A 57671-nucleotide genomic window follows, 5' to 3' on the forward strand; every position below is an offset into this window, starting at 1 on the left:
TCGAGCTTGCCGGCGGCGGCGTCGACCACGAGGTCCCGGCCGTACTTCGAAAGCGCCTCGTAGGCGACCTCGGGCATGGCCGAGGTGACCCGCTGGTGGCCGCGGATCGCGGTGAGCGCCGAAAGGAACCTGTCGCGGGTGATGCCGTGGTCGCGCAGCAGGCGTCCGCTCGCGGTCTGCGTGCCCTCGTCCAGCAGGGCGGTCAGGAGGTGTTCGACCGAGACGTACTCGTCCTTGAGCCGCCGCGCCTCCCCCTCGGCCGCGCCCAGCAGGCGGGACAGGCGCTGGGTGACGAACACCTGGCCGGGGGCCGCGCCGGGACCGCTGACGCCGGGGCGGCGGGCGAGGTCGGCTTCGAGGTCGGCCTTGAGCCGGTCGGGGTCCGCGTCGGCCTGGCGCAGCAGACGCGGCACGAGGTCTTCGGGACGGTCCAGCAGGGCCAGCAGGAGATGCTCGCCGTCGACCTCGGTGTGTCCGAAGCGCAGTGCCTTGGTCTGCGCGTCGTGCAGGGCTTCCTGCGACTTCTGCGTCAGGCGGTTGGGGTCCACGGCGCCCCTCCTGTGCGTTGTTCGCGCAGAGCCGCCTCCAGCTCCGCGATGTGGTCGAGTAGGTCCATCACCAGGCCGAGCGCGGCGTAGTTCAGTGAGAATCCGGCGCGCAGGCGCTGGAGGCGTCCGGCCACGGCGATCTGGGAGAGCGGGAACCAGAGCTCGCCTCTGGCGTCCCGCGCGGCGTCGAGCAGGCCGAGTGCGACGAGCCGTCGGGCGAGGTCCGGGTGGAGGCCGGTGACGTGGGCGAAGCCGTCCAGGTTCAGCGACGGGTCGACGGGCGACCGCCGTACGAGGACGTTGGTCATCGCGGCCTCCTCGGTTCGAAGGTGGAGGTCGCGGCGAGTTGCTCGAACAGGTGCCGCTCGGCGTCGGTGAGGTGCTCCGGGACCGTGATGCGCACTTCGGCGTACAGGTCGCCGGGGGTGCCGCGGGGGTTGGGGAGCCCCTGTCCGCGCAGGCGCAGCTTCCGGCCGCCGGACGTGCCGCCGCGGACCTTCACCTTGGTCTCGCCGCCGGGGGTGTCGAGCGTGACGGTCGCCCCGAGGGCCGCCTCCCAGGGGGTGAGCGGCAGCGTGATGTGGATGTCGCGGCCTTCGACACGGTAACGCGGGTGGTCGGCGATGCGGACGATCAGGTAAAGGTCGCCGCGGGGCGCGCCATGCCCTCCGTGCCCGCCCTGGCCGGCCAGCCGGATCCGCTGCCCGTTCGTCACCCCGGCCGGGATCGTGACGTCGATGCGCCGTCCGCCGACGGTGAGCGTTCTGCGTCCGCCTCGGTAGGCGTCCTCGACGGTGAGCACGAGCTCCGCCTCCTGGTCGGCGCCGGGGGCCGGGCCCCAGGACCGGCCCCGCACGCCGCCGAACATCTCGCCGAGGAGGTCTTCGAGGTCGACGTCCCCACCGCCCTGCCGCCACGCCCACCCCGGCCGCTCGCCCGCACCCGCGCCCGTGCCCGCACCCGCGCCCGCCCCGGCTCCCTCTCGGGCGCCCCCGCCGGCCCGGGCCCAGGTCTGCGGGTCGACGCCCTCGGGCACGCGGCGGAAGTCGGCGCCGAACGCGTCGTAGCGGCGCCGGGTCTCCGGGTCGGAGAGCACCTCGTAAGCCTCGGACGCCTCCTTGAACCGCTCCTCCGCCCCCGGGTCCTTGTTGACGTCCGGATGGTAGGTGCGGGCCAGCTTGCGGTAGGCGCGCTGGATCTCCTCCTGGCTTGCCGTCCTGGAAACGCCGAGGACCTGGTAGAAGTCGCGTCGATCGGCCATCCGGTCCGCCCTAGTCCGCCTTCGACACGATCACCTTTGCGGGACGGAGCTGGCGTCGGCCTTCGCCGTACCCCGGCCGGACGACGTGCACGACCGTTCCCGGTGGGATGTCGCCGCTCTCGACCGTGCCGACGGCCTCGTGGCGGGCCGGGTCGAACTCCCTGTCGGCGTCCTCCTGGCGGGGGAACCCGAGCCGGTCGAGCAGGGTGAGGGCCTGCTCAAGCACCGCCCTCACCCCCGGCACGATCGCGGCGGGCTCGGCGTCGGCGTGCTGGAGCGCCAGGTCGAGGTTGTCCAGCACGGGCAGCAGTTCCGCGAGCACCCGCGCCCGTTCCCGCTCGGCTTCCTTTGCGGCGCGTTTGCGCACGTTGTCGAGCTCGGCGAGCGCGCGCAGCCGCTGATCCTCCAGCTCGGCCACGCGTGCCTCCAACTGTTCGTTGCGCGCCTTGAGCTCGTCCTGTTCGGTCGGCGCGGGCGCGGGATCTTGTTCGGACATGTCGCACTCGGGTCACTCGGGTGTGGTGAACTCTGCGTCGATGACGTCCTCGTCGCCGCCCCGGCCCTCACCGCGGCCCTCACCGCGGCCCTCACTGGGCCGCTCGCCCGGCGGAGGTCCGCCGGGGGACACCGCGGACAGGCCGTGGAAGACCTGCTGCAGCTCCGAGGTGAGGGAGCGGAGCCGGTCGAGCGGCGCCTGCTCCTTGACGGCCTGCCGGGCGTCGGCGATCAGCATCTCGCCCCGCGCTTTGTCGTGCGCGGGTACGGCGGAGCCCAGCTCCCCGAGCCGCCGTTCGACCTGGTAGGCGACCGAGTCCAGCTCGTTGCGGGCGTCCACCTGCTCGCGCAGCCGTACGTCTTCGCCGCGGTGCCGTTCGGCGTCCTGGACCATCCGTTCGACCTCGGCCTTGTCCAGCGTCGAGCTCTCGCTGATGGTGATGCGCTGCTCCGCGCCGGTGTCCTTGTCGCGGGCGGAGACGTTGAGGATGCCGTTGGCGTCGATGTCGAAGGTGACCTCGACCTGCGGCAGGCCGCGCGGGGCCGGACGGATGTTCTCCAGCCTGAACCGGCCGAGCACGCGGTTATCGGCCGCGCGTTCCCGCTCGCCCTGCAGCACAACGACATCGACGGAGTGCTGGTTGTCCTCGGCGGTGCTGAAGATCTCGGTACGGCGGGCGGGAATGGTCGTGTTCCGCTCGATGACCTTGGTCATCACCCCGCCCAGCGTCTCCACGCCGAGCGACAGCGGTGTGACGTCGAGAAGCAGGACGTCCTTGACCTCGCCCTTGATGACGGCGGCCTGGACGGCGGCGCCGATGGCGACGACCTCGTCGGGGTTCACCGACATGTTGGGGTCCTTGCCGCCGGTGAGGCGGCGCACGAGGTTCTGCACGGCGGGGATCCGGGTGGACCCGCCGACGAGGATCACCTCGTCGATGTCGTCGGCGGTGAGTTTGGCGTCGGCCATCGCCTGCTTGACGGGCCCCAGGCACCGCTCGACGAGGTCGGCGGTGATCTGCTCGAACGTGGACCGCATCAGCGTCGTGTTCAGGTGTTTCGGGCCGTTGGCGTCGGCCGTGACGAACGGCAGGCTGATCGTCGTCTGGGTGACCGACGACAGCTCCACCTTCGCCTTCTCGGCCGCCTCGAACAGGCGCTGCAGCGCCTGCGGGTCGCGGCGCAGGTCGATGCCGTCCTGGCGCTGGAACTCGTCGGCGATGTGGTCGACGATGCGCCGGTCGAAGTCGTCGCCGCCGAGGTGCGTGTCGCCGGAGGTGGACCGCACTTCGACGACGCCCTCTCCGATGTTGAGGATGCTGACGTCGAAGGTGCCGCCGCCCAGGTCGAACACGAGCACGGTCTCGTTGGCCTTCTTGTCCAGACCGTAGGCGAGGGCGGCGGCCGTGGGCTCGTTGATGATGCGCAGCACCTCAAGGCCGGCGATGCGTCCCGCGTCCTTGGTCGCGTGGCGCTGGGCGTCGTTGAAGTAGGCGGGCACGGTGATGACGGCCTCGGTGACCCGCTCCCCCAGGTGCTTGCCCGCGTCGTCGGCGAGCTTACGGATGATCAGCGCGGAGATCTCCTCCGGGGTGTACTGCTTGCCGCGGATCTCGAACCGGGCTTCGCCGTTCGGCCCGGGCACCACGTCGAACGAGACGGCGGCCTGTTCGCTCGTCACCTCGTCGTAGCGGCGCCCGACGAAACGCTTGGCGGAGTAGATCGTCCCCTTGGGGTTGAGGATCGCCTGCCGCCGGGCCATCTGCCCGACCAGCCGCTCCCCCTGGTCGGTGAACGCCACCACGGAAGGGGTCGTGCGCGACCCCTCGCTGTTGGGGATGACGGCCGGCTGGCCGCCCTCCATGGCGGCGATCACCGAGTTCGTGGTGCCGAGGTCGATCCCGACAGCTTTGGGCATGAGAGCCTCCCTCGCTAGAGCCCGCCCTCCCGGAGCAGGTCACGGGCGCTGTCCGCCTGCGCGGGATCGACGCGCACCTCGTAGCGGTCGGCAACCAGTTGGCTGGTCGCGATGAAGTCCCGTTGGCCGCGGGTGAACAGGTAGGAGATGAGGCCGAAGATCGCTCCGGCGATCGCTCCCCAGATCAGGCCCCAGAGGATCACGGCGAGGGCGGCGCCGAACCGCGGTAGGAAGATCGCCAGGAACAGGCCGATCAGGACGCCGATCCAGGCCCCGCTCAACGCGCCCATCCCGATGGCCCGCAGGGACGTCAGGCGCCCGAGCACCTTCTCCATCAGCTTCAGCCCGATGCCGACGATGGCCGTCTGCTGCACGGGGAAGTGCTTGTCGGAGAGGTAGTCGACCGCTTTCTGCGCTTGCAGGTAGTTGTTGTACGTCGCCACTGGCGTGTAGTCGGCCCCCACGGAGCCGGATGCGGACATGGCCATCGCTCATCCCGAGGAGATCTCGACGTGGCGCGGCTTGGCAGCCGCCGCCTTGGGTGCGGTGATCATGAGCACGCCATCGTCGAGCTGCGCGCTCACGCCTTGCGTGTCGACCTCGCCGGGGAGGATCACGCGGTACTCGAAACGCCCGGTATGGCGTGTCCTGTGGTGCCGGCGGCCCCGTTCCTTCTCGGTCATCTCGCCGGTGACGGAGAGCTCGCGCTCGTTCAGCTCAACGTTGATCTGATCCTTGGCCACGCCCGGTAGATCGATGTCGATGATGTAGGAGTCCTCGGTTTCGGAGATGTCGCCCAGAGGAGACCAGGGAAGCTCCGCCATCGCAGACATCGCCGTCTCACCGAGGGCCGCGCTCATCAGCCGCCCCAGGTGGTCGTAGACGTCCTCGAACTCACGCATCGGCGACAGGCGGTACGCTCCGTGCGCGCCTCTCCGGGGCTGAAGCATCGACATGACCGCGACCTCCACTGAAACTCGTGTGGTTCAAAGCCGGGGCCTTCACGCCTGACACGGCGGTGGCAGAGGCCCCTTCCTTTGAGGTTTGCTCCGCCGGACGGCCGCTACATCCTCAAGGTGAGTAGTCCTCTGCGAGCCGACGCCCGTCGCAGCCGCGATCCGCCGGCCCGGCGCCGACCCGCCTGGGGGATGTGGGAACGCCTCGCTTACGCTAAAAAGCACTCCCCTCGCGACAGGCGGCGAGCATTTTCACACAGTTCGAGAGTGGTCGAATGCGCGGACGTGAGCACGAGTGGGAGCTGGTCCTTGACCTTTTCCACGCGGCGAGGTCGGGCAAGGGCGGGGTCCTTCTGCTCGACGGCGAGCTCGGCGTGGGAAAAAGCGCGTTCCTCGCCGAGGCGGCCGGCCAGGCCGCCGCGTGGAGCTTCGCGGTCGCGGCCGGGCGGGCGGAGGAACCCGGGCAGCTCGCCCCCATGGCACCGCTGTGCGCGGCCCTGGACGAGCCGCCCACCGCGGCGGGCGATCGGGCGGGCGACCGGGCGGGCGATCGGATGTCGCCGATCGACACGCGCGTCGCCCTGGTCGAACGGCTCCGCGCCAAGGCCGAGGCGCTCGCCTCCCGCGCCCCGCTCACCGTGGTCCTGGACGATCTCCAATGGGCGGATCCGGCCACCTTGATGGCGGTCGGAACCCTGGAGTCACAGCTCTCCCGGCAGCCTCTGGTGTGGCTGCTCGCGAGGAACACCACCCACCGCGCAGCGGAGGTCGAGCATCTGTTCACCGCGCTGGCCGCGCGGGGAGCCGTACGGCTGGAGCTCGCCCCCCTGACCGACGACGCCGCGGCCCAGGTGATCGCCGACCTTCTGAACGCGCGCCCCGGCCGCGAACTGCTGGAACTCGCGGCCGGGGCGGCGGGCAACCCGCTCCTCCTGGTCGAACTGGTGACCGGTCTGCACGAGGAGCACGCCGTCACCGTCTCCGGAGGGCTCGCCCGCCTGATCGCCGAACGGCTCCCGCGGCGGATCCACGCGCTGGCCGCCGGCCGCCTCGAACGGCTGAGCGGCCAGGCGCGGGGAGTGGTCGAGATCGCGGCGCTGCTCGGCCGGTCGTTCTCCCCCGAAGATGTGGCCGACATGCTCGACAGGACGCCGTCCGCCCTGCTGCCCGCCCTGGACGAGATCATGGACGCCGGCATCGTGACGGCGGAGGCGGACTGTCTCCTCTTCCGGCACGAGCTGATCAGGAAAGCCGTCGTCGAGGGCCTACCCCTCGCGATGCGCCAGGCCCTGCACCATCAGATCGGGGGGCTCCTGCTGGATCGCGGAGGGTCCGCCGCGGGAGCGGTCACCCACCTCCTGCTGGGCGGCCGGCCCGGCGACACGCGCACCCTGGCGGGGCTCGACCGGGCGGTGGACGAGCTCCTCGCCGACGCGCCGGAAACCGCCGCCGACGTCGCGGTGAGGGCGTTGGAGCTGACCGACGACGGCTCCCCCCAGCACGCCGCCCGCACCCTGACCGCCGCGCGGGCCATGACCGAGGCGGGACGGCTCGCCGACGCCGCCGAGCTGCTCACCGCGGCGCCGGCCCACATGCTTCCGCCGCCGGCGGAGGCCCGGATGCGCTGCGCGCTCTCCTGCGTCCGGCTGCTGTGCGGGCGGACGGCCGACGCCGCCGCCGAGGCGCGGGCGGCCCTGGCCGAGCCCGCGCTCCCCGACGAGACCCGCGACGAGGCCGAGGCGACGCTGCTCCACGCCCTCGCCGGCCAGCCGTACGGCGACGACGCCGTACGGCAGGCCGAGACAATCCTCGCCGACGCCGGGCGCGACGGTGACGCGGCGCAGGTCGCCGCCCTCATGGTGCTCTCGGCCGCCGCGTGGCACCGCGGCCGGCTCGACGACGGGCTCGGCCTGGCCCGCGAAGCGGTCCGGCGGGCGGACGAGGGCTCGCGGGCGGCCCGCCGTACACACCCGCGGCCTGCGCTGGCGTCGATGCTGCTGGATGTCCGCCGCCTCGACGAGGCGGAGACCGTGCTGCGGGCCGCGCGCGCGGAAGGCGGCGTCACGTGGGCGGCCGGCTCCGCCGTACTCGACGCACGCCTCGAACTGGCCCGCCACCGGCCCGCGGAGGCCGCCGCGCGGGCCGAGTCGGGGCTGGTCACCGCGGACGCGCTGGGCACCCACCTGTTCACGCCGCTCGGCATGGCGGTGCTCGGGGCGGCGGCCCTGAGGCGGGGAGACCTGCACACGGCGGCGGCCTGTGTGCAGGCCGACCGCGCCCGGATCTGCGACTACGCCGCGACACACGGGCGGGCGCGCTGCCTCATGATCGCCGCGCAGGTGGCCGAGGCCCTCGGGCACCCGCACCGGGCGATGGGGCTGCTCGCCGATCTCTACCCGGCGCTCGACCGGCGCCGCTCGCTCCTCATCGTGGAACCGACCGCCGCGACCTGGCTGGTGCGCCTCGCCCTGAGCGTGAACGACCGGCCCCGCGCCCAGACCGTGGCCGCCGCGGCAAGCCGCCTGGCCGAGGACAACCCGGGGATCCCCCTCCTCCCCGCCGCCGCGGCCCACGCGCGCGGCCTGCTCGACGACGACCCGTCCACCCTCGCCGCCGCCGTCGCCCACGCCGGCGACGACTACGCGCGCGCCTCCGCCCGAGAAGACCTCGGCGCGGCGCTCGCCCAGCGCGGAGAGCGCGACGACGCCGTCCACCACCTCGACGACGCGCTCGCCGGCTACGGCACGACAGGGGCGGCGCGAGACGCCGCCCGGGTGCGCCGCAGGCTGCGCAGGCTCGGCGTACGGCACCGCCACTGGACCCGCGGCCAAGGCGACCGCCTGGGCTGGGACGGCCTGACCGCCACCCAGCAGCTCATCGCCCGCCTCGTCGCCCAAGGACTGACCAACCGCCAGGTCGCGGACCAGATGTTCATCAGCGTTCACACCGTGGCGTTCCACCTCCGCCAGATCTTCCGCAAACTGGACATCACCTCCCGCGTGGCCCTGGCCCGCCTGACCGCCGAACAGGACCGCCACCCCCACCGGCCTCCGGGATGACGCCTCTCCGTGTTGCGTGCATGGGAGCGCACACCAGCACGTGTACGGGCTCCGGCCCTACCATGGGCACATGAGCATGAGCTCGCATCACGCAGGTGCACATGCATCGCAGCCGCAGGACGAGCGCCGACTGGAGGTCGCGGCGGGCGTCCTGGTGCTCCTCGCCGACCGCACCCGCCTGGCCCTCCTGGAGCAGTTGGGGCGCGGCGAAGCCGACGTCACCACACTCACCGAGGCATGCGGAGCACCCCGCCCCTCGGTCAGCCAGCACCTGGCCAAACTGCGACTCGCCGGGCTCGTGACCACACGCAAGGACGGGCGCCGGGTGGTCTACTCGCTGCGCCACGGCCATTTGCGCAGACTGGTCGAAGAGGCCCTGAACGTCGCCGACCACCAAATCGGCGGCCTACCACCCCACGACTGACCGTGGACGCGTCCTCGCCGTCTCCAGCGTAGATACCGGTCCTGATCGATAAGAACCTGAATCTGGACAACGGCAGACAAAGCCCAGGGTAAACGCCAGGCCTAGCGGTGCGATGGTGGTGCAAACAACGGCTGAGGGCAGCGATCCGGCCTCGCGGAACAGATCGAACTGCCGCCAGCACAGGTCACGGGCCAGCTCCGGGATGCCGAGATCACTGATCAGGAGAGCAGCCAGATTGAGGGCTTCGGCGGCGCGGAGAACGCCGTCGGGCCCACCCTGTCGAGCTTGCTCGGCTCGGGATTCGATCTGGCTGATCCGGGTGGAGAGCGGCCGGGAGCTGAGCCTATGGGGGTGGGTGGTGGCGCGTAAGCGCCGCCCGCCCGAGCCTGGGAACAATACGCTGGGGCCATGGGAATCGACACGGCTTCGACCGTCACTCCCGCTTCGGCGGACGATCTGCGTGCTGCGATGGTCGACAGGCTGCGGAGCTGGGGTGGCGTCCACACGGCGGCCGTGGAGGCCGCGATGCGGGCGGTGCCCCGGCACCTGTTCGTGCCCGAGGCGCCGCTGGAGCAGGCGTATGGGCCGGAGTCCGTGGTCACCTTCAGGGACGAGGACGGGATCGCGATCAGTTCGGCGTCCGGGCCCGGGGTGGTCGCGGTGATGCTGGAGCAGTTGGACGTCCGGCCTGGCGATCGGGTGTTGGAGATCGGCGCGGGCACCGGCTACAACGCGGCCTGCCTGGCCGAGCTCACCGGCCCGTCCGGGTCCGTGACCACGATCGATATCGGCGAGGAGATCGTGGAGGGCGCCCGGCGCAGCCTGGCCACAGCGGGCTATGACCGGGTGCGGGTGGTGCACGGCGACGGCGCGGACGGCTATGCCGGAGATGCTCCGTATGACCGGATCATCGTGACCGCGGGAGCGTGGGACGTGCCGCCCGCCTGGCGGGAACAGCTGGCGCCGGGTGGCCGCCTGGTGGTGCCGTTGCGGATTCGGGGTGTGACGCGAGCGGTGGGCCTGGAGCTCGACGGGCAGGTGTGGCGGAGCGTGTCGATTGAGGAGTGCGGGTTCATGCCGATGCGCGGCCCGGGCGCCGTCGAAGAACTCAACCTGGAACTGCCCCCGAGCCGGGGGGTGCGGATCCGCGTCGATGACGGGAAGCCGGTCAGCGTGGTCGCGCTGGCGGCTGCGCTGGACGCCCCGCCGGCGCTGGCGTGGTCGGGGGTGGTGGTGCCGTGGAAGCCGATGGTGCACCTGGATTTCTGGCTTGCCGGAGCCGCCGCGGAGGTCTGCCGGATCATCGTGCTGTCCCAGGCCCGGGAGGCGGGTCTGGTCGACCCGATCTACTCCTGGGGCAGCATGGGCTGCTACACCCCCAATACCTTCTCTTACCTGATCCGCCGTCCCGCCGCCGGCAAAGACGGCCAGGAAATGGTCGAACTCGGAGCGTGCGCCTACGGGCCGGACAGGGATCGGCTCGCCACCGAGGTCGCCGAGCGGATCCGCTCCTGGGGCCGCGCCCGCGACGCCCTTTCCGGAATCCGCATCGAGATCCATCCAGCCGGGAGCACCGACCGCCCAGCCATGATCACAGCGGACAAGCGGCACAGCAGGGTCTTCGTCCTCACCGAATCCACCTGATGCGCATACTCTGTGTTTCGCCGCGATCTCCGTGCGTGCGGCATCGCGCGGGCGTATCGTCTGGCTCATGAGCGCAGTCGAAACCCCCGCCGCTATGGTCGCCGACCTGTTCGACCTGGACGCCCAGGTCGGGCCCGTGCACGAGCTTCCTGTCGGCATGGACTCCGAGGACTGCACCAGCGACACGTGCACCCAGACCTGCGCGGGCTGCGGCGGCAACTGACCCAGTTGCAGGGACTCGGATACCGCTCCCCGTGGGACCCGAGGTTCCGGTCATGACGAACAGCATGTTCGTGCCGTTTCCTGTGGTGTTGGCGCGGGTTCCGCTGCTTGCCCTGATCCGTCCGGGCGGCACCGGCGATACGCCGGAGCCGGTTGATCCGCTGGTCCGCGAGGGCATGTTCCTGGCGTCCCGGCAAGCGGGCGCGCTCGTCTGCGGGACCGCCGATGGTCGCCCGGTCAGCCGTGCGGCCGCCACCGTGCGCGGCTACACGCTCCGGGCGCGGTCGCGACCCACCCCGCACGGGGTGTTCGCCGGGGTCACCACCGCAGGCCTGTCCGACCGCGACGGGACACCGGTGTTAACGATGGGCGGCGCGCACCGGGCCCGCACCGTCCCCGACCCCGGCTGGCTCGCCGCGGTGGCCGACCGGCTCCTTCGCGACCCTGCCGTCCTGGCGTCGCTCACACTGTCGGCCAACAATCTGACGGTCCAGCGGGGCGACCGGCTGGAACACGAACGCCCGGCCGAGCCCGGGACGGCCGGAGTGCGCCGGGTCACCGTCCGGGCGACCGACGCCACCACACTGATCATGAAGGTATGCGAGCGAGGCGCCTCGTGGAGCCAGGCGCTTACGGCCGTCACCACCAGGTGGCCCACAGCTGCTGAACCCTCGGTCCGCGCCATGGCGGTGGAGTTGGTGCGGCTCGGGTTCCTGCTGCCCGGCCTGCTACCCGAACGAGGCGACGACGACCCGCTGGGACACCTTCTCCGTGGCATTCCCGTCGGCAACCCGTTACGCGAGGATTTGACGCTCCTGCGCCGACACCTTGCCGACGCCGACGCCCACCCACCTGGCGCACCACAGCGCCTGGACCTGCTGATCGCCGCACGAGAGGCCGCCGACCGGATCCTCGTCCACGAACGCCCCCTGCGGGTCGACGTGGCCATCGACGCCGACCTGATCGTGCCCGCCGGGCTGGCCCGCCAGGCCGCCGACGCGGCGGCGGTCCTGTGGCGGATCGGCAGCGGCCCCGATCCACTGGCCGGCTTCCACGACCGGTTCGCCACCAGATACGGACGGCACCGTCTCGTGCCTGTTCTCGACGCTCTCGATCCCGTGCTGGGGATCGCCCCCTGCCCGGCCGACACCGCCCCCGCCATGCCGCGCGATCAGGTGACCCTCCTCGCATCGATGATCGCCTCTGCGACCGCAGGCAATCGGCGGGAGGTCGAACTGGACGCCGCGACGGTGGAGAGACTAGTCGCGGCGCACGGCAACGAGGCCGCGACGCCGCCACGGACCGGCGAGATCTACGCGCGAGTCGTGGCCGGCTCCGCGGAGGACGCGGCGGCGGGACGCCTTCACTTGGCGGTGTATCCCGGCGGCGGCACCCAGGAGGCGGGATCGTCCTCGGGACGATTCGCAGGCCTCCTGCCCACCCTGCGGGAAGTCGACTATCAGGAGCCGGACGCGCTGGTCGCGGAACTGGCGGTGCGTTCCCGCACCCCGTCGGGGATGACGCTCGCGCCGGAGACTGGTTTCGCCCCTCACCGGATCCCCCTGGGCGTTCCGGTCCGGCCGGGCGACCTGAAGGTCGACGACCTGCTGCTGTCCTCCGACGGGCGGCGCCTGACGCTCTGGTCGGTCCGCCTGGACCAGGCGATCATCCCGGTGCTGTATTCGCGGCTGTCACCCCACCTGCTTCCGCCGATCGCCCAGTTTTTGCGGTTACTCGGACAGCACGGAGCACGGCCCTGGCAGACCTGGTCGTGGGGGCCGCTGTCCGGCACCCCGTTCCAGCCGCGCGTCCGTTACGGGCCTACGATCCTCAGCCCTGCCCGATGGGTCCTCCCACCCACGGTGATCGACACCGCCCACCGTGCCGTCGGCTGGGACGCCGCCCTGGATGTCTGGCAGGCGACGGCGATGCCCGCCCCGCCGCAGGTCGTCGTCGTCACCGATCATGACCGGGCCCTCCCCATCGACCTGCGGCGCGCCGATGACCGGGCTATGCTGCGCCGCCACGTCAGGCGAGGAATCACCGCCGTCACCGAGGAGCCGGGCGGGTCTGGCGCCGTCCAGGGTGTCGTGGCGGGCCCGCAAGGCCCGCACGCCCTGGAACTCGTCGTGTCCTTCGCCCGTAAATCATCACCGCCGGTGCCCACCCGGCCATCAGCGATCCCCCAGGCAGCGGCCCGAGGATCGCACCTGCCCGGCAGCCGGTGGCTGTCCCTGGTCATCCGCACGCCCGCTACCTGCCAAGACGAGGTCCTCGCCCGCCTGGCCGCCGCCGACGGCCTCGACATCCCATGGTTCTGGCTGCGGTACGCCGACCACCACGGACCCCACTTGCGCGTCCGGTTCTACGGCGATCCCGCGCATCTGGGCGGCCGGATACTGCCCGCCGTCGCCGCCCTGACCACCGACCTCATCCAGCAACGACTCGCAAGCAGCCTGTCCGTCGAACCGTATGAGCAGGAAATCGAACGCTACGGCGGCACCCCGCGCACCATGGATGCCGCTGAGCAGGTGTTCACCACCGATTCCCGCCTGGTGCTGGCCGCACTCACCGCGGAACAGGACCCCGACCAGCGGATCGTCGTTGCTGCACTGTCCGCCGTGACGATCATCCGCACCCTAACCGACGGCGACCGGGCCGCGCTCACCGGCCACCACCTCGACCGCCGAACCCGCAGGCGCCTCACCGATCTGCGCACCCGCACCCGAGCAGCAGCCAGGACCACACCGGCGGGAACCGCCGCGGTGCCGACCACACACCCGGCGTGGATCGCCCGCGAGGAGGCACTGACCACCTACCGGAACGTGCTGAACCCGGCCCGCCGCATCGACTGCGCGTCCTCCCTGACCCACATGCACATCAACCGGCTCCTCGGTGGCACCGCCCTCGAACCCCTGACGCGGGCGCTCGCGGTCGACCTGCTCTTCGCCCCCGATCCCGCTCTCGGCCACCAGCCAGCGACTTAACTGACGTGGACACCGCCCAAGCCGCCCAGCAGGCGATCACTATCGCCGAACGCCTCCTGAACCCCGAACAAGTCCTGGCCGCCGTCCCCGACAGGCCGGCGGCCTCCCTTCAGAGCCTGGCCGGCACCGCGCTCCTGCACGCCCGCCTCGCCCGAGTGGACCCCTCCTTCGAAACAGCGGCCCGCACCCACTGGGCCGCCGCCGCGACCGGGCCCCGCCCACGCGCCGCACACCCCGGCGTGTTCGCCGCACCCGGAGGTATGGCCGCCTCCCTCATCCTCGGCGAGACCTACCTCGCCGATCCCGAACCGCAACTGCCCGACATCCGGCACGCCGTGAAATGGCTGACGGCCCAAGCTGTCAACAAAGCCACCGCCCGCCACGAACGCCTCCGCCGCGACCCCATGACACCACCCACCTGGGCGCTCTACGACGTCATCACCGGCCTCGCCGGGACCGGCCGGATCCTGCTCGCCGCCCTCGCAGACGGGCACCGCGACGCTGAACCAGGTCTGCTCGCCGCGCTCACCACCCTCACCACCATGATCAACACCCCGCGCAGCGAAACACGGCCCGGCTGGTGGCTACCCGCCGACGGCCACACCACTACGGGCGGCGTCTCGCTGTCAGGCGTGGCCGAGACCGGGATGGCCCACGGCATCGCCGGGCCACTCACCCTGCTGGCCACCTCGGCATCCGCCGGGTGGACGATCGGCGGGCAGACCACCGCGATCCGCACGGCCACATCCTGGCTCCTCACCTGGCAGTCACCCGACACCACGACCTGGCCGCCCCACATCACCGGCACCGAACTCGACAACCAGCAACCCGCACCCAACCCGGCCCCAGGACGACGCGACGCCTGGTGCTACGGCACCCCCGGCATCGGCCGCGCCCTCACCGCCGCTGGCCGAGCACTCAACGACCCGCGACCGGCCCAGGCCGGGACCACAGCCATCACGGCCCTGGCCGACCAGGCCGCCGACCGGTGGGACACCGAAGGACCGGCGCTCTGCCACGGCACCGCCGGAATACTGCAAGGCGCGGCCAGCCACCCCGCCACCGCCGACCTCGCAGCAACCGCCCTGACCACGGCAATCGACCCTCGACACACCTTCGCCGTCCAGAACCTCCACCACCACACCGCGACCGACGACCCCGGACTCCTGACCGGAGCCGCCGGCATCGCCCTCGCCCTCGCCGACCACGGCGGCCTCCCAACTCCCAAGAATCCCACCCGATGGGACGCAGCCCTGCTCCTGTCCTGAACAACGCACTGGACCACCAAGCCCAAGCAGCCCGGCCGGTCTCCACGTCCCTCACGTGCCTTCTGCACCTGAAAGAACCCTGACCTTGATGAAAGGGCTTGACACCATAGATAAAGCCGATACCGTCGCCATACCCTGATCGGAATGACCATCGGCGAATCTTGTGGCAGGGCGGCCTTCGGGCAGATGGCCGGTCCACCAGCCAGGCGCCCTAGTTCCGGCGGAGTCTGCGGCGCGGATGGGAGCGGTCAGGCGGACCAGGTAGCCGAGCACTTCACGAAGGTACGGGCCTGTGGGGTCGCGGCGCAGGAAGTAGACACCCAAACCGATGAGCCCCCGGACGAGGTCGAACTCCCCAGGCGAGGGTCTGCGGCCTGCCGCCATGCGTTCGTCAGCTCGTTTGATCTGGCGAGCCGCCATCGCAGAGATGACGCCGTCGAGCCGGTTGAGATGTTGATCGGCATCGCTGGGCCGGTCGCCTTCGACACGGTGACCGGCGCCGGAGACTTCGTAGAGTTCGAGTTCAAGGGCCAGGCCACCGATCCGCAGGAAGCCATTGCTCAACTCGACGCCTTCATCTCCGACCTGGGAGTCGAACTCGGCGACCGCGTCAACCGCGGCTACCCCCACATCCTCCTCGGCCGCGAGCGTTGACACGTCGCCTGCCTCAACAAGGCACAGCCGCTTCGCCGCGCCTGGGGCGTATGGCCTGAGCACCTGCTGATGCCGTACTCCCCAGCGCCTTTTTCAGCATCTACCGAAAGGCAAGATCAAGCCGTGGATGACGGCTTCCCCATCTTTCTGCCGTAGGGGTTATGTGCATAGGTGCGCACATGTATTTACAATTGGCCGTATGCCCGCGTCGATCCGGATGGGATGGGGCCGATGTTGTGATGCCGTCTGTTCTGCGTAACCGCACGTATCGCCACTTGTTCACGGCCCAGGTGGTGTCGCTGGCCGGGACGGGGCTCGCCACCGTGGCGCTGAGCCTTCTGGCCTACGAGCTGGCGGGAGCCGACGCCTCGGCGGTGCTGGGCACGGCCTTGGCCATCAAGATGGTGGCCTATGTCGGCATCGCGCCTGTGGTTGGCGCGATGGCCGGGCGGGTGCCCCGGCGGGCGCTCATGGTGGCCATGGACCTGACCCGCGCGGTCGTCGCACTCGCGCTCCCGCTGGTGACCCAGGTCTGGCAGATCTACGTGCTGGTGTTCCTGCTGCAGGCGGCTTCGGCGGCGTTCACGCCCACTTTCCAGGCCACCATCCCGCAGGTCCTCCCGGATGAACGCGACTACACCCGGGCGCTGTCGATGTCGCGGATCGCCTACGACACCGAAAGCCTGCTCAGCCCCGCGCTGGCCGCCGCCGTACTGGCCTTGGTGTCCTATCCGTGGCTGTTCACCGGCACCGCGGCCGGTTTCCTGGCGTCGGCGGTGCTGGTGGTGTCCGTGGTGCTGCCGAGGCCCGCGCCCGTGGAGCGGGCGGGTGGCGCCTACGCGGCGGCCGTCGACGGGGCGCGCCTGTGGTGGGGCACGCCGAGGCTGCGGGCGTTGCTGTCGCTCGACCTCGCGGTGGCCGCCGCCGGCGCCGTCGTCTTCGTCAACACCGTCGTGGTGGTGCGCGACCACTTCCACCGCTCCGCCGAAGACGTCTCGCTGGCCTTGGGCGCCTACGGCGCGGGATCCATGGCGGCGGCCCTGTTGCTGCCCCGCCTGCTGGGCCGCGTGAGCGACCGGGCCGTGATGCTGCCCGCGGCGTACGGCCTGCCCGCGCTCCTGGTCGGCGCGGCGGTGTTGACCGGGTCCGCGCCCGGTGCGTGGTCGTGGTGGGCACTCCTCGCCGCGTGGGCCTTGATCGGCGTCGCGTGCTCGGCCGTACTGACTCCCGCCGGGCGGGTCATCCGCCGCTCCACCTCCGACGCCGACCTGCCCTCGGCCTTCGCCGCGCACTTCTCCCTGTCGCACGCCTGCTGGCTCGTGACCTATCCCCTGGCCGGTTGGCTCGCCGCCGAACATGGCCTCCCGGTCACCGCCGCCGCCCTCGGCGGCCTGTCCCTCACCGCCGCGGTGGCCGCCGCGGCCCTGTGGCCCTCGCACGACCCCGTCCCGCTCGTCCACTTCCACGCCGATCTTCCCCCCGGCCACCCCCACCTCGCCGACGCCCACCCCGCCGCCGAAGGCTGGCGCCATCGCCACGACTACGTGATCGACCACCACCACCGCACCTGGCCAAAGCCCGTCTCCACCCGTCGAACAGGCACCCGGGATGCGCGCCCGCGGCACAGGCGCCGCCAGACCGATGCGAAGAGCATGAACCGCGTCTCTCACTGACCACACTTGTCAGCGCACGCCCGCAGGCCTGATTGTCGCCGGTCAGCGGCACCGGCCAAGCGCCCGCCAAGGCGGGCGGCGACGACCGCACCCGCGGTTCCGCCGCCGGGGATCGCGACGTCGGCGCGGACTCGCGAGTTCATCACGTTCTGCATGCTTCGCATGTGGCGATTTTAATCGATCGGTCGATAAACTAACTGCCTGGCACACCGATCGAGAGAGCAGGTACAGAACGTGGACGTCGCCATCGTGATCTACGAGGGATTCACCGCGCTTGACGCCACCGGGCCGTTCGAGGTGTTGAGTCGGCTGCCCAATGTCCGGGTGCGCTTCGTCGCCTCCACCCCGGGACTCACCGCTGCGGACCAGCCGGGCTTCGGGCTCGTGGCCGAGCCGCTGGAGAGCATGGAGCGGCCGGACGTCGTGGTGGTCGCGGGCGGCAGCACCACGCAGCACCATCTGCACGACGAGGAACTGCTGACCTGGCTGCGCCGGGTGTATGAGACGAGCACGTGGACGACGTCGGTGTGCACCGGGTCGCTGCTGCTCGGCGCTGCGGGCCTGCTCCGGGGGCGCCGGGCCACGAGCCACTGGTACGAGCTCGAAAGCGTGCGGTGCTTCGGCGCCGAACCGACATCTCGTCGCGTCGTCGAGGACGGCAAGGTCATCACGGCGGCGGGGGTGTCCTCCGGCATCGACATGGCGTTGCTCGTCTGCGACCGGCTGCAGGGCCCCGCTTACGCGCAGGCGGTGCAGTTGGGAATCGAGTATGACCCGCAGCCCCCGCACGACGCGGGTTCGGTGAGTAAGGCTCCGGCAGAGGTGTTCCGTTCCATGCAGGAAATGATGGAGCAGCACTACGGTCCGTCCTGGGCCGTGCGGAGCTCTCAGGCCTCGGACGCGGATGCCTCATAGGCCCTGAAGGTGACCATGTGGGGCCCTGCCGCCTGGGGGCCCGGTCTTGGACCGGTCCAGCAGGCGAGCCAGGGCCCCACCTTCAGCCGGTGAGCGACTCGCTCGTCGAGGGCCGGTATGGCGCCGATGCCGTTCGCGCCACGCTCACGCCTTGCGCGTCGGCGGGGTGAGAGCGGAGACCTGCCCTTGCGGTTCCGCAGCATGTTCAGGCTGCCAAGCGAAGTGGCACATGACCCGCTGCGCGTTCCGCCGCGCCTCCGGCGGGTTCGATTCACCGCACAGGGCCGTCGCGTCCGGGCAGCGTGGGTGGAAACGGCAGCCGGACGGGATCCGGAGCGGGCTGGGCGGCTCACCGCGCACCGCGACGCCGGGCTGCCGCCGACTGCGCGATGGGACCGCGTCGAGCAGCACACGGGTGTACGGGTGGCCCGGCCGGGCGAAGACCTCCACGACGGGGCCCTCCTCCACGACGGATCCCATGTACATGACAGCGACTCGGTCACAGAGCCCCCGGACGGTCGCGAGGTCGTGGGAGATGAAGAGCACTGTCAGGCCGAGCCGGTCACGCAGGTCGCGCAACAGGTTGAGTACGGCGCCCGCCACCGACGCGTCGAGCGCGGCGACGGCTTCGTCGGCGACCAGCACCTCCGGCTCGACGGCCAGCGCGCGTGCGATCGCGACCCGCTGGCGTTGACCGCCGGACAGCTCGCGCGGCAGCGCGGACAACTGCCGTTTCCCCAGCCCCACCATTTCGAGCAGCTCCAGCGCCCGGCCCTCGATCTCCTCGGCCGGGACGATGCGATGCCTGCGCAGCGGCTCCGCCAGCGTCTGCAGCACGGTACGCCGCGGATTGAGCGAGGAGCCCGGATCCTGGTAGATCATCTGAACGCGGCGGCGCATCTCCGGAGGGCGCCGCGACGGCACGGGAACGCCGTCGAGCAGGATCCGTCCGGCGGACGGCGAGGCGAGACCGACGACGACGCGTGCCAGCGTCGACTTGCCGCACCCGCTCTCTCCGACGAGGCCCAGAATCTCGCCGCGACCCAGGTGCAGGTCGACTGCGTCGACCGCGCGTACGCGCCGCCGATGGAGGAAGCCGACTCGCACCGGGTATTCCACGACGAGCCCCTCCACCCCGATGACCCGCCCGCTCATGTGGCCTCCAAACCGTGCGCGAGTGTGCCGTTGTGGACGCAGGCCGATCGATGTCCGGCCTCGCGGCCGTCGATGCCGTTGACGACGCCCTCACACGCCGTGTCTCGATGCCCGCAGCGGTCGAGGAAGCGGCAGGCCGAACCGTAGTCGATCGGATCGGGTGGGGAACCCGGGACTGATCGGAAGGGGCCGACCGGCCCGTCGATCGACGGGACCGCGTCGATCAGCGCGCGGGCGTACGGGTGCCGGGGCCGGTCGAGCACGTCCGACACGGTGCCAATCTCGATGATCTGCCCGGCGTACATGACCGCGACCACGTCGGCGATCTGGCGGATCACCGCGATGTCATGGCTGACGAAGATCATGCCCAGTCCCCGCTCGGTGCGAGCGGTGTTGAGCAGGCGGAGGATCTGCGCCTGCAGCGTCACGTCCAAAGCCGTGGTCGGCTCGTCGCACAGCAGGACTCGCGGGTCGGTGGCGAGTGCGAGCGCGATCGCCACCCGCTGGCGCATGCCGCCGCTCAGTTCGTGCGGGTAGGCGTTGAAGCGCACCTTGGGATCGGGGACTCCGACCGACGCCAGCAGCTCCACGGCCTGCCGTCTCGCGTCGGAACGCGAGGTTCCACCGCGACGACGTACCGTTTCGGCGATAAAGGTTCCCACGCGCATTGTCGGATCGAGCGACGCGTGCGAGTCCTGGAAGACCATCGCCAGCCCACGGCCGGCGACCTGACCGGCTTGGACCTCGGACGGCGCGGCCCCTGGCTGGAGACTCAGCCGGATCTTCCCTCCGGTGCGTTCGATCCCCGGCGGCAGCAACCCCATCGCGGCGCGCAGCGTGAGCGACTTTCCGCACCCCGACTCGCCGACGATGCCGAGGCACTGTGAGGCTCCGACCGCGAAGGAGACGCCGTCGAGCACGGTCAGCGCCGTGTCCTGCCGACGGATTGCCACACGCAGTCCGTCCACTTCGAGAAGCGGATGTGATGTCATCTGCCAACCTCTCCGCGATCCCTCAACCGGTCGCCGAGCGCCGCGACGCTGGAGCCGAGGATCACGATCGTGATGCCGGGGAAGGTCGCCAGCCACCAGTGGCTGCGGAGGTACAGCTGAGCCTCGGAAACCATCGCGCCGAGCTCCGGCGTGCCCGCCTTGACGCCGAGCCCGAAGAACGACAGGACCGCGATGCCCTGAAGCGCCATCCCCATGTCAGTGGCGAGATAGACGAAAGACTGGCGCAGGGAGTTCGGCAGCACGTGCTTGAACAGCACCGCGGTACGTGACAGGCCGAGCAGGTAGCTCGCGGAGACGTATTCCTGCTCCCGTACCCGGCGAACCTCCGTTCGGATAAGCCGCGCGTACACCACCCAGCCGAGCACGCTGAACGCGACGAGCAGCGACTGCGTACCCGGCCCGAGCACGAACACCAGGGCGATCAGCAGCACATAGACGGGAAGTGCCTGAAAGATGTCGGCCACCCAGCGCAGCGCCGCGTCCAGCACGCCGCCAAAGTAAGCGGCCACGGCGCCGATCAACGTTCCGATCAGCATCGGCAGCCCGGCGGCGAACACCATCAGCATCAGGTCGGTGCGGAGCGCGAACAGCAGGCGCGACAGGACGTCCCTGCCGAGCGCGTCGGTGCCGAGGAGATGGTCGGCGCTGGGAGGCTGAAGCTGGTTGAGTGTCAGTTGCCCCGGGTCGGCCGGCGCGAGCAGCGGTGCGAAGACCGCGGCCAGGATCGTGAGAGCCAGCAGCCAGGCGGCTGCCGAGCGCGTCCAGTGCTTCGCACGCGAGGCACGCGACTTCACGACGACGTCGGGGCCGGAAGCCGGGGGGGATACGGTCATCGCCATGTCGTCCTCGGATCGAGCAGTGCGACCGCCAGGTCGGCGAGCAGGTTGATCCCGATGATGGCCAAGCCGAAGATCAGCGTGAGAGCCTGGACCACCGGGAAGTCACGCTGGCTTGCGGCAGTGATCATCTCCGCCCCCAGCCCCGGCAGGCCGAATGTCTGTTCAACGATGACAGCGCCGAACAGCAGCGCGGCGGCCTGGATCGCCAGAAGGGTGATGGCCGGCGGCAGTGCGTTGCGCAGCAGATGCCGACGCACCAGCGGCCAGCCGGAGACGCCCAGCGAACGCGCGGTCGTCACGTGATCCGCGGTGAGCACCTGACTCAGGCTCGCGGCGGCACTCCGCGCCAGCAGTGGCATCACCGCCAGACCGATCGTCAACGAGGGCAGGATCATCGATCGGACCCGGTCCCCGAAATCGACCCCGAAACCTCCGACGGGCAGCCATCCAGTACCGAGTGCCAGCACTGATGCCAGCATCAGGCCCACCCAGAACGGAGGGCAGTTGATGATGATCGTGAGTGCGCGCGAGCATATCCGTGCGCCCCGCGATCGGGGGCGGAGCGCCATCAGCAGCGCGGCGGGCATTGCCAGCAATGTGCTGACGAGGAGGCCGCCGAAGAGCAGCCACACCGTCACACCGATCCGGTCGCCCACGATTGTGGTGATCGGGATCCCGGTGCGGTTCGATGTTCCCAGGTCGCCCTGCAGCAGATTCGAGACGTGTCTTCCGAACTGTTCGAAGATCGGGCGGTCGAGGCCGAGTTCGTGGCGGACCTGCACCACCTGCTCGGCGGTAGCCCGCGGCCCGGCGATGACGCGTGCGGGATCGCCGGGCATCATCTGCTGGAGCAGTACAACGATGAGCAGAAGCGCGGCCAGCACGGGAAACACCTGCGCTAACCTGCCTACCACGAAGTGCAGTCGTCCGGCGGACATGACTGCGTGCTCACCCCACCCAGAGCTGGTGAGCCGGGTAGGACAGGAACGGCGTGACCTCAAGCCCCTTGACCTTCGACGAGACGGCGAAGAGCCGGTCGGGGAAGGCCATCGGGATGTAGGGCAGATTGTCGTGGATCCATGTCTCGGCGACGCGCACGGCCTCCGCCCGCTCGTCGTCCGTCTGCGCCACCTCCAAGTGCTCGAAGGCATCCGAGATGGTCTTCATCGGCAGGCCGGAGTAGAGCCCGCCGGTGGCGACGATGAGGCCGAAGATATCGCCGACCGTCGGCGACACGCTGCTGACCTCACCCAGCGAGAGGTTGTAGTTCCCCTGCATCTGCCGGTCCACGAGCACCTGGGCCTCGAGCTTCTGCAGGTCGGCGTCGATGCCGATGGCGCGCAGCTGCGAAGCGACGACCTCTCCCGCCCTGGTGGAGAACGGCGTCGCCGCGTCGACGACCAGTTCGACCTTCGTTCCCGGCTTGTATGAGGACTTCGCGAGCTCCGCCTTCGCCTTCTCCACACCGGTGTCGTAGACGCAGCCACAACCGACCGAGCCCTGGACGCGCGGCGGGAGGCCGCCGGTGGCGGGGACGGCCAGCCCGCCGAAGACCGCCTGAATGTATTGGGCCCGGTCGATCGCCAAGCTGACCGCGCGCCGGAAGTGGACGTCGCTCCCGGGGGCCTTGGCGGCGTTGACGAAGACCCCGTGAATCGTCGCGGACGGATGGATGGGCATGCGCTCGTTCTCTGGGATCTGACCGGCGAGATCGAGCGGAACCCCCTCGATCATGTCGGCCTGACGGCTCTGGTAGCGGAGCATCTGCTGATTGGGGTCGGTCACCACGTCGTAGGTGAGGCGGTCCAGGTAGGGGCGTTCGGCATCGTAATAGCGCGGGTTGCGGTCGAGCACGAGCTGCTGGCCCGGCTTGTACGAGGCCACCACGAACGGCCCGGCGCCGATCGGCTTGGTGAAGAACTCCTTGCGGTCCATCCCGCCGAAGTCCTTCGGCACGACAATCGAGGAGCCATTGCTGAGCCAGGTGAGCGTGAACGTGCTCGCCTTGTTCATTTTGATGACGAGCGTCCGCGGGTCCGGTGTCGCGGTGCCGGTGATGGCCGCGTAAAGGGAGCCAAGGGAGAGGCCCTTACGCCACAGATCAACCGAGAACGCGGCATCCGCCGACGTCACGGGTTGCCCGTTGCTGAAGGTCAGCCCGGGACGCAGCGTGAAGGTGATGGTCTTCGCCTTGGCGTCCAGTTTCCAGCTCTCCGCGAGACCCGGCTCGATCGACTTGCCGTCCGCCCCGGGGCGTACGAGGCCCTCCATGACCTGGGGCAGGGTTTCGAACGTCGAGAGCTGGATCGCCTTGTCCAGATCCCAGCCGTCGATGTCGGACGCGCGCAGGATCGTGAGACTCCCACCACGTTTCGGCGTTCCGGTGTCGCGTGACACCTCGCCTTCGGCCGTTTTGTTGCCACCGTCCTTGCCACCACTGCCGCCGCAGCCGGTGACGAGTAAGGACAGGGCCAGCAGGACACACCCAACGGACTTGATTCTCACCATGGGAAAATCACCAGATTTCAAACAATCGATGAAGCATTTAGGCATGTCGCACTCGGGGGGCTGAGCGCGCCACCTGGGGGGGATAACCGGCCTGCCGGTCGACGTGCGAACAGCGTCGCGTCTTGGGCTGAAATGCTTAACGCAGGTTGGCCATCACGTGCTTGACGTGCGTGTAGTCCTCGAGTGAGTAGGCCGAGAGGTCCTTGCCGTAGCCGGACTGCTTGTACCCGCCGTGCGGCATCTCGGACGCGAGCGGGAAGTGGTCGTTGATCCACACGCAGCCGAAGCGCAGGGCCTTCGACAGGCGCAGGGCGCGGCCGATGTCACGCGTCCAGACCGAGGAGGCAAGGCCGTAGGGCGTGTCGTTGGCCCATGTGATCGCCTCGTCCTCATCGCTGAAGCGCTGCACGGTGATGACCGGGCCGAAGACCTCCGTCTGGATCAGCTCGTCGTCCTGCCGAAGGTCGGCGACGAGGGTCGGTTCGTAGAAGAAGCCCGGGCCGGCTACGGTACGGCCGCCCGTGACGACCTCCGCGTGGCCGGGACGGCGCCTTATGAAGCCGTCGACCCGTTCCCGCTGACGCAGGCTGTTGACCGGGCCGAGCGTCGTGTCCGGCGAGCGCATGTCCCCCATCACCAGCTCTTTCGCCTTCTCGGCCAAGCCGGCGACGAGGTCGTCGTAGACCCTGGAGGAGGCGAGCACGCGGGTGGCCGCGGTGCAGTCCTGGCCGGCGTTGTAGTAGCCGGAGGCGGAGATCGTCTCGATCACGGCGTCGATGTCGGCGTCGTCGAAGACCACGACCGGCGCCTTCCCACCGAGTTCGAGATGGACCCGCTTGAGCGTCCGAGCCGAGTGCTCGGCGACCCACTTGCCGGTGTCGACGGACCCGGTGAGCGAGACCAGTTCGATGTCGGGGTGCTCGACGAGCCGGGCGCCCGGCTCGTTTCCGCCGACGATGACGTTGAAGACCCCCTTGGGGAAGATGCCCGCGGCGAGTTCGGCGATCATGACCGTGGTGACCGGGGTCGTCGGCGCAGGCTTGAGCACCGTCGTGCAACCCGCCGCCAGCGCCGGGCCGATCTTCCAGACGGCCATCATCATCGGATAGTTCCACGGTGTGATCTGCCCGACGACGCCCACCGGCTCCCGGCGGATCATCGAGGTGTAGCCCTCCACGTATTCGCCGGCGGCCTTGCCCTCCAGGCAACGGGCCGCACCGGCGAAGAAACGCAGGTTGTCGACCATTCCCCCGATCTCATCGCGCTTCACCACATGCAGGGGTTTGCCGGCGTTGGCGGACTCGAGCTCGGCGAGTTCGTCACCGTGCTCCTCGAGCGCGTCGGCGAGTTTGAGCAGCGCGAGCGCCCGTGTTCCAGGAGTCGTGTCGGCCCAGGCGGGGAAGGCGGCCTTGGCCGCGGCCACCGCCCGGTCGACGTCTTCGGCATCGGACTGCGGTGCGTGCGCGATCGTCTCACCCGTCGCGGGGTTGAGCACGGGTGCCGACTCGCCGTTGAGCGGATCGGTGAACTCGCCGTCGATGAAGTTCTGCAGGACTCGCTTGCCAGTCATCCCTGTCTCCTGGTCGCCATGTACGTTGTGGGGTCATCGCCCGCGCCCATGGTCACGGTCGCCTCACCCAATGTCTTCCAGCGCGCCCCCGGCACGATGTCTCGTTCCTCACCGGCGTTCCTCACCGGCCGTTCCGCTCGCTCGCCGACTCGTCGAGGGAGACGGCCACTACGGCACGCCGGCGCAGCTCGACCTTGTCGATCTTGCCGATCGGCAGCTTCGGCAGGTCCCGCTCCAGCCAGAACACCTTCGGCACCTTGTAGTTGGCCAGTCGTGATCGAGCGAACCGCTGGAGTTCGTCTGAGGTGACCGATGCGTTCGACGCGATGAAGGCGTGCCCGACCTCGCCCCAGCGCTCGTCGGGCACGCCGACGACGGCCGCGAGCGCGACGGCCGGATGCTCTTCGAGCGCGGCCTCGATCTCGCGAGGGTAGACGTTGTAGCCGCCCGACTTGAACATCTGCTTGAGCCGGCCGACGAGCCGGATACGACCACCCGCCTCCTCCATGGCCAGATCGCCGGTGTGCAGCCAGCCGTCCTCGTCGATCGCCTCGTGCGTCGCTTCCGGGTTGCGGAAGTATCCGCGCGTGACGTAGTCGCCCCGGATGAGAAGCTCCCCGGCCTCGCCCGGAACGGCGGTCGTCCCATCGGAGCGCCGCAGCGCGACCTCGTAGTGCGGATCCACCCGTCCGACACTCCAGGCCAGCACGTCGAGCGGGTCGTCGGGATCGGTGTAGGTCACCGACCCGGTCGATTCGGTGAGGCTGTAGCTGGTGCCCAGCCGCGCCCCCGTCTTCGCCAGCGTGGCCAGCAGGCTTAACGGCGCGGCGGCTCCGCCCCACAGGATGTACTCCAGCGAGCTCAGGTCGCACTGCGACCACTCAGGTGTCTGCACCGCGGCCAGTAGCTGCGTCGGGATGCAGTACAGGTGAGTCAGACGCTCCCGTTCCACTGTGCGCAGCGCTCCGGCGGCGTCGAAACGTTCCATGAAGACCACGGTGCCGCCGGCCGTGAGGACCGAGGTGCAGATGTCGCCGAGCCCGCCGATGTGGTTGAGCGGGAGATCGCACAACTTACGCACTGCGTCGCCGTACCATCGCCCGGCCTGCACGACACCGCAGTACGCCAGCCCCGTGTGCGGCACGAGGGCGCCTTTCGGCTTGCCGGTGCTGCCCGACGTGTAGATCATGGCCGCCGGATCCAGCGGCTGGACCTGCGCGCGGGCGCTCGCCAGACGGTCGCCTCGATCTTCGGGTGTGACGTCGACGAACGCCTGGTAGGCGGTCGACAGACCGGCCACCTCGCGGTCACGCGTGACCACCTGCATCGACCCGAGGTCGCGTAACCGGCGCAGCGTTTCGGGCTGGGTCGGGTCGTCGGCGTCGAGCATGCCGAACAGCAGCTTCGGCTCACTATCGGCGACGACGTGGGCGAGCTCGGCGAAGGTGTACTTCGGGTTCAGGCCCACCCACACGCCGCCGATGCCGGCCGTCGCGAGGAAGACCACATAGCATTCCGGCTGCGGATGCCCCAGCAGCGCCACCCGGTCACCCCGCCGCAGGCCGGCGGCGAGCAGCGCGGCCGCGCACCGGTCGACATCGTCGCGCAGCCGCTCGTAGGTCCACCGGCCGGTATCCCCGACCAGAGCCTCCGACGTCGGGCGATGGGTGGCCCAGTGGTCGACGTAGTCGGTGATCCGGCTCAGACGGGGCACGCTCATGCCATGATCACCTCTCGGCGTGCGGACAGCAGCCGCTGAGCGTTCCCGCAGAACAGCGCTTCGAGCGTCTCGGCGCGCAGGCCCAGTCCACGCCACTCGTCCAGCGCCCGCCGATGGGGGAACACTGGCCAGTCCGTGGCGAACAGCACCTGGTCGCGGAGCACCCGGTCCATGAAACGCAGCATCATCTCCCAGCCCGACCCGGGCACGTCAAGATATTTGGGTGCCAGGCCGCCGAAGTCAATCAGAACGTTCGGGTGGCGCCGCGCGACGGACACGATCTCCGGAACCCAGGGCCACGCGCCATGACAGGCGATGAGCGTCGCCTCGGGGAAGTCGCACGCGACCTGGTCCAGGCGGACGGGGCGCTCGGGCTCGATCGGATGGCGGCGCGAGTAGTTGACACCGGTGTGTACGGCGATCGCCAGCCCCAGCTCGGTCGCCTTGGCGTAGATCGGGTACATCTGCCGGTCGTCGATCGCATGGCCGAAGAACGACGGCTGGACGTTGATCCCGTGCAGGCCGAGCGCGGCCACGCGCTCGATCTGCCGCACCGCACGCATGATGTTCATCGGCTCGAGCGTCACGGTCCCGAAGCCCGAGAAGCGGTCGGGGCGCAGGGTGACCTGCTCGGCGACCTCCTCGTTGAGGGCGTCGGCGTAGTCCCCGTGTTCGTACTCGGCGTGCAGTACGGCGTGCGATACACCGGCCGCGTCCATCTCCGCGAGGAGTTCATCCGTGCCCTTGTGCCAGCCGCTCCCGATGTCGAGAACCGCCTCGTACTGCGTGTAGACGTCCCCTGCGTCAGAGATCGGCGGGCGCGTGGCACTGGGCACGCGCACCCGGAAGTCGATCACCGTTGCGGGCGCCGCGGGGGGCAGGGACATGTTTTCTTCCTCCGTTGTCAGGGTCAAAGCGGGAGTCCGGCGGGCGTGCGGCGGCGCCACGGGTAGGCACGCTCGAGTTGGCCCGCGAGGGCGAGGACCGTGCCGTCACACCACCGGCCGCCGATGAGCTGGACGCCGAGCGGCAGGCCGGCCTGGGGCTCGACGAGGGGAATGGAGATGGCCGGCAGGCCCAGCATGTTGGCCAGCACGGTGAGCGAGGCGGTCTCCTCCGCCCGCCGCAACGGCAGCCACGGATCCGTGTCCTGTCCCTGCCAGAGGGCTCCCTCGCTCGGGGGCAGGACGGGGTTGGTCGGGGTGAGCAGGACATCGACGGCGTCCCACGCCTTGTACATCTCGGCCGAGCGCAGCTGAAGCTCCAGCACGGTCGTCACGTAGGTGAGGGAGTCGGTGTCGCGCGCGGCCTGTCGAAGGGTGCGGTTGAGCGGCTCGACGGCGGACTCGTCGATGACCACGCAGTCGGCCGATCCCGTCGCGTAGAGGAGGTCGAAGCGGGACTTGAACCAGTCCTGGTCGAGCCCCGGGATGGACTGCTCGACCACCTCGTGCCCGAGGTCGGAAAGAAGATCGGCCGCCCGGCGGACGACGGCCTCGGCCACCGGGTCGACCTCCGCGGGAAAGGCCGGCTGGAGGTTGAGCCCGATGCGCAGCCGTTCCGGGTCGCGCTGGGCCTGCCGGCGGAACGGCACGGCGGGCGGGGGGGCGCCGTACCATCCGGTCGGTGGAGCCGCGGCGAAGACATCGAGGATCGCCGCGGTGTCCTCCACGGTCCAGGTCAGCACCCCCTCCGTCGTGAAGCCCTCAAGGTAGTGCGCACTCGTCGGGACACGGCCACGGCTCGGCTTCAGCCCGACCAGCCCGCAGAAGCTGGCCGGCTCGCGGATCGAGCCCGCCCCGTCGGACCCGTGGGCCAACGGCAGCATTCCGGCCGCCACCGCCGCCGCCGCGCCGCCGCTGGAGCCTCCCGGGCTGTGGTCGAGATTCCACGGGTTACGCGTGACGCCGTGGCGGACGGACTCGGTGACCGACACAGTGCCGAACTCCGGCGACGTCGTCGCGCCGACGAATACGAAGCCGGCCTCGCGCAGGGCACGCACCGCCGGGGCGTCCGCGTCCATGAAGTGGTGCTCGATGGCGTTCGACGCGCTGCACAGGGGCCAGCCGCGGACCGGGTGAAGGTCCTTGATCGCGATGGGGACGCCGAGGAACGGTGGCAGCGTCCAGTTGCCGGAGACCGCGGTGTCCGCCACGTCGGCGGCCCTGCGGGCTTCTTCGGAGGCGACGTGGCAGAAGGCGTTCAACGCGGGATCGAGCGCGGCGATGCGCGTCAGATAACCTTCGAGGACTTCGCGTGAGCTGACCTCGCGGGCCGCGATACGGGCGGCGAGCTCAGTGGCGCTCGGCCAGCCCTCGGGACCGGTGCCGACGGGCTCCGCGAGGGCGTGTGGGGGGAGGGTCTCGGTCATCGTGCCTCCTTGGAGAAGTGGGCAAGACGGCGGGCAGGACGCCGGCCGGGGGTGGGGTCACTGGCGCGCAGAAGCCGCGTGTAGGGATGCTCGGGTTTGTCCAGCACCTGCGAGGTCGTGGCTGATGGAGAGGTAGGCCACCCCGCCGGTCATGATCAGGGGCAGTGCGATCGCTGCCGTCGCAGTGCTTTTCCGCCGCACGTGTTGCATGTCGATCTGCCAATCGCGCCATGGGTGCCACTGATCGCTCAGCGCCCCTAAGCTATTCGAACGATCGCTCAAATAAGGGCTGATGTCAAGAGCTGGGAAGACAGTCAGGAAAGAGGAAAAGCAGCTGTCAGACAGACTGCTCGACTTCGGCGAGCGCGTCTGCGAGGACGTCGAGGAACAGCTCACAATCGGCCGCCGTCAGCACGAGCGGCGGCTTGATCTTGAGGACGTTGTCGTCCGGCCCGTCGGTGGAGAGCAGGACCCCGCGCGCCTTGGCCGCCTCCTTGACCGCTGCGGCCTGCGCGGTGGCCGGTCGCCGGTCTTCAAGGCTCAGCTCGACCCCGAGAAAGAGTCCCTCGCCGCGGACATCCCCGATGAGCGGGTGCCGTTCCTGAAGGCGGCGCAAGCCGTTCAGGAGCTGGTCGCCGCGCCGGCGGGCGTGTGCCTGCAGACCCTCGTCACGCATGACGTCGAGAACGGCCAGTCCCACCTCGGCGGAGACCGGGTTGCCGCCGAAGGTGTTGAACCACTCCATCCCGGTCACGAACGACTGCGCGACCTCGGGGGTCGTCACCACGGCGGCAAGGGGATGGCCGTTGCCGAGCGGCTTTCCCATCGTGACGATGTCGGGCACGACGCCTTGCAGCTCGAAGCCCCAGACGTGCCGGCCCACGCGTCCGAGGCCCACCTGCACCTCGTCCGCGACGCACAGGCCGCCGGCCTTTCTGACGTGTTCGAACGCGCTGCTGAGGTAGCCGCCAGGGTAGACGACCTGGCCGCCGCAGCTCTGCAGGGATTCGGCGAAGAACGCGGCCGGGCGCCGCCCCGCTGCGTTGAGCGCGAAGAGCCGCTCGGCGACGGAGTCGGCGTACCGGGGGCCGAGATCGTCGTCCTGCCCGGCCCGAAGCCGCCCGCGGTAGGGATCCGGCAGCTCACAGACATGCGTGGTGTCCGGTCGGCCGCGCCCGCCGGCGCGGTTGAACTTGTACGGGCTCAGGGCCACCTGCGAGCTGAGATGCCCGTGGTAGGCATGGTCGAGGACCAGAGTGTCGACCGCGCCGGTGTGGGCCATGGCCAGCCGCAGTGCCAGGTCGTTGGCCTCAGAGCCGGAATTCACGAAGAAGCAGACCCGCAGCGGGTCCGGCAGGAGTTGGACCAGCCGGCGGGAGTAGTCGACGACCGACTCGTGCAGATACCGGGTGTTGGTGTTGAGGCGCGTCGCCTGCCGATGGGCGGCGGCGACGACCCGGGGATGACAGTGGCCCACGTGGCAGACGTTGTTGACCAGGTCCAGCCATGACCTGCCGGAAGCGTCGAAGAGGTAGGCGCCCTCGCCGCGGACGATATGCAGTGGCTCGCGGTAGGAGATGCTCATGGCCCTGCTGAAATTCGTGCGGCGCCGGGCGGCGATGCCGGCCGCGTCGCGTCGCGGGCGGGTCGCGACGCCGGCCTCGCGGCCCAGGAACAGGTTGGGGTCGGCGCTGACGCTCATCCACAGATCCGCCTCCTCGGCCGGCCCCGCACCCGGGAAGGCGGCACCGAAGCCCAGCAGGTGCGTCAGCAGCTGAAGATGCAGGTGGGGCGGCCGGCCGCCGGGGTGCTCCTCGTCGCCGAGGGTTCCCAGCTCGTCGCCCGCCTCCAGTTCGAAGCCGGGGACGAGCCGGGCGATCGACACCGGATCCAGGTGCCGGTAGAGCGTCCAGAACGGCACACCGTCCTCTGTACGGTGTTCCAGCACGACCGTCCCCGCCGGATCGGCCGCCACCGCGTGCACGACGCCGGGCAGCGGGCAGCGCACGCTGCTTCCCGCGTCGGCGTAGAGATCGCATCCCAGGTGAACCGACCGCCGGTGGCCGCCGGACTCATCCGACTGCCGCGCCTGGTGGGTCTGCCGGTCCTCGCCGTAAGGGCCCAGGGCGAAGGCGGCGCCCGCGCGGGTGACGTGATCGCGCACCCAGGCGGATGCGACCGCGGGATCCGCGGGTTGGGCGACGTCGAACGGCGCGTCGTTCCAGCCGAGCGTGACCGTGCGTGCGGTGCCGACGTCCTCGCCCAGGACGGACATGGGATCGGCCGCACCGGACTCGAAATGCCGCCGCACCGCACGTGCCCGCGGGTTGGCCTCGAAACCGACCGCGTCGCGCAGCCGGAAGTGGGCGAGGTCGGAGCTGGTGCCGGCCAGCCGTCGCAGTGCCTGTGTCACCCCGTGCTGGCTGATGAGCAGGTAGTCATTGGCCGGGTCCTTGGCGTGCTGGTGAGCGGACATGCACACGCTTATGGCCAGCCGGGTGCGCATGAGGTCGAACAGCACCTCAAGTTCCGCCGGCTGCAGCGGTGAGACCTCGTCATAGCCCGCGACCAGGGGCAACACCTCTCCCAGTGGATCGGCATGGCCTTGCATGGCATAGGCGCCCGCCACCGCCAGACCGCAGATACGGGGGTTCCACGCCACGTCGCCGAAGTCGATGAGTCCCGCGACGCCGCCGGCGTCGTCCACCAGGATGTTGAGTTCGTTGGCGTCGTTGTGGATGACCTGGTGAGGCAGCGCGGCGATCCGCGGTAAGACGTGGTCACGGTAGCGATCGAAGACCTCCAGCACCAGCGGCCGGAGTCTGTCGGCGACCTGGGGCGCGAAGGCCGCGACCCGGGGTGCGCTGGTCAGATTCCACAGCAACTCGCGCCGCATGGCCGGGTGGGTGAAGTCTCCCAGCGCGCGGTCGACGATCGCCACATGACGGCCGAGGTCACGCAGGCGCTCCACCGTCGGCGTCACCTCGGCCCAGGGATGCCCGCTTACCCAGGTCAGCATCCGCGCAGTGCGCTCGCTGCCGGCCCATGGTGTCCGTACAGCGGAGCGGCCGTCCCGCGCCCGCACCACGCGCGGGGCCGGGGGTGGGTTGTCCTGTTCCGCCAGGTGCAGCAGCACGGCGTCCTGGAGTTCGAGCTCCGCCGGATCGGTGTCCGGAGCGTGGAGTTTGAAGACGTAGCGCTCGCCGTCGGCGGTGCGCAACCGGAAGTTCAGGTCCGTCTCGCCGGGGAGACGATCCAGGCGCCCCCGCAGGCCGTAGAGCGTGTACGCGATCCGAGCGGCCTGATCAAGCTCGTCGCCGTCGGTCGGAGAAGTCGCGGCTCGGCCATCAGCGCGCTCACCGCCGCCGAGATGGCCTTCTTTCGTATGCATGGCATCTCTCCACCCGCGTTCAAGGGTCGTCGGCGATCGCTCGACGGACGAAATGTATTCGAACGATCGCTCAAATTGAAGAGGATGTCAAGGGTGTTATCCGGAGAAATGTCGCTGCCACGCACATGGTCCGGCCATGACGGGATCCGGTATGCGTGGCAGTCGGAGAAGGTGATCGCCCGGTGATCGCGGGGAGGCGGGCGCTACAGCCCGGTAGGCTTTTCGCGCGGCTCAATCGTCAGCTCGGCACGCCGCAGCAGCAGTTGGGTATCCGGTAGATTCACGTCACAGGCTTCCAGAGCGCGTCCTTCACGACTCGCGCCCATCAGGGCGAGTCCCATCTCGGCGAAACGCTCGCAGAGCTGCGGGATCTTCAGTTCGCCGTGCGGGCGATACCAGTGGGCCACGCCGGTCGTCATCTGCAGCAACGCGAGCCGTGCCACGGTGCCGCGGTCCTTGAAGGTGCCGTCATGGACCCCGGCCGAAAGGATCGACGACCACACCGTTTCGTAGGCGTCCCGCTGCTGCAGGATGTCCTGCCGTACCTGCCCGGTCAAGGCGTGGAACTCGTGGTCGGCCACTTTGGCGGCCCGGGGGTTGCGGGCGTGGAAGGCGACGTGGGAGGCGATGACCGCGGCCAGGCGCTCAGCCGGATCCGCGACATCACGCAGGGTCTCCTCACCGCTGGAGACCAGGACGTCAAGAGTCCGGCGCATGACCGCTTCCAGGAGCTCGTCCTTGGACGACGCGTAATAGTACATCGCCGAGACGGCGACGCCTGCGGCGTCCGCGATGTCGCGGATTCCCGTGCCGTGGAAACCCCGCTCGGAGAAGAGCCAGGTAGCGGTGCGAAGGAGGTGCAGCTCTGTCTGCTCGGACTGTGCCCGGCGCGAGGAGCCGGCCCTGATCCGGCCGCCTCTGGGACGGCGGTTACCGCCGTTCTGGTTGGTAGTGGCCATCGCTTCGACTATCCCACAGTGAGGATGGCGGCGGGGTTGTCCACCGTGACCATCATGATCTCGGCGTCACTCATCCCCATGTGCCGCATCAACGGGAGGGCGCTCTCAAGGATGTGGGTGTATCCGGGACCACCGTAGCGACGGAGATACACCTTCTGGCAGATGTCCTGGGCGACCAGCAGTCGGTCGCCGAATCCCGCTTCGATCAACATCTGCAGCCATTCGATCCGGGTGCGGTCGTTGGGGCGGCGCGCGTCGGGGTTGAAGGCGTAGTAGCTGGATTCCTGGCCGAACAGGTCGAGCTCCAGGTAGCACCCCGTCCGGGCGAGTTCGAGCAGGTCGTCGGACCGCCAGAGCGTTCGGTCGAGATGGGACATGATCGTCCGCTCCGGCTGTCCGCCCGCATCCATGACCGTGCGCAAGGCGTGTAACGGCGCTTCGGGATGGCGGCCGGGATGGATCTGCAGCGGTGCCCCGGTCGCCACCTGCGCTCGACAGGCCGCCCGGAGCACCTTCTCCTCGACCGGATGCACGGGCCAGCTCAGGCCGATCTCTCCGACGACCCCGGCGCGGACGCCGGTGTCGTCCACGCCGACCTCCACGTCCCGCGTGATCTCGTCCCGAACGGCGTCCACGGGCATGTCGGCCAGGCCCGCGGGGTGGTAGTCGCGAGAGTAATAGCCGCTGCCCATCACGATGTGGACCCCGGTGGCACGCGACACCCGGGCCAGCCCGAGCGGGTCGCGCCCCATCCCCACACAGGATGAGTCCACCACCGCGCCGCCTCCGGCGGACCGGTAGAGCGACAGCTCCTCGACGGCGTCCGTCTCGGAGAGCAGCCGCAGGTTGTCGAGGTTCAGGACGGTGCGCCGGATCCAGTCGTAGTTGTCGGGCCGCACCGGTTCGGCGACCTTCGCGCGCACCGACGCGGGGAACTCCCGGGCGACGGCCGGCTGCTCCGGGCTCGACGGCGGCGCGCCGGCCACCGGCTGGAGACCCCACGGCTGGATGATCGCCGACATGTCGCACAGGACGTGTTCGTGTGGCTGAGTATGCCCGAGCTCGGCGGGCTCGATGTCGCCGAGCACGGTGCGAACGCGACGAGCCGGCCGCGGCGGAAGATCTGCCATGGCCTTAGTCTATCGATCGTTTGGACAAATAACCACTCGTGAAAGATCGTTTCACTTCCACTGTTGGGTCGCGTCGGGAATGTCCCCCGCTCACTCGCCATCGTGGGTGTCCACCTGATCGGGGCCGGCCGCATGGTGTGGCCGCCGGGTGTGGCCGCGGGGTGTCAGAGGAAGTTCACGTTTTGCGCGAGTGCGAGCCGGCCCGAGTAGTTGATGGTGTTGGTCGCCGCACGCATGTACGCGCGCCAGGAGTCGGAGCCGGATTCGCGTCCCCCACCGGTCTCCTTCTCGCCGCCGAACGCGCCGCCGATCTCCGCGCCTGACGTGCCGATGTTGACATTGGCGATGCCGCAGTCGGATCCGTCGGCGGCGAGAAAGCGTTCGGCTTCCTGCTGGTCCCGGGTGAAGATGCTGGAGGACAGCCCCTGCGGCACGTCGTTGTGCAGGGCGATGGCCTCCTCCAGTGTCCGGTAGGTCTGCACGTAGAGAATCGGCGCGAAGGTCTCCTGGCGCACGATGTCGGTCTGCTCGGTGACCCGGACGATGGCGGGCTCGACGTAGAACGCGTTCACCGCCGAGTCGGCGAGCTGGCGCCGTCCGCCAGTGAGGATCTCGCCTCCTTCGGCCTGCGCGGCCGTCAACGCCGCCTGCATCGCGTCGTGGGCCTGCCCGGAGATAAGTGGTCCCACGAGGGTGCCCTCCTGGAACGGGTCGCCGATGGGCAGCCTGCGATAGGCGGTGGTGAGCCGGTCGACCAGGGTGTCGGCGATGTCGGTGTGCGCGATGAGCCGCCGCAGGCTCGTGCAGCGCTGCCCCGCCGTACCGGCCGCCGCGAACACGATCCCGGCCATCGCCAAGTCGAGGTCGGCCGACGGGGCGACGATGGTGGCGTTGTTCCCGCCCAGTTCCAGCAGGGAGCGACCGAAGCGGGCCGCGACGCGCGGACCGACCTCGCGGCCCATGCGCACCGAACCGGTGGCGCTGACCAGCGCGATTCGCCGGTCGTCGACCAGTTGCTCGCCGAGGGCGCGATCGCCGAGCACCAGTCGATGCACGTCGCGTGAGACCGCGACCTCGTCGGCCGCCATCGCCAGCAGGCGATCGCAGGCCAGTGAGGTCAGCGGGGTCAACTCCGAGGGCTTCCAGACGACGGTGTCGCCACAGACCAGCGCCACGGCGGTGTTCCACGCCCATACGGCCGCCGGGAAGTTGAAGGCGGAGATCACGCCGACGACGCCGAGCGGATGCCAGGTCTCGGTCAACCGATGTCCCGGCCGTTCCGAGGCGATGGTACGGCCGTAGAGCTGACGGGACAGGCCGACCGCGAACTCGCAGATATCGATCATCTCTTGCACCTCGCCGAGCGCCTCCGAGCGGATCTTGCCCACTTCGATGGTGATGAGCTCGGCCAGCTCGCTTTTGTGCTCGCGCAGAAGCTCCCCGAGCCTGCGGACCAGTTCTCCGCGGTGGGGCGCGGGCACGGTCCGCCAGGACAGGAACGCCTCGTGCGCGGCGGTGATCGCCCTGTCGGCGTCCGCAGGAGTCGCGGCGCTGAGACCCAGCAGGTCCTCGCCGGTGATCGGCGTCCGAGCCCGCAGGCCGTCGCCCTCCTCGAACGTGACGCCCAGGCGGGTCAGGCTGCCCAGCGCGCGCTCGCGCAGGGATTCGGTGGTGGGAAGCGCGGTTACCTGCTGACTCATAAGTGTCTCTCCGTCGAAGTCGGGTGTCGGGTGTCGCGCGGACGGGGCGGGACGGGGCGGGACGGCTACCTGATGGCTTCGGTCAGTCCGAACGCCTGGGCGACGTGTTCGAGGGATTTTCCTTGCTGTTCCGCATAGAGGGCGAACGGGTCGAGCACCGGGCGTCCGATCTCATCGGAAAGCCGGTCGGCGTCGTAGCGGGCGGCTGCTTGAGTGTCGTTCCTCGAACCCTTCCCGCTCAGGTTGGACTGGAAGATCCCGGCCGCCGAGCGGGGCAGGAAGTCCTCGTAGACGATGGGTACGGCGCGCACCCAGCCCTGGTCGATGAGAGTGGCGAGGTCGGCCGTCGGTTTCCGCCCGTCGCGGGAGCGGTCGAGCACTGGATCATAGGTGAAGAACGCCTGCCGCTCGACCGCGAGATCCCGCTCCGTGGCGGGGAACCCCTGTTCCCAGATCGATCGGGCGACCTCGCCGCGATCGGCGTCGGGACAAGCGGCCAGATGGGCGTCGGTCTTGGCCAGCAGGGTGTCATAGCCGACCCGGCCGGCGGGAGTGAGCGCGATCCCACGAGCCTCCACCTCACCGAACCGCACGCGCAGCGATCCTGTTGCGACGCTGCCGTCCGGCTGGCGCAGGGCGCGCGGTTCGGCGAGCGCCCGAAACGACGTCTGGCGCAGCAGCACATCCGGACCCGACCAACGTGGCGGCCCCTGAATCGCGTCGATCATCGCAACGCCACGGCCGGTCATCCTCCGGTAGAGATCGTCGATGTCGAGCACCCGGGGTGTCAGGTGATTGATATGCGTGCTGGTCACGCCGCCGATGTCGGCGGCGACTCCGGAGACCCGGGCCAGCGTCTCGTACCAGGCCCGGTCGACCGGCTCGGTGGACAGCTCGAATGCCTGGACGGCAAGGTGGAGGAAGCGTTCGGCTGCGGCCTCCGGCAACTCCCCGTGCCATTCGGCCTGATCAGCGAGCTCCAGCAGCTCAGGCGGGAAAAGCTGCCGCGCCGCGAGGAACCTCTCCAGCCGTTCCCGCAGGTCCGGCGTGAAGAAACGGGGATCGGCCGGGGTGAGCATGGAGGTGAAGACCCGGAACGGATTGCGTGCCAGTTCCCCGGCCTCGACGGGACGGAAAGCCGTCGAGACCACGGGCACGGCGCTGGAGGCGGCTTCCCGAAGGTCATAGAACCCGACCGGGTGCATACCCAGCGCCCCGAAGATGCGGGCGACCTGGTGCAGCTCGGCGGGGGTGCCGACCCGGATGGCGCCGTGCCGCTCGGCGGTGACCCTGCTGATGGATCCCAGCCGCTCAGCCTCCGCTCCCGCCCGCCGCAGGACGTTCTGATTGACCTCGCGGGATACCTCTACGAGCGTTGTGTAGGCGGGAACCTCCCGCCCGTACATCTCCGACAGCCGCTGCGCGAACGCCGCGCGCAGCCGCCATTGGGCGATCATTTTCATGAGCTGCCTTTCGAGTTGGGGATGGCTACCACGAGGACCGAGGGGCCCGCGGGATCCGGCCCCTGCTGACCATGGCGGCGCGGACACGTTCCTCGGCCAGCCCTCGGCCAGCGGTGTGCGGGGTGACCCCGAGGCGCTGCGCCTCTTCAAGGACGGTTTCGGTGTTGGTCCGCAACCTGGCCGAGATCGCGGTGAAGATCACGGTGGTCTCGGGCCGGAAACCGGAGTATCTGGTGTCCATGGCGAAAGCGGCGGCGACGACGCCTCCGGCGTTGGCCACGAAGTCGGGAACGCAGGTGATGCCCCGCTCGGCGAGGATCTCCTGCGCGCTCGGTGAGGTAGGCAGGTTCGCCCCTTCGACCACGAGGCGTGCCTTGATCCGGCGGGCTGTGTCGTCGTCGATCACGTCTTGCACGGCGGCGGGCACCAGGACGTCGCAGTCGACGGTCAGTTCCGCGCCCGGGGGCAGCGCCGTACCGCGACCGTGTTCCTTGACGAAGCCGTCGCCGATCTGGTCGCGGGCGCGGAGAAGTTCGGCGACATCGAGTCCCGCAGGGTCGTACAGCGCGCCGTAGGCGGTGGACACGGCCACGACAGCGGCTCCCATCTGGTCGAACCTCTGGGCCGCCGCCGCCCCGACCGCGCCGAACCCCTGGATGGCGATCCGGGAGCCGCTCAACGCCAGGCCGATACGCCCGGCCGCGGCGTCGGCGGACTCGGCCACGCCGTAGCCGGTGACGCCGAGCTCGTCGTAGGGAACGCCGCCGAGGTGCTGCGGGGTACCGACGGCGGCGCCGCGGTCGCCGAGCTCGTCCTGGATGATGGCGGCATCGTTCTCGGTGAGCCCCATGTCCAGCCCCATGACGTATTCGCGGGGAACCTCGTTGGACAGCGCGCGGGCGAACGCGCGCAGGATCGCCTCCTTGTCGGGCGAGTTCGGGTCGGCGACGATCCCGGCCTTGGCTCCGCCGTAGAAGAGGTCGACGCCCGCCCACTTCCAGGTCATGACACGGGCCAGGCGGGCGATTTCGGTGACGGTGACGTTCGGGCTCATCCGCGTTCCGCCCTTGCCTATGCCGCGGGCGGTGTTGTCGATAACCAGCACACCCTTCATGCCTGTACGGCGGTGCGAGACCACGACGATCTTCTCGGGTCCCCAGTCGTCCACGAGTGCCAGCGGGTCGGTCATGGTGAGTGATTCCTTCGTCTACGCGGTGTGCCGGTGAGTTCAGGGCCGTGGGGGGAGCGCCTGAGCGATCAGCTCGGCGAGGTGGGTGGCGGTGCGGTCGGTCTGTTGTGCGATCTGGGTGCGGCAGCTGAAGCCGTCGGCGAGCGCGACGGTGCCGGGCGCGGCGGCTCGTACGGCGGGCAGGAGGGCCTGCTCTCCCGCGGCGACCGAGACCTCGTAGTGCCCGCGTTCGAAGCCGAAGTTGCCCGCGAGCCCGCAGCAGCCGGAGTTCAGGACGGTGTTGTCCACTCCCATTCGCCGTAGCAACTCGGCGTCGGCGTCGAAGCCGACCGTCGCGTGCTGGTGGCAGTGTGTCTGGCTGATAGACCGCACCCCGGCCTGAGGAGGCTCCCAGTCGGACGCGTCGCCGATCAGCAGCTCGGCGAGGTTGACCGTGGCCTGGGCGAGTGAACGCGCGTAGGGGTCACCGTCGAGCAGCTCCGGCAGATCGCTCTTGAGCGCGGCAGTGCAGCTGGGTTCGAGGCCGACCACAGGCATCCCCGCGTCCAGAGCGGGGCGTAGCGCGGCCGTGGTGCGCCGGGCGATGCGGCGCGCGACGCCGAGCTGGCCGGTGGTGATCCAGGTCAGTCCGCAGCACTGCGTGCCGTCGGGGACGAGCACCTGGTATCCGGCGTTCTCCAGTACGGCGACGCCCGCCCGCAGCACCCCGGGGGAGAAATGGTTGTTGAAGGAGTCGACCCACAGCATCACCGGACCGCGTGGCGCGGGGCCGGGAGAGGGCCGTTTACGGAACCACGACAGGAAGGTCTGCTCGGCGAATTGGGGCATGGCGCGCTCGGCGGCGATGCCGCCCAGCCGTTTGAGGAGCGGGGCGAACCTGGACGTGGTGATGGCATTGATCAGGCGCGGCATCCGCGCGGCCGACCGCGCCAGCAGCGGCAGCCAGCCCATCGAGTAGTGCGAGGCCGGCCGCAGGCGGTGGCGGTAGTGGTGGTGGAGGAACTCGGACTTGTAGGTGGCGACGTCCACGCCCACCGGGCAGTCGACGCTGCACCCCTTGCAGGACAGGCACAGATCCAGGACGTCGCGGACCTCGGTCGAGCGCCAGCCGTCGGTGATGACCTCGCCCTGGGTCATCTCGTAGAGCACGCGCGCTCGACCGCGGGTGGAGTCCTTCTCGTCACGGGTGACCCGGTAGCTGGGGCACATGACGTCACCGCGGGGTTCGACGCTGCGGCATTTGCCGACGCCGACGCACCGGCGGGTCGCCTTGGCGAAGTCGCCGCCGTCGGCGTGGAACGGCAGCACAGTGGTCAGTGGCAGGGCGGTGCGGCGCGGGCTCACCCGGAGATTGCCGTCCACCGGCAGGGCACGCACGATCATGCCGGGGTTGAGCCCGTTGTCGGGATCCCAGATGTCCTTGAAGCGCTCGAAGACGGTGATGATCTCCGGCCCGTACATCAGGGGGAGCAGCTCCGAGCGGGCCTGGCCGTCCCCATGCTCCCCGGACAGGGATCCCCCGTGGGCGGTGACGAGTTCGGCCGCGTCGGTGATGAAAGCGCGGAAGAGTGAGGTGCCGTGCTCGGTGGTGAAGTCGAAGTTGACGCGCACGTGCAGGCAGCCCTCACCGAAGTGGCCGTAGACCGCGCCCCGCAGGTTGTACCGTTCCAGCAGTGCGGTGAATCCGCGCAGGTAGGAGCCCAGTTGTGCGGGCGGGACCGCCGCGTCCTCCCAGCCCGGCCATGCCTCCGATCCGTCGGGCAGCCGGGTCGCCAGGCCCGCGCCGTCCTCGCGGATGCGCCAGAGCCGCCGTATCCGCTCCGGGTCGGCGACGGTCTCGGCCCCGGTGAACCCGGCGGTCCGCTCGGCGGTGGCGGTGAGGGCCCGCGCCGACTCCGCCACCTCTTCGGCCGTGCCGCCGAGCTCGGCGAACAGCCACGCCTGCGCCTGGGGCAGGGTGTCGATCGCCGCCCGGGTGACGGGCCTGGTCACGATGTCGGTCAGCGCCCGGTCGAGCCCTTCCAGGGCCAGCAGCCGGTGTTCCAGCAGCACCGGCACCGCGTCCGCCGCCGCGCAGGCATCGGTAAAGCCGAGAACGACCAGCGTGCGCGCCGGCGGCGGACGCACCAGCCGTACGGTCGCCGACAGGATCACCGCACAGGTGCCTTCGCTGCCGACCAGGGCCCTGGCCAGGTTGAAGCGGTGTTCCGGCAGCAGGTTTTCGAGCGCGTATCCGGAGACCTGCCGGGGAAACCGGCCGAGCCCGGTCCGTAGCGCCGCGAGGTTCTCCATCGCGAGCCGGTGCAGCGCGCCGATCAGTCGGCCGCGCTCGCCACCCTCGGCCGTGGCCGCCTCGATCTCCCGCTGGGTCATCTCCCCCACCGTCAGCACGGTTCCCCGGTAGGTGAGCACCTCCAGTTCGAGCACGTTGTCGGCGGTACGGCCCCAGGCGACCGAATGTGAACCGCAGGCGTTGTTGCCGATCATGCCGCCCAGGGTGCAACGGCTGTGCGTGGAAGGATCGGGGCCGAACAGCAGCCCGTGCTCGGCGGCGGCGGCCTGCAGGTCGTCCAGGACGACGCCCGGCTCAACGGTGGCGGTCTCCGCCGCACCGTCGAGTGCGAGAATGCGGTTGTAGTGGCGGGAGAAGTCCAGCACCACCCCAGAGCCCACGGCCTGACCTGAGGTGCTGGTGCCGGCCCCTCGCGAGGTGATCGGAACACCCAGGCGGCGGCACGCCGCAACCGCGTTGATCACGTGCTGCCGATGCCGGGGGAACACCACCGCCAGCGGAACCTGCCGGTAGTTGGACGCATCCGCGGCGTACTGAGCACGCCGCCCGGCGTCCGCGGCCACTTCGCCGCACCGCGCCTCGCGCAGCACCGCGATCACCGCCGCGGCGTCCGCGGTGCCATGCGGTCGCTCGATGGCTCTCCTCACCGTGAACGCTCCTTCTCGCTCACCGGTCACGGTCGGACCGGGTCACCCTGTCCACGATGAAGCTTGACCCGGGCCGAAACCAAGCCCCAGAAGACCGAAACATATGAGCTCCCAGAACCAGCAACTCTTATGCTGCTGGCGTCTGGTCCGCACTTATGACGGCACGGAGTCGGCATGCTGAAACCACTGCACCTCGTAACTCTCCGGCAGGTGTGCGAGAGCGGGTCGTTCGCGATCGCCGCTCGCGAGCTCGGTTACACCGCTTCGGCCGTCTCACAGCAAATCTCGTCGCTGGAGAAGGACACCGGACTGGCGCTGTTCGAACGTGAGCCCCACGGCATAAGGGCCACCGCCGCAGCCCATCGCCTGGTGGAATTGAGCAAGCGGGTATTGGCCACCCTTGACGATTTCGGTTACGAGGTGCGCGAGCTGGCCACCGGCAGCACCGGCAGGATCCGGGTGGGAAGCTTCCCGACAGCCAGCGTGCGCCTGGTACCGCCCGCGCTGTCGGCGTTCACCCGCAGATACCCCAGAGCGGAGGTCCTGCTCGAAGAAGGCGAGCCCGACGAGCTGATCCCACCGCTGGTTGAGGGCGACCTCGATATGGCACTGGTCTATGAGTACGGACTCAGTCCGCGGCAATGGCCCAAGGGACTCACCGCCCATCCCTTGCTGCGTGAAAACCTGCTCCTGTTGCGGCCCCGTCACCGCGCCCCGAGTGCGAAGCTGCCCGCGCTCGCCGGCGAAAGGTGGATCACCAGCCGAGAGGACACCGCCGGCGCGCAGTCACTGACCCGGCTATGCGCGGCGGCGGGATTCACTCCCACCGTCGCCTTCCGCAGCAACAATTACGACGTCGTCCGGCAGTTGGTGGCCACCATGCTCGGAGTGACCATCGTCCCCGCGCTCGCCCATGTCCCCGACGATCGCATTCTGGCCACACGCCTGACACGCCGCTCGGCGCATCGCACCGTCCTGGCACTGCACCGCGAGGCCAACACCAATCCTCTGCTCGGCGACGTGCTGGCGACGTTGCGGCAGGCGGTTCCACGGGGTGCTCCGAACGTGATCGCTCTCGACTCGTAACACGCCGCACGGACGCGGCGCGAGAGGCCGCGTCAAGGGGCGTTCAGGGGAACCGGGCTCATGAGCAGCCGCGCCCATTTTCCAACACATGGCGTCACCACGAGCCCGGAACAAGAGAGAGAGCACTTGCAGACACGATGGCTCACCGCGACCTTGGGCAGAATTCTCCATTTCCGCCATCCGATTTCCGTGAGTTTAATGGTCGCCGCGGGGGTTGCCGCGTACTCAACTCTGGGACTGGTGAAGTTCCACACATTCCGCATGGGCATCTATGATCTGGTGATATTCGACCAGGGCGTCCGCGGCTATGCGAGCTTCTCCGGCCCTCTATCGCACGTCAAGGGCTACTGGGAGACCCCCGGCACTCCGTTTTCGCTTCTAGGGGATCATTTTTCTCCGATACTGGCCCTGATAGCGCCACTGTATTGGATTTATGATGGCCCGGAGACCCTCATTGTCGCACAGGCGACTTTGTTCTCCCTGGCCGCCGTGCCTCTCTGGGTGCTCACACGCCGGGCCTTGACGACGCCTGCGGCGTATCTCATCTCCACGGCATATTTGGTCTCGTGGCCGATCGCCGAGGCGGCGTCGTTCCACTTTCATGAGTATGCGTTCGCCCCTCTGCTGACCGCCCTGATGTTCGAAAGAATCAGCGCCGGAAGGCTCCTGCAGGCAACCTTCTTCGTAGTCCCCATTCTCGCCGTCAAGGAGGACATGGGGGTTTTCGTGGCCGGACTGGGTGCCGGACTGGCGCTGATGCGCGGAAGACGCGGTTTCGGGATCGCCTTATTCGCCTGCGGCGCGCTCTACGTATATCTCGCGACTCGTCTGATCATTCCATCATTCGGCGGACAGGCAGACCGTTACTGGTATTATTCGCAGTGGGGTGGCGATCCGTGGGATGCGATCAGCAACATGATCAGCCGACCCCACGAGGTCGTCTCGACCCTTTTCAGCCCTGACACCAAAGCATGGACCGTGCTCCTCCTTCTAGGCCCACTACTCTTTCTCTCTCCGGCATCGCCGTATATGGTCGCGCCGGGCGCGATGCTACTGATGAGAATGCTGGCCACCGACCCGGGGGCGTCCGGCTGGTGGAGCACTTCCTACCATTACAACGCCGCCATCATCATGGCGCTCATGTGTGCGGCGGTTGACGGCCTCGCGCGTATTCGGCGCCGAATACGCGGAGCGAAACATAATGCCGTGGCATCATATCTCCCTGCGGGAATGGCCGGCGCCATGATCGCCACGGTGCCGTTCTTCGCACTGGGAAACCTCTTCTCACCTGCGTGGTATCAGCCATCCGAACGCACATCTGCGGCCGTCGCGGCGTTGGCGGTTGTTCCGAACGGCGTCCTGGTGGAGAGCGCGAATAATCTGGGGCCCCACATCTCAGCGAGAACGCATGTGGTGGCGTGGGCGGAGAAACCCGCGAAACGACCGGAGAGAGCGCCCTGGGTCGTCGCCGATCTCGATGAGAAGCAACCCCATTTCTCCTCGGTTCACGCGCAGGTTTCCGACGTGGTGGCCCTCCAAGAGCGCGGTTACCAGAGGGTCTTCTCCGACAGAGGATATGCGGTTCTCTGTGCTCCGACGGCGTGCCGTTGACCCCTGACGTCAAGGGCACGCCCTCGGCGGCCCGTCCCCCACCGCCGCGGTGTCCGCCACCGCCTTCTGGCCCGCCCGCGGCCCCGACACGCTCAATCACCTCCACGCCGAGCGTGTCCGTCTATTTCGGTATCTTGCGTATCTCGTGGCTGATCGGAACCCGCCAGAAGGGAACGGCACGTGATCGAGGATCCTGGCCTGCAAGCGCTCCGCGAGGCGGCACGTCTCTCTCCCGACAACCTTCCCCTGCGGCACCACCTCGCCGGGCAACTGCTCGCCAAGGGGTATCTCGCCGAGGCCGAGGCCGAATACCGGGCCGCGCTCATGCTCGCCCCCAAGGACGCGGACATCACGGCGGGGCTGGCCGAGGCGTTCGTACGGCAGGGCGCCCACGGCGCCGCTCTGGCGGCGCTCGAACCGCTGCTGGCCACGCCCGGCTATCCCCCGCGGCTGGGCGTGCTGGCGGCGCGGGCGCTGCTGGGCGAGGGCGACACGGCCAGGGCGGGCTACCGCTACCACGAGGCGGTTTCCCGGGACCCGTCCGTGGCCGACGCCGAGCTGGCAGCCCGGCTGTCGGCGCCTCCGGTGACCGCGGCACCAGTGGCCGCGAGGCCGCACCAGGCACCCCCGGCTTCGCCGTACGCCGCCGCCCCGGCTTCGCCGTACCAGAGCGCGGGTTCCGCGACGCCGGTCGGGGTGGGGGCGGAACGCTCCAGCGTCTCCTTCGCGGACGTGGCGGGCATGGACGCGGTGAAGGAGGCGCTGAAGATCAAGCTCCTGCTGCCGGTCCAGCAGCCGGAGCTGTTCGCCGCGTACGGCAAGCGCGCCGGCGGCGGGGTGCTTCTCTACGGGCCTCCCGGAGCGGGCAAGACCCACCTGGCCCGGGCCGCGGCCGGGGAACTCGGCGCGTCCTTCGTGAGCGTGGGGCTGGCCGACATCCTCGACATGTACATCGGGTCAAGCGAGCGCAACCTGCGCGACACGTTCGAGATGGCCCGCCGCAACCGGCCGTGCGTGCTGTTCTTCGACGAGGTCGACGCGCTGGCCGCCCGCCGCTCGGACATGCGGCAGGCGCACACGCGCCAACTGGTCAACCAGTTCCTGGCGGAGCTCGACGGGGTCGACCAGAACGCCAACGAGGGCGTCCTCGTGCTGGCCGCCACCAACGCGCCCTGGTATGTGGACCCGGCGTTCCGCCGACCCGGCCGACTCGACCAGCCGGTGTTCGTGCCGCCGCCCGACGCGGCGGCCCGCGCGGCCATCCTGCGCATCCTGTGCCGCGACAAACCACTCGCCGAGATGGACTTCGACGCGGTGGCGCGGGTGACCGAGCATTTCGTCGGCGCCGACCTGAAAGGCGTGGTGGACCGGGCGGTGGAGGCCAAACTCCACCAGTCGCTCAGCGCGGGCCGTCCCATCCCGCTGTTGACCGCCGACATACTGGCCGCCGCGCAGGGCATGCGGGCCACCGCGGTCCGCGAGTGGATGGCCACCGCGCGCAACTACGTGATGCACGCCAACGACTCCGGCGCCTGGGATGAGCTGCTTCCCTGGATGAAGACGACGTGGTGACGGCCCCCGACCCGGTGCGGCGGGCGTGGACGCTGCTGGAGATGCGCCGCCCGGCCGAGGCCGAGCGGGAACTGCGCGGCGTGCTCGCCCAGGACCCGCACCACGTCACCGCGCACTCCTACCTGGGGCTCGCCCTCGTCCAGCAGGGCAACGCGGCCGAGGCCGTCGCGATGGCGAACGAGGCGGTACGGCTCGCGCCCGACCTGTGGTTCGCCCACTACATGGCCGGAGACATCCACTACCGCGCCGACCGGCCCGACGCCGCGATCGCCGCGGCCAAGGCGTCCCTGGCCCTCCAGCCCGATTACGCGCCGACCTGGAGCGTGCTGGCCCGAGCGCACCTGGCGAAAAGCGAATGGGCCGAGGTGGCCGAGGCGGCACGCCGCGGCCTGGCCATCGAACCGGAGAACTCCGTTCTGGTGAGCCTGCTGGCGCTGGCCCTCACCAAACTCGGGGAGGCGGAGGAGGCCAAGGCCGCCGCGGCGCACGCCGTACGGCTGAACCCGGAGAGCGCCACCGCGCACCTGGCGTACGGCCGCGCGGCGCTGGCCTTCGGCGACCCTCGCGGCGCGGCGGACGCCTTCCGCGAGGTGCTGCGGCTCGACCCCGGTTTCGACCAGGCCAGGGACCTCCTCGTGGCCGCGCTGAAGCAGCGCAACCCGGTCTACCGGGGGCTCGGCCGGCTCACCGGGCGGTTCCGGGGCGGGCGGCTCGTGTTCCTGCTGCCCGCGATACCTCCGCTCATCGTCGTCTTCATTCTCGTCGCGCTGCTGCACTGGGCGGCGTGGGTCACCGAGGCGTGGACCACGCTGCGCCTGGCCCGGGCCAAGGCCACCCGGCTGCTCTTCGAGAACGTCGAAGCCCGCGTGTCCGCGCTCTGCTGCGGGCTGGTGGTCGCGGGCGCGGCCGTGCTCGGGCTCGGGGTGGCGCTCGGCCTGGAGGCCGTGGGCACCGCGGGCGTGGCCGTCATGGCCCTGGTCACGCCCGTGCAGGAGGCCGCGCACACCGGCTCCGCCCGAGGGCGGAAGGCCCTCTACGGCTGGGCGGGCCTCCTCACCGTGACCATCGCCGCGGCCACGGCCCTCGGGTCGGCGTCCGCGGCGCTGCTGAGCGTGTACGCGGGGTTGGCCACGATCTGGATCGCGGGAGGTGTACGGCGAGTGCTCGGCCGTGGCGGGCAGGCGGCCTGAGGTCGTGAGGTCGTGAGGTCGTGAGGTCGTGAGGTCGTGAGGTCGTGAGGTCGCCGGCGTAGGGGCCTTGTCGTCTAGCCGATGGTGTCGCCCACGACCCCATCGGTCTGGCCGACCCAGAGGTCGTCGTCCTCGCGGAGCCAGGTCGACGATTCGCGCTCCTGTGCTTCGCCGCCGGGGCCTGCGCCCATGCCGCCCATCGGCATGAACGGCATGGCGCCCATGCCGTTCGCACCGCCCGGCACACCGGCTCCCGCCGTACGGGCCCCGGGGGTTCCTTGGCCGCCGGGCGAACCGCCGTAGCCACCGGTACCCCCACCGGCACCGCCGGCACCGCCGCTGGTCGCGGGCATGCCGGGGGCGATGCCGGGTGTCACGGCCGGGATGGACGTGGCCGGGATGGACGTGGCCGGGATGGAGGACGTCGGGATGGAGGACGTCGGGACCTGGCCGATGGGGACGGAGGATGCGGGTGCCGGCGGGAAGGTCGGGACGGCCGCCGAAGGCTGGCCGGCCAAGGCGGTGGTGTCGTTCGGGTCGGTGACCCGGGGGACCTGCCCGGTGCCGGGGGTCGCGCCGCTCGGATCCGGCGTGGGCGTGGAACCCGGTGCGGGTACGGCGGGAGCCGACGAACCGGCCGTGTCCCCCGCCCCGGGCACACCTGGCACATCGGGCATGTCGGGGGTGCCTGATCGGCCCGCGCCGACCGATCCGGCACCGGCACCGCCCGCACCGCTGCCCGTGCCACCGACACCGCCGGCACCGCCGGCACTGCCGGCACTGCCGGCACTGCTGGACGGGTCAAATGCCGCCGGGCTGTACGGCGAGGAGCCGCCGGGGGAAGACCCTCCGGGTACGGCACCGCCGCCGCCCGCCGCCGAGCCGTACGCAGTCGAGTCGCCCCCGCCGAGCCCGCCGGTCTTGCCGCCCCCGGCCGGTGTCGCCGTGAAGGGGGCACCCTCAGGGGTCGACAGCTTGGGCAACTCCTTGTGCACTTCCGAGGGCAGGAGCTCGTAGGTGTCGATCAGATCTCTGTTGAGCAGAGCCAGGTGCTTGCCGGCCAGTTCGTCCGGCGAGCCGAACTGCGTGCCGCCGCCCATCACGCGGTAGTTGGAGGGGATGCTGTCGTCCATGGTGGACCCCCCGGCGCTCCAGCTTTGGGCGAGCGCTCCCAAATCCCAGCCCTCGTCGTTCACGAACCGCTGGTGTTCCGGCAGGACGTTCCTGCCGAGGTGCTCCAGCGGCCGGCCCATGTCGAAGAGGCGGTTCTGCAACTCGCGGACTGTGGCGTGCAGCAGCCGGAGAGCCTTCTGGGCCTCGACCGACGCCTTGCCCTCCCAGCATGACGCGAGCTTCACGCTGATCTCTTCGAGGTCGTACTGAAGCTTGTACATCACGCCGCCGGCGTCGACGTAGGCGTTGCCCGCCTTCTCGATCCGCTTCGGGTCGAGCAGTTGGATCAACTGCTTGACCTGGGCGACGCTCCTGCCATCGTCGTCGACCCCCATGTCGGGACAGATGGCCTTGATGAGATGAGTTTTCTTGTCCCCGTTGTCTGCCACATTTACCCCTTGCCGAGGTTCGCCTGACCTGCCCTGTCGTAGATGCCCGCGCCGACCTCGATCAAGGAGACAACCGCCTTCAAGCGGGCGGCGACATCGGTGTAGACCTGGGTGAACTCACGGTTGGCGTCCTTCAGCGTGTCGAAGAAGGCGCTGCCTCCGTTCCAGCGGTCGACCCCCTTGACCAGGGAACCCTGGTCGGAAAGTTCGGTGTTGGCCGCGAGGTGGCTCAGCGACCCGGCACCCGACCCCTCCAGCGCCTTCAGCATGACTTCGAGCTCACCGGCGATCTTCTTGAGTTTGTCGGCACTGTAGACGACTTCATCGCGTTCGGCCGTCAGGCCGGGCCAGTCCGACTCCAGGCTCCAGCCCCCGTAGCCGGCGGGCACATCAGCAGCATCCGCCACAACATCTCCCCGTGAACGACAGAGCACAGAGACTAGCGAAAGGGAGGCAAACCGTACAGAAACATCTTGGATCGCTCGATTGCACTTCTAAGCTGTCTCAACAATCCGCGTGAAGGGAGTGACGTGCAGACCCGCAAGGATCTCTACCAGGCACACCGGCTGATGGTGCAGCGCATGGGCATGGCACTCCTCCAGGGTGAACCCGACGTGCCTGAGTCCCCGATGCGCCGCCAGAACGTGGCGATGTTCAGCGGAGTGCTCATCGCCGTACTCATCGTGGCGGGCTTCGGGATCTGGGGGCTGCTGAAACCCGGCAACGCCACCAAACTCGAAGAGCCAGGGCAGCTGCTGATCGAGGAGGAGACCGGCGCCGCCTACGTCTACAGCCAGGAGCGGGGACAACTGCTGCCCGCCGCCAACTACGTCTCCGCGCGGCTGCTACTCGACGCGAACCAGGTGAAAGTGCGCAACGTGACCGCGGCCTCGCTCGCGGCCTTCAGACGCGGCCCGACAGTGGGCATCGCGGGCGCACCGGACTCGCTGCCCGCCAAGGACAAACTGGTCAAAGGCCCGTGGTCGGCCTGCATCGCCGACGGGCCCGCCCAAGTGAACGGGCGCAAGACGTACGTCACACTGGTGGGCGGGCAGGACGTCGGCGGCCGGCCGGTCGGCGGGGCGGCGATAGCCGTACGCGACGACCAGAGGCAGGCGTGGGTGCTGTGGAACGACCGCCGCATGCGGATCAGCGCCGACGGGCTGCGCTCCCTCGGCGCGACAACGCAGCGCAACGTGCCCGCGACATGGATCAACGCCATCCCCGAAGGCCCCGAGTTCCGGGCGCGCGGCATCGCCGACCGAGGCCGCAAGGTGCCGGGCGCGGGCAAAGTCGGCCAGGTGTTCAAAGCGCCCGCCGCCGCGGGCGCCCCCGAACGCTGGTATGTCCTCCTCCAGGATGGCTACGCCCAGATCACCGTCACCGAGGCCAGACTGCTGCTGGACGACAAGCAGACGAAACGCGCATACGGCAGCGAGCGCGTGGCGCCGATCGACATCGACACGGCCACGGCCAACGCCACCGTGTCCAAGCAGCAGGCGAACACCGGGCTCCCCGCCACCATGCCCCAACTGATCACCCCGCCGTCCGCCTCACCGATCTGCGCGGTCTACGCCGACACCCAGAAAGGCTCCATGAAAGCCACCCTGGCCGTCGGCGGCACCATGACCGTCCCCGCCCCGAGGACCGGCGGCGGCACCGGCAAACTCGACCAGGTCGTCCTGCCTCCCGGCACGGCCGCCGTCGCCGGACGGCTACCGGGCGAGAACCTCGCCTCGGCGATCAACACGTACTTCCTCATCACCGACCAAGGCCGCCAGTTCCCCCTCAAGACACCCGAAGTCCTGGAGAAACTCGGCTACGACAGCGCGTCCGTCGCCCCGGTCCCCGGCAACCTGCTCGACCTGATCCCCCAGGGACCCGTGCTCGACCCCGCCGCCGCGCTCGCCCCGATCCAGCAGTGACACCACGAGCGCCGAGCCCGCCCGCGCCACGCGCGCCGAGCCCGCCCGCGCCACGCGCGCCACGCCGTACGGCACAGCCCGCCCGGCCCCACCCGCCGCACGCGTCCCCCTCCATCCAGGGGGACGCTCCTCGGGCGCCGCGGCGCCCCGCCGTCACGGCGCCTCGTAGCCGTCCCGGTAGATCTCCATCTCCTCCAGCAGCCGGGCCCTGGTGAAAAGCTTCGGGTTGGCGAAGTAGGCCGCCCGCCCGTCCGGCGTCCAGAAGGCCGAGGCGGGCACCTCCCCCGCCTCCGGCGGCAGGAACTTCAGCACCTCCCGCAGAGCCTCACTGGCATACACCCAGTTCAGCGTGTCGCCCTCGACGAACGCCCGCGTGGCGTACTCCGAGGCGACCCTCGCCCACTGGCCCGCGTCGAGCAGCTCCGACGGCCCCACCCCGAACCGCGCCCCCGCGTCCCGGGCCGCCGCCTCATCGGCGTAGGGCACCTCGACCTCGAACGTGTCGTCGACGACCACCGCCCACGACTCCGCGTCCTCGCGGAGGGACGTGTCCACGGCCCCCCGCCTGCTCGTGATGTAGATGCTCGCCTCGGCGAGCGTCCTGGCGCGCTCCACGCGCTACCCCTCCTCGTCTTGCCGCTTGTCCTGAGGCGCGTCCTCGCCTTGCCGCTTGTCCTGAGGCGCGTCCTGACCTCGGTCCTGAGACGCGTCCTGATCCGGGGCGGGGCTCTGGTCGGGGCGCGGGGCCCGGTTCAGTTCCCGGTGCAGGTCAAGGTAGGTGTCGCGAACGACTTCGAGCCGCTCGCGGCGGAACCGCCCCGGCTCGACCTCGCGGAACTCCACCCCGCGTTCCGTCCAGAACCCGTGGTCGGGCACCCGCTCCTGGTCCTCGGGGATGAACTTGAGCACCTCCTCAACGGCCGCGCGCGCCATCGACAGCGCGTGGCCGGCGTTCTCCGCGTCGGGCGGCACGTTGGAGGCGACCCGGTCGGACACCAACAGCCACTCCCCCGCGTCGAGCAGTTGCGAGGGTTCGGCTCCGCCGTACGTGGGCCAGCCCTTCGGGAACGTCTCGCGGTTGGGCAGTGCGAACGTGTATTCGCGTTCGGCTCCGCATTCCGCGCAGGCGCCGCCGTAGCGGGCGGCGAGCCCCCCGGCGTCGGTGATCGTGCTCTTCTCCCAGTCGGTCTCCATCGAGCCGCACTCGCACGGGTGCAGGTCGAGGTAGAGGAGGGCTTCGTCGCGTGTGCGCGCCACGGGATATGTCACCTTCGTCAACCTACCTACAGGAACGGCGAGCCCACTAGGGTGACGGCCCATGAACGCCTCCAGCCCGTTCGAGGAAGCGCTGTTCAAAGCCCACGCCGGCGACGACTTGACGTTGTGCCTGGCGCTGCTGCGTGAGGCCGACTTCGCCTTCCCGATCGACGTGAACGCCGCACATGTCGCATGGCCGGCCTTCGACGGGCCGGACCGCACATGGATCCTGGCCTTCACCTCGGCGGAGGCCATGCGGACCGTGACAGGGCTTGAGCACCACCGGATCGTGTCCCTGGTGGAGCTGGCCGCGGGCTGGCCCGACCTCGCCTTCGGGCTGGCGGTCAACCCGGGCCTGCCGGTCTCGTTCCATCTGGAGTCGGGCACGGTCGCCCGGCTCGCCGTTCCCACCTTGGAGCAGGACCACGCGGCGGGCCACGCCGTACCGACCGTGCAGATGCTGCTGCGCCCCAGGGACATCCCGACCCTGCTGGCGAGCGAGTCGCCTCGGGTCTCCGGCTACTGCCACCACGCGATGGACGTCGAGCACGTCGCGACGCCTTCCCTGCTGACCGACGCCCTGTTGCGCGACGAGGCGCTCACCGAGCAGGGCTCGGTCAACATCCTGCGCTGGCCCGCCGCCGGACCGGTCCTCTACCGCACGCCGTACGGCGGGCCGCACGGCTGGGCCGAGGAGGAGGAGCCGTTCACCGGCATGGGCCTGGCGCCGAACGTGAACCACGTCATCCGGGAGTACAAGGTCGACGGCGTCGGCCTGCCGTACGGCAGCGAGATCGTGGAACTCACCGCCGACGGCGAGGAGATCCTGCAGGCCAGGTTCGAGCATCGGGTCGGCGGGCGGTGGCACGGCTACCGGGCGCGGTGGCGGGACGGCGAGCACGACGTCCTGCCCGAGCTGCGCGAGGGCCGCTGGTGGGTACGGCTGGGCGACGGCACGGCGGTCCCCGCCGAGGAGTGCGAGGAGCTCCGGTTCGTCACAGCCGTCTGCGAGTGGGCGGGGGCACCGTTCCAGGTGGTGGACGAGCGGGATGGGGAACTGCTGCTGGAATACACCGGCGGGCGGGTGTCGGTCGCCCGTGACCTGGGGCTGGAGCGGGTCGACCGGGGGGTTCACCGGCGCTGGACGGCGGAGGACGAGATCAGGGGGCTTCGGGAACACACCGTCACTGTGGATTTCAGGTAACGCGAAAGTTAACTTTCAACTCTTCCGAAAAAATGGTTGTTCTTGATAGCTTTCGCCCCAGTAGCGCCGGACTGGGGGAGCGACTACGTGGATTACACCGATGCTGCCGGTTTACAGGCTTATGCCGATGAGCTGCGCTCTGCCTTCATGAAGATGCAGGGTGAGGCCAGAACCCTGCACCAACAGGCCCGTGCCATCCAGGTCACCGAGACCTCACGGGACGGCCTGGTGTCGGCGACCGTGGGCGTGCGGGGCGACCTGATCAGGCTTGACCTCGACCCTCGCATATTCCGACGGCCCGACGCGCGCGGCCTGGCCGACACGATCACCGAGACCCTGCGGCGGGCGAGCGCCAAAGCCGCCGACGCCGTCGTCGAACTCTTCGAACCACTGGCGCCGGCCGAGCAGGTGCGGGCCCAGCTCGACGGTGACCTCGACGCCATGATGGGCCACCTCGCCGACCAGATGGCTGGAAAGAGGCCCCGCCATGGCGAACAAACCTGACCTGCGCGTCGCCAAGCCCATCGCCACCGGCCTGGCCCAACTGGAGGCAGCGGGCACCGGCCTCGCCAACCGCTGGCCCGCCATACGAGACCGCATCCGCGCGCTCAGCGCGGCCGAGCCGTGGGGCGACGGGGCGGAGGCTACGTCGTTCCTGACGAACTACCTGGCGAACGGTGGGCCCGACGGACTGCTTCACGAGACGGACAGACTCGTCAAGCAGGTCGGCGACCTCGCCCCCCGCATGCGTACGACGATCGCCAACACCTTGAACGCTGACGCGGCGAACGAAGCGTCGCTGCGCAAAATTTAACCGGAGCGGGACGCCGTGGCGGCAGGAAAACCCAATGTCAACACCACAACCCGCACCACCGGCGAGGACTTCGCCGTCCCCACGACCAACATCCGGCCACCGTGGGAGACCGAGGCCCTGCCCGACTGGGTCGACTACTTCCTGATCCCGCTGCTCGCATCAGGACAGAGCTTTCCGAAGGAGAAGGCGAACGAGAAGCTCTGCGGAGAGCTCTGCCTCGCGTGGGTGGAGATGCGGAACCTGCTGCTGGAGCCGCTGGAACTGACCGGCACCGCCGTCAAGACGATCTCGGACGCCTGGGACTCCCCCGTCAAGCCCGACGCGTTCGCACGGATCGCCGAACACTACGACGACAAGACCGGGCTGCTGGCCAAGGCCGCCGCCGCCAACTCCTACGCGGCGCAGACCGGCTACTACGCCCAGGAGCTGCAGTACACCAAGCTCACGATCATCATCACGTTCTGGATCACGGTCAGCGCGATCTTCATCGCGCTTCTCGCGGCCGTCGCCAACCCGTTCGTCGCGAGCACGGTCACGTTACTCGCCCGGATAGGCGTCGTCCGCATCGCACAGCTCCTCCAGCGCCTCGCCACGGCCGCGGCCCGCCCCCTGTCCGGCGCGTGGGGCCGCGTCACCAGCCTGGCCAACGCCAGGAACGCCGTGTATTTCAAGGAACTGTTCGAAGAGACCGAAGAGATCCTCGCCGACGCCGGCGCCCAATGGAAGCAGATGCAGCTCGGCACCCGCGACCGCTGGGACTGGCAGAAGACTGGGGCCGCCGCAGTCGGCATGGTCGCCGGCACGCTGGTCGGCACCAAACTGGGCGACCGGACATCGCGCCTGGCGAACAGCCTGCCCGGCATCAGCCACCTCAACCGCCGCGCCGGTGACGCCCCCGGCGTGGCCAACGCGTTTCGCCGCTTCCCCGGGCGGGCTCTGGGCACCGGCCTGAACAACATGGTCGCCTCGCCGGTCGGCAGCGTCCTCGCCAACGGGCTGGTCTACGGGCAGTGGTCACCCCCCACCGCCGAGTCCTACTACGGCGGCTTCGCCGCAGGCGTCGGAAGAACCAACACCATCGCGCCCACCAACGTCAGCGTCGTCACGGCGCCGTTCAGACTCGTCTCCGCGCTGGCGGCGGCCGGGAACACGACACCCGGCGGGTCTGGGCCCGGGGCACCTGGGTCGGGGTCGCCGGGATCGGGGTCGGGGTCGCCCCGCCCCACCGGTCCGATGCCGCCCGCCGCGGCCTCTCCCGCCGCCGCACCGGCCCTCGCCGGAGTCGGCACGACGGCCGGCGCCACCTCCGACCTGCGCCAACCGGCCGGTGTGGGAGCCCGCTCCGGCGGAGTGCAAGTCGCCGACACCTCATCCCCCGGCCTCGCCGGCCTACGCGACGCGCAGGCGAGAGCCGACCAGGACACGAGCAGGAACGGCCAGCCGAACGACGCGGGCCGACGCGCCCCCCAGAGCGGCGACACTCCCGCGAGCCAGGCCAACGGCGACAGCGCACGCCGTACGGCACCTTCGAGCACCCCGGACGCGACCCCGCCCAAGGCCGACGCCCCGGCCACCCAGAACGGCCGCACCGCACAGGACACCCAGCAAGCAGGCCAGAACGGCCGCACCGCGACGGACACCCCCGCGGCCCAGAACGGCCGCACCGCGACGGACACCCCGGCGGCCCAGAACGGCCGCACCGCGACGGACACCCCGGCGGCCCAGAACGGCCGCGCCGGGTCCGACACCCAGGCCGCCCAAGAGGCAGGCCAGAACGGCCGCGCGAGTGATAGTCGGCCGGTCGCCGACGCAGGCCAGAATGGCCGCGCCGCGACGGACCCCGGCCGGACCGGCGACAGCCCGACGGCGCAGAACACCTCGGCCGCCCGCGAGACCACGCCCGCCGCCCAGAACGCCGGCGCCCGCCAGGCTTCGCCAACTCCGCAGGCCACCCCCACCGGCCAGGCCGACACCACGCCGACGACCGCCGACAACGGCCGCCAGACCCGCTCCGCCGACACAGCCACCCCGTCTGCGCCCATCCCGATCACTCCCGCCCACGCGGTCGTCTCACCCACGCCCACAACCGCCACCTCGGACAACGACCGTGCCGACCGGCGGGACCCCGCCAACGTCCTGCTCTCCCGCTGGGTTCGTGACGCACATCAGAGCGACTTCGACGTCGTGTACGGCCGTACACTCCCCGGCTCCAAACTGAGAGGCTCCGGCCGTCCGGACGACCGGTCCGACGTCACGGTCGACGAGGTCAGGGCCAGGTTCAACACCGAAGCTCTCCGCTCCGAACTCGGCGTGGACGACTGGCGTTGGGTCAACGCCGACACGCTTGTCGTCACCACCCCCACCCTGGGCGAACAGTACTTCCGCCTCGAAGTGGGCCACGTCATCGACGAACGGACCGGCCGCACACGGGTGCGCGCGGGCACCAGGGACAACCCCCATCGGGTACGGCTGGCGCCCCGCATCCCCGCCGAACAGCTGACCAGGGCTCTCATGCACGAGGTCAGCGACGCCCTGCAGCGCAGGGCGGAACCCCGAGACGCCCGCAGCGCGCTCGCACGCCTGGCCCCGGGTCGCTTCAGTGACCGACTCGGCGGCAGCCTTGGCCGCCGCGACGAGTGTCTGACGGCGCGCGAACGCGACCGCGCGTTCCTCGCCAGGCGCGTGGACAACTCCACCACCGAATCAGAGCGGCAAGAGTGGCGTGGTGAACTCGACATCGTCGACAGTCACCTGACCGAACTCGGCCATCCCCCGTCCTCCTCACCCGAACCAGTGCGGAACGTCGGCCGTTCCCTCACCGACCTCGAGGCGCGGCACGCCGCCGAGCAGGACGCCGTCGCCGCGCTGCGGCGCACCCTGCGCGGCCAGGTCGCGGAGCTCCACCATGCCGCGGAGGATCTGGGCGAGCTCGCGGCGAACGCGAACGCCAACTCGGCCCGTCTGCTCGCGAGGGCGATGGCGGCCCTGAGGGCCGGCGACAACGCCCGGTACGAGGAGCTGTCCAGTAGGTCGGAAACGCTGGCCCGGGCCGCCACGTCCTACGACTCGGCCGGCATGGAGGCGGAAAAGGCGCGGCTCGCCTACGAAAGAGCCCTCGATCAGGGCACCGGGCGCCCGGATGTCGTCCAGATCATGAGGGCTCAGGAGGCCCACGCCCAGTATCGCCGCGTCCTGCAGCACGAGGCGCTGCCGTACCGGCTGATCAACGAGAGACCTGCGGCGGTGAACGGGCGGGACACTTACGCGGACAGGCTCAGGCAGGCCTCGTCCGACGTGCTGCGGCTGTCGCACAGGAACCTCGACGCGGCCAGGTCTGTTGGGGAGGGCCGCAACGACGGCGGCCGGTTCCTCACAGCCGCCGACATCTACTCCGAGGCTGCGTCCACGGCCCGGCAGGCGTCGAAGGCCTACCGCACCTCGGTCGAGGCCCACACCCCCGCCAACCGGGACGCCGCGC

45 protein-coding genes (2 of these 45 cut by a window edge) are annotated in these 57671 nt (G+C 70.0%); 17 read left to right on the forward strand and 28 right to left on the reverse strand.

Features of this window, described 5'->3' with window-relative positions; genetic code table 11:
* The 7 genes in view from clpB to BLQ73_RS12595 are tightly spaced (at most 14 nt apart) and all read right to left on the reverse strand, a layout consistent with a single transcriptional unit that may run on beyond the window.
* Positions 1-548: the 5' portion of an ATP-dependent chaperone ClpB gene (gene clpB / locus BLQ73_RS12565; protein ID WP_093170607.1), read on the reverse strand. The gene continues 2056 nt to the left of window position 1, outside the view; 548 of the gene's 2604 nt are visible here — the first part of the coding sequence; the start codon lies at positions 546-548; its stop codon lies off the left edge, out of view.
* On the reverse strand, positions 530-856 hold the full coding sequence (locus tag BLQ73_RS12570; RefSeq protein ID WP_093170608.1) for a chaperone modulator CbpM: 327 nt from the start codon (positions 854-856) through the stop codon (positions 530-532). Before BLQ73_RS12570 ends, clpB begins: the two co-directional genes overlap by 19 nt.
* The gene (locus BLQ73_RS34600) at positions 853-1809 is read right to left on the reverse strand and encodes a DnaJ C-terminal domain-containing protein (RefSeq protein WP_093170609.1); all 957 of its coding nucleotides are present in this window, start codon (positions 1807-1809) and stop codon (positions 853-855) included. The genes BLQ73_RS12570 and BLQ73_RS34600 overlap by 4 nt, the downstream gene beginning before the upstream one ends.
* A 10-nt stretch (positions 1810-1819) precedes the next feature.
* On the reverse strand, positions 1820-2305 hold the full coding sequence (locus BLQ73_RS12580) for a nucleotide exchange factor GrpE (protein ID WP_093170610.1): 486 nt from the start codon (positions 2303-2305) through the stop codon (positions 1820-1822).
* 12 nt (positions 2306-2317) lie between these two features.
* On the reverse strand, positions 2318-4222 hold the full coding sequence (gene dnaK, locus BLQ73_RS12585) for a molecular chaperone DnaK (protein ID WP_093170611.1): 1905 nt from the start codon (positions 4220-4222) through the stop codon (positions 2318-2320).
* Positions 4223-4236: 14 nt separating this feature from the next.
* Entirely contained in the window at positions 4237-4704 is a 468-nt protein-coding gene (locus BLQ73_RS12590) for a general stress protein (RefSeq protein WP_218125819.1), read from the reverse strand.
* A gap of 9 nt (positions 4705-4713) precedes the next feature.
* Entirely contained in the window at positions 4714-5124 is a 411-nt protein-coding gene (locus BLQ73_RS12595; RefSeq protein ID WP_245691034.1) for an Hsp20/alpha crystallin family protein, read from the reverse strand.
* A gap of 329 nt (positions 5125-5453) precedes the next feature.
* Here BLQ73_RS12595 and BLQ73_RS12600 point away from each other — a divergent pair, with 329 nt between their 5' ends.
* The 6 genes from BLQ73_RS12600 to BLQ73_RS12620 all read left to right on the forward strand — a co-directional run bounded on the left by BLQ73_RS12600 (position 5454) and on the right by BLQ73_RS12620 (position 14782).
* Positions 5454-8237, forward strand: a complete 2784-nt coding sequence (locus BLQ73_RS12600; RefSeq protein WP_093170613.1) for an ATP-binding protein — start codon at positions 5454-5456, stop codon at positions 8235-8237.
* A 70-nt stretch (positions 8238-8307) separates the two neighbouring features.
* Positions 8308-8661: an ArsR/SmtB family transcription factor gene (locus tag BLQ73_RS12605; RefSeq protein WP_093170731.1), complete on the forward strand. Its 354-nt coding sequence runs from the start codon at positions 8308-8310 to the stop codon at positions 8659-8661.
* A 408-nt stretch (positions 8662-9069) separates the two neighbouring features.
* Positions 9070-10305 carry a methyltransferase, FxLD system gene (gene fxlM / locus BLQ73_RS12610; protein ID WP_093170614.1) on the forward strand — a complete coding sequence of 412 codons (1236 nt, stop codon included), beginning with the start codon at positions 9070-9072 and terminating at the stop codon, positions 10303-10305.
* Between the two features lie 67 nt (positions 10306-10372).
* Positions 10373-10528, forward strand: a complete 156-nt coding sequence (locus tag BLQ73_RS32365) for a hypothetical protein (protein ID WP_176955405.1) — start codon at positions 10373-10375, stop codon at positions 10526-10528.
* Positions 10529-10580: 52 nt separating this feature from the next.
* A complete protein-coding gene (locus BLQ73_RS12615) occupies positions 10581-13514 on the forward strand; it encodes a lantibiotic dehydratase (protein ID WP_143020224.1) in 2934 nt (977 codons plus the stop codon).
* Positions 13515-13519: 5 nt separating this feature from the next.
* On the forward strand, positions 13520-14782 hold the full coding sequence (locus BLQ73_RS12620; protein WP_093170616.1) for a lanthionine synthetase LanC family protein: 1263 nt from the start codon (positions 13520-13522) through the stop codon (positions 14780-14782).
* 51 nt (positions 14783-14833) lie between these two features.
* On the opposite strand, the gene BLQ73_RS31205 is transcribed toward BLQ73_RS12620, so the two are convergent.
* The gene (locus BLQ73_RS31205) at positions 14834-15439 is read right to left on the reverse strand and encodes a glycoside hydrolase family protein (RefSeq protein WP_143020225.1); all 606 of its coding nucleotides are present in this window, start codon (positions 15437-15439) and stop codon (positions 14834-14836) included.
* A gap of 236 nt (positions 15440-15675) precedes the next feature.
* On the opposite strand from BLQ73_RS31205, the gene BLQ73_RS12630 reads away from it, so the two are divergent.
* Both BLQ73_RS12630 and BLQ73_RS12635 read left to right on the forward strand, forming a co-directional pair.
* Positions 15676-17109, forward strand: coding sequence for an MFS transporter (locus tag BLQ73_RS12630; RefSeq protein WP_093170732.1), 1434 nt, complete (start codon positions 15676-15678; stop codon positions 17107-17109).
* 234 nt (positions 17110-17343) lie between these two features.
* Positions 17344-18024, forward strand: a complete 681-nt coding sequence (locus tag BLQ73_RS12635) for a DJ-1/PfpI family protein (RefSeq protein WP_093170618.1) — start codon at positions 17344-17346, stop codon at positions 18022-18024.
* A gap of 144 nt (positions 18025-18168) precedes the next feature.
* Here BLQ73_RS12635 and BLQ73_RS12640 read toward each other — a convergent pair whose 3' ends face one another.
* From BLQ73_RS12640 to BLQ73_RS12715, 16 genes are all read right to left on the reverse strand, one after another.
* On the reverse strand, positions 18169-19179 hold the full coding sequence (locus tag BLQ73_RS12640; RefSeq protein WP_093170619.1) for an oligopeptide/dipeptide ABC transporter ATP-binding protein: 1011 nt from the start codon (positions 19177-19179) through the stop codon (positions 18169-18171).
* Positions 19176-20171, reverse strand: a complete 996-nt coding sequence (locus BLQ73_RS12645) for an ABC transporter ATP-binding protein (RefSeq protein ID WP_093170620.1) — start codon at positions 20169-20171, stop codon at positions 19176-19178. Before BLQ73_RS12645 ends, BLQ73_RS12640 begins: the two co-directional genes overlap by 4 nt.
* Positions 20168-21025 carry an ABC transporter permease gene (locus tag BLQ73_RS12650; protein WP_176955406.1) on the reverse strand — a complete coding sequence of 286 codons (858 nt, stop codon included), beginning with the start codon at positions 21023-21025 and terminating at the stop codon, positions 20168-20170. Before BLQ73_RS12650 ends, BLQ73_RS12645 begins: the two co-directional genes overlap by 4 nt.
* Entirely contained in the window at positions 21022-21969 is a 948-nt protein-coding gene (locus tag BLQ73_RS12655) for an ABC transporter permease (RefSeq protein ID WP_275936287.1), read from the reverse strand. Before BLQ73_RS12655 ends, BLQ73_RS12650 begins: the two co-directional genes overlap by 4 nt.
* 10 nt (positions 21970-21979) lie before the next feature.
* Positions 21980-23539 (reverse strand): ABC transporter substrate-binding protein, encoded by a 1560-nt coding sequence (locus BLQ73_RS12660; RefSeq protein ID WP_176955408.1) that lies wholly within the window; start codon positions 23537-23539, stop codon positions 21980-21982.
* Positions 23540-23675: 136 nt separating this feature from the next.
* Positions 23676-25109, reverse strand: coding sequence for a gamma-aminobutyraldehyde dehydrogenase (locus BLQ73_RS12665; RefSeq protein WP_093170624.1), 1434 nt, complete (start codon positions 25107-25109; stop codon positions 23676-23678).
* A gap of 121 nt (positions 25110-25230) precedes the next feature.
* Positions 25231-26829 carry a class I adenylate-forming enzyme family protein gene (locus BLQ73_RS12670; RefSeq protein ID WP_093170625.1) on the reverse strand — a complete coding sequence of 533 codons (1599 nt, stop codon included), beginning with the start codon at positions 26827-26829 and terminating at the stop codon, positions 25231-25233.
* The gene (locus BLQ73_RS12675; protein ID WP_093170626.1) at positions 26826-27716 is read right to left on the reverse strand and encodes an amidohydrolase family protein; all 891 of its coding nucleotides are present in this window, start codon (positions 27714-27716) and stop codon (positions 26826-26828) included. Before BLQ73_RS12675 ends, BLQ73_RS12670 begins: the two co-directional genes overlap by 4 nt.
* A gap of 23 nt (positions 27717-27739) precedes the next feature.
* Positions 27740-29200 carry an amidase gene (locus BLQ73_RS12680; RefSeq protein WP_093170627.1) on the reverse strand — a complete coding sequence of 487 codons (1461 nt, stop codon included), beginning with the start codon at positions 29198-29200 and terminating at the stop codon, positions 27740-27742.
* Positions 29201-29537: 337 nt separating this feature from the next.
* Positions 29538-32591, reverse strand: coding sequence for an aminotransferase class III-fold pyridoxal phosphate-dependent enzyme (locus BLQ73_RS12685; RefSeq protein WP_093170628.1), 3054 nt, complete (start codon positions 32589-32591; stop codon positions 29538-29540).
* A gap of 203 nt (positions 32592-32794) precedes the next feature.
* Positions 32795-33550: a TetR/AcrR family transcriptional regulator gene (locus BLQ73_RS12690; RefSeq protein ID WP_093170629.1), complete on the reverse strand. Its 756-nt coding sequence runs from the start codon at positions 33548-33550 to the stop codon at positions 32795-32797.
* Positions 33551-33558: 8 nt separating this feature from the next.
* A complete protein-coding gene (locus BLQ73_RS12695) occupies positions 33559-34680 on the reverse strand; it encodes a phosphotriesterase family protein (protein ID WP_093170630.1) in 1122 nt (373 codons plus the stop codon).
* 164 nt (positions 34681-34844) lie between these two features.
* Entirely contained in the window at positions 34845-36380 is a 1536-nt protein-coding gene (gene amaB / locus BLQ73_RS12700) for an L-piperidine-6-carboxylate dehydrogenase (protein ID WP_093170631.1), read from the reverse strand.
* Positions 36381-36445: 65 nt separating this feature from the next.
* A complete protein-coding gene (hglS, locus tag BLQ73_RS12705; protein ID WP_245691035.1) occupies positions 36446-37843 on the reverse strand; it encodes a 2-oxoadipate dioxygenase/decarboxylase in 1398 nt (465 codons plus the stop codon).
* A 25-nt stretch (positions 37844-37868) separates the two neighbouring features.
* Entirely contained in the window at positions 37869-39032 is a 1164-nt protein-coding gene (locus BLQ73_RS12710) for a Glu/Leu/Phe/Val family dehydrogenase (protein WP_093170633.1), read from the reverse strand.
* A gap of 39 nt (positions 39033-39071) precedes the next feature.
* Positions 39072-41972, reverse strand: coding sequence for an FAD-binding and (Fe-S)-binding domain-containing protein (locus tag BLQ73_RS12715; protein WP_245691036.1), 2901 nt, complete (start codon positions 41970-41972; stop codon positions 39072-39074).
* Positions 41973-42146: 174 nt separating this feature from the next.
* On the opposite strand from BLQ73_RS12715, the gene BLQ73_RS12720 reads away from it, so the two are divergent.
* The 4 genes from BLQ73_RS12720 to BLQ73_RS12735 all read left to right on the forward strand — a co-directional run bounded on the left by BLQ73_RS12720 (position 42147) and on the right by BLQ73_RS12735 (position 47431).
* Positions 42147-43058: a LysR substrate-binding domain-containing protein gene (locus tag BLQ73_RS12720; protein ID WP_093170634.1), complete on the forward strand. Its 912-nt coding sequence runs from the start codon at positions 42147-42149 to the stop codon at positions 43056-43058.
* A gap of 60 nt (positions 43059-43118) precedes the next feature.
* A complete protein-coding gene (locus tag BLQ73_RS12725; protein WP_093170635.1) occupies positions 43119-44669 on the forward strand; it encodes a DUF2079 domain-containing protein in 1551 nt (516 codons plus the stop codon).
* 180 nt (positions 44670-44849) lie between these two features.
* A complete protein-coding gene (locus BLQ73_RS12730) occupies positions 44850-46241 on the forward strand; it encodes an ATP-binding protein (RefSeq protein ID WP_093170636.1) in 1392 nt (463 codons plus the stop codon).
* Entirely contained in the window at positions 46235-47431 is a 1197-nt protein-coding gene (locus BLQ73_RS12735) for a tetratricopeptide repeat protein (protein ID WP_093170637.1), read from the forward strand. Before BLQ73_RS12730 ends, BLQ73_RS12735 begins: the two co-directional genes overlap by 7 nt.
* A 74-nt stretch (positions 47432-47505) precedes the next feature.
* On the opposite strand, the gene BLQ73_RS12740 is transcribed toward BLQ73_RS12735, so the two are convergent.
* Both BLQ73_RS12740 and BLQ73_RS12745 read right to left on the reverse strand, forming a co-directional pair.
* Positions 47506-48993, reverse strand: coding sequence for a WXG100 family type VII secretion target (locus tag BLQ73_RS12740; protein WP_093170638.1), 1488 nt, complete (start codon positions 48991-48993; stop codon positions 47506-47508).
* A 2-nt stretch (positions 48994-48995) separates the two neighbouring features.
* Complete coding sequence (locus BLQ73_RS12745; RefSeq protein ID WP_143020226.1) at positions 48996-49400, reverse strand: hypothetical protein; 405 nt, start codon at positions 49398-49400, stop codon at positions 48996-48998.
* A gap of 123 nt (positions 49401-49523) precedes the next feature.
* On the opposite strand from BLQ73_RS12745, the gene eccB reads away from it, so the two are divergent.
* Positions 49524-50918 carry a type VII secretion protein EccB gene (eccB, locus tag BLQ73_RS12750; RefSeq protein WP_245691037.1) on the forward strand — a complete coding sequence of 465 codons (1395 nt, stop codon included), beginning with the start codon at positions 49524-49526 and terminating at the stop codon, positions 50916-50918.
* 153 nt (positions 50919-51071) lie between these two features.
* On the opposite strand, the gene BLQ73_RS12755 is transcribed toward eccB, so the two are convergent.
* Both BLQ73_RS12755 and BLQ73_RS12760 read right to left on the reverse strand, forming a co-directional pair.
* Positions 51072-51533: a hypothetical protein gene (locus tag BLQ73_RS12755; protein ID WP_093170640.1), complete on the reverse strand. Its 462-nt coding sequence runs from the start codon at positions 51531-51533 to the stop codon at positions 51072-51074.
* Positions 51534-51536: 3 nt separating this feature from the next.
* Positions 51537-52175, reverse strand: a complete 639-nt coding sequence (locus tag BLQ73_RS12760; RefSeq protein WP_218125820.1) for a hypothetical protein — start codon at positions 52173-52175, stop codon at positions 51537-51539.
* Positions 52176-52236: 61 nt separating this feature from the next.
* Between BLQ73_RS12760 and BLQ73_RS12765 the strand changes: the two genes are divergently transcribed.
* The 4 genes from BLQ73_RS12765 to BLQ73_RS32370 form a co-directional block, all read left to right on the forward strand.
* Positions 52237-53379: an SseB family protein gene (locus BLQ73_RS12765; RefSeq protein WP_093170641.1), complete on the forward strand. Its 1143-nt coding sequence runs from the start codon at positions 52237-52239 to the stop codon at positions 53377-53379.
* Between the two features lie 87 nt (positions 53380-53466).
* A complete protein-coding gene (locus tag BLQ73_RS12770) occupies positions 53467-53883 on the forward strand; it encodes a YbaB/EbfC family nucleoid-associated protein (protein ID WP_245691038.1) in 417 nt (138 codons plus the stop codon).
* Positions 53867-54193, forward strand: coding sequence for a hypothetical protein (locus BLQ73_RS12775; protein ID WP_093170643.1), 327 nt, complete (start codon positions 53867-53869; stop codon positions 54191-54193). The genes BLQ73_RS12770 and BLQ73_RS12775 overlap by 17 nt, the downstream gene beginning before the upstream one ends.
* A 15-nt stretch (positions 54194-54208) precedes the next feature.
* On the forward strand, positions 54209-57671 hold part of the coding region annotated (locus BLQ73_RS32370; protein ID WP_176955409.1) for a WXG100-like domain-containing protein (this coding region is incomplete at its 3' end). 8042 nt of the annotated region lie beyond the right edge of the window; 3463 of 11505 annotated nt are visible.

Source organism: Sinosporangium album, assembly GCF_900100605.1.
GTDB lineage: Bacteria > Actinomycetota > Actinomycetes > Streptosporangiales > Streptosporangiaceae > Sinosporangium > Sinosporangium album.

Bases quoted from the DNA above. Each gene is read 5' to 3' on its own strand.
- BLQ73_RS12570 (WP_093170608.1), bottom strand. From the start codon at position 856: ATGACCAACGTCCTCGTACGGCGGTCGCCCGTCGACCCGTCGCTGAAC.
- BLQ73_RS34600 (WP_093170609.1), bottom strand. From the start codon at position 1,809: ATGGCCGATCGACGCGACTTCTACCAGGTCCTCGGCGTTTCCAGGACG.
- BLQ73_RS12580 (WP_093170610.1), bottom strand. From the start codon at position 2,305: ATGTCCGAACAAGATCCCGCGCCCGCGCCGACCGAACAGGACGAGCTC.
- dnaK (WP_093170611.1), bottom strand. From the start codon at position 4,222: ATGCCCAAAGCTGTCGGGATCGACCTCGGCACCACGAACTCGGTGATC.
- BLQ73_RS12590 (WP_218125819.1), bottom strand. From the start codon at position 4,704: ATGTCCGCATCCGGCTCCGTGGGGGCCGACTACACGCCAGTGGCGACG.
- BLQ73_RS12595 (WP_245691034.1), bottom strand. From the start codon at position 5,124: ATGCGTGAGTTCGAGGACGTCTACGACCACCTGGGGCGGCTGATGAGC.
- BLQ73_RS12600 (WP_093170613.1), top strand. From the start codon at position 5,454: ATGCGCGGACGTGAGCACGAGTGGGAGCTGGTCCTTGACCTTTTCCAC.
- BLQ73_RS12605 (WP_093170731.1), top strand. From the start codon at position 8,308: ATGAGCATGAGCTCGCATCACGCAGGTGCACATGCATCGCAGCCGCAG.
- fxlM (WP_093170614.1), top strand. From the start codon at position 9,070: ATGGGAATCGACACGGCTTCGACCGTCACTCCCGCTTCGGCGGACGAT.
- BLQ73_RS32365 (WP_176955405.1), top strand. From the start codon at position 10,373: ATGAGCGCAGTCGAAACCCCCGCCGCTATGGTCGCCGACCTGTTCGAC.
- BLQ73_RS12615 (WP_143020224.1), top strand. From the start codon at position 10,581: ATGACGAACAGCATGTTCGTGCCGTTTCCTGTGGTGTTGGCGCGGGTT.
- BLQ73_RS12630 (WP_093170732.1), top strand. From the start codon at position 15,676: ATGCCGTCTGTTCTGCGTAACCGCACGTATCGCCACTTGTTCACGGCC.
- BLQ73_RS12640 (WP_093170619.1), bottom strand. From the start codon at position 19,179: ATGAGCGGGCGGGTCATCGGGGTGGAGGGGCTCGTCGTGGAATACCCG.
- BLQ73_RS12645 (WP_093170620.1), bottom strand. From the start codon at position 20,171: ATGACATCACATCCGCTTCTCGAAGTGGACGGACTGCGTGTGGCAATC.
- BLQ73_RS12650 (WP_176955406.1), bottom strand. From the start codon at position 21,025: ATGACCGTATCCCCCCCGGCTTCCGGCCCCGACGTCGTCGTGAAGTCG.
- BLQ73_RS12655 (WP_275936287.1), bottom strand. From the start codon at position 21,969: ATGTCCGCCGGACGACTGCACTTCGTGGTAGGCAGGTTAGCGCAGGTG.
- BLQ73_RS12660 (WP_176955408.1), bottom strand. From the start codon at position 23,539: ATGGTGAGAATCAAGTCCGTTGGGTGTGTCCTGCTGGCCCTGTCCTTA.
- BLQ73_RS12665 (WP_093170624.1), bottom strand. From the start codon at position 25,109: ATGACTGGCAAGCGAGTCCTGCAGAACTTCATCGACGGCGAGTTCACC.
- BLQ73_RS12670 (WP_093170625.1), bottom strand. From the start codon at position 26,829: ATGAGCGTGCCCCGTCTGAGCCGGATCACCGACTACGTCGACCACTGG.
- BLQ73_RS12675 (WP_093170626.1), bottom strand. From the start codon at position 27,716: ATGTCCCTGCCCCCCGCGGCGCCCGCAACGGTGATCGACTTCCGGGTG.
- BLQ73_RS12680 (WP_093170627.1), bottom strand. From the start codon at position 29,200: ATGACCGAGACCCTCCCCCCACACGCCCTCGCGGAGCCCGTCGGCACC.
- BLQ73_RS12685 (WP_093170628.1), bottom strand. From the start codon at position 32,591: ATGCATACGAAAGAAGGCCATCTCGGCGGCGGTGAGCGCGCTGATGGC.
- BLQ73_RS12690 (WP_093170629.1), bottom strand. From the start codon at position 33,550: ATGGCCACTACCAACCAGAACGGCGGTAACCGCCGTCCCAGAGGCGGC.
- BLQ73_RS12695 (WP_093170630.1), bottom strand. From the start codon at position 34,680: ATGGCAGATCTTCCGCCGCGGCCGGCTCGTCGCGTTCGCACCGTGCTC.
- amaB (WP_093170631.1), bottom strand. From the start codon at position 36,380: ATGAGTCAGCAGGTAACCGCGCTTCCCACCACCGAATCCCTGCGCGAG.
- hglS (WP_245691035.1), bottom strand. From the start codon at position 37,843: ATGAAAATGATCGCCCAATGGCGGCTGCGCGCGGCGTTCGCGCAGCGG.
- BLQ73_RS12710 (WP_093170633.1), bottom strand. From the start codon at position 39,032: ATGACCGACCCGCTGGCACTCGTGGACGACTGGGGACCCGAGAAGATC.
- BLQ73_RS12720 (WP_093170634.1), top strand. From the start codon at position 42,147: ATGCTGAAACCACTGCACCTCGTAACTCTCCGGCAGGTGTGCGAGAGC.
- BLQ73_RS12725 (WP_093170635.1), top strand. From the start codon at position 43,119: ATGAGCAGCCGCGCCCATTTTCCAACACATGGCGTCACCACGAGCCCG.
- BLQ73_RS12765 (WP_093170641.1), top strand. From the start codon at position 52,237: ATGAACGCCTCCAGCCCGTTCGAGGAAGCGCTGTTCAAAGCCCACGCC.
- BLQ73_RS12775 (WP_093170643.1), top strand. From the start codon at position 53,867: ATGGCGAACAAACCTGACCTGCGCGTCGCCAAGCCCATCGCCACCGGC.